This is a genomic window from Kiloniella litopenaei, assembly GCF_000982415.1.
GTDB classification, from domain to species: Bacteria; Pseudomonadota; Alphaproteobacteria; order Kiloniellales; family Kiloniellaceae; genus Kiloniella; species Kiloniella litopenaei.
The window spans coordinates 286,686-336,166 of the sequence record NZ_LANI01000001.1; the positions used below are offsets into that span (position 1 = coordinate 286,686).

Sequence of the window (49,481 nt, forward strand, 5' to 3'; positions counted from 1 at the left end):
TATAAAAATAGAGACAAAATCCTCTGTCGCTTACGGGCTGGACCGACATAAGACGCATCCCGAGCTTATTTTCGAAATAATCCCGCGCAGCAACCAGATCCGACACCCGCAAAGTAATATGCGCCAGAATAGCCTGATCAGCGATGGCATGACCTCTCGCAGTGGGATTGAGTTCGGGCATTTGCTCATTCCCCTCAAACCCTTGTTGTAATAATTCAATATGAAAGCCCTTGGGATCAGTAAGCTTTGTCATATATCCAATATCCCTGAACTGATAGGGATCACTCACCAACACCCCTTTCCCCCGTAAATAACTGACGGCTTGGTCAAGATTTTTCAGGGTAATACCGATTTTCCAGTAAAAATCGTGTGGCCCAGCATAATAGGGCGCAACATCAGCTTTTTGAAAAACAAGACTGTTTTGAGAAGGGTCAAAACTGAAAACAATAGAGTCATCATCTTTGCGAACAACGGACATGCCTAGCAAGTCAGCATAAAACGCGTGAAGATTCGAAAAATCCGACACCCGAAAATATGTACCTGTTATGCGTGCCATTTTGAAACACCTCACTTAAAGCTGAATGAAGCTTCGTTATTTCCCATTTTATTGATCCATGTAACGATATTGATCCATCTTACGGCCAATGGGCAGCACAGAAAACCCAAGGGTTATCAAACCTTGGCAGGGCTGTTCTTGCTGTTTTCAACCTTCCCAGCCCCCAAAAGAACCCTATCCCTGAGCTTCGAAGTGATCTTCGCGCAACGCCATAGTGCCATCATCCTGAAGCACCCAGAGTTCACGTGTAATAACCCCGTGGGCTTTATTCATCTTCCAGCCACTGGTCAAAAGAACAGATGTGTCATCCAATACGGTGATATCAGGATCAAGATAGTCAACATCTGTGAAACCATTGTCGATCAAATTCTGCCAAAAAGACTGGATTTCGCTATGTCCGGTATAGGTGCCAAAGGGTGTCGCGACCATAACGGCATCGGCTTCGTAACAGGCCGCGCACCCGGCGGCGTCGCCTGAATTAAACGCAGCTTTCCACTTTTCACTCGCGTTGATAACTGCTGTTTTCAGGTCTGTGGTCATTTTGCTATCTCCTAATCTATCCAAATGTTTGTGAACCCATCAGGCTCTTTCCCTCCCCTTATTGCATCACAAGACAAAACAGATAAGATGAGATTAGATAATTTCATAGTTTAGGAAAATTGAACAATGAAGCCCAATGTTCATGATATGCTTACTTTTATAGAGGTAGTCGACACACGCTCCTTCACCTCTGCATCAGATCGCTTGGGGCGCAGCAAATCCGCGATCAGCCAGACAATTTCCCGTCTGGAAGCAGATATGAATACACGCTTGCTCCAGCGTAGTACCCGTTCGCTGACCCTGACAGATGCCGGTGCGCGTTTTTATGACAGTTGTCTGGCTATTAAAAATGCTTACGTCACCGCGCTGGAAAGCATTTGGGAAGATCAGAATAACCCACAGGGCACGCTTTCGATTACTGCCCCTCACGCTCTCTGTGCTTCTGTTATAACCCCGGCCATCAAAATTTATCTGGATCGTTACCCGCGAATGTCGGTACGGCTGGTCGCCGAAGATGCCTCGGTCAAACTGATCGAAGAGCACATTGATCTCGCCATTCGTGTCGGCAAACTGGCCGGACAGACAGCCCGTGTGACAAAGATCGGGTCGCTAGGCGAAGGTCTTTACGCGCACCCGGATTACATAAGGGCGCAAGGGGGTATTCCTGACGATCTGAACAATCTGGAAAAGTGGGCCCATATTGCCAATGAATGGCAGGGAAACCCCGTAACATATAACTTGCCCAAAGGTGTTTCCTTCAAGGTTTTACCCCGTGCGCGCTGTAACAGTCTGCCCGACATTCTCAAGCTCGCCCAAAGCGGCCTCGGCATTGCCAGATTACCCGACATCACCGCAACATCAGACGAAAAAAGCAATTCTCTGATCAAAGTCTCTCCCCTTGGCGATGCCCCGATCTATGCCCTGCACCAGTTTGATACCAAACCACCACACCGCGTTCGCGATTTTATCACGCTGATCCGCGAGCAATTGAGATAAAGTCTCTTTTCAGGAACAGGTTTCTTATCAAAACAACAAGTTAGGTCCACAAACTAACAGTTGTTGAAGAATTCACACGATTAGTCACCAAGCTTTGATCTTATATGACCCGGCGCGAGGTGACGAAATTGCGCTTTTCGTGTAAGATAGTTTTCAGAAAAGCGGATAGCGGCCCCGTTGGGCGGCAGAGACCGCCTTTGCGGAATGGCAGTTTTAGTTGTACTAAACCAGTTTGTGCCTGCCCTTTTGATTGGTGGTTGCCTGTCCCCCAGCTGTGAAATTGTACCAAGTTGTCTGTGCTGTTCGCGAACCATTGGTTCAGGAGAAAAGCTTATGCCTAAAACTGCCGCGCACAACCCGGTTGCCCATCTGGACAGAGCCGCCGTGAAAAGCATTCCGAAAATCAATAAAATTACCGTCGAAGACCTTATGGACGTACTCGCCAAGGGATTGAACGATTTCAAGCACAAACCCAGCCACATTGTGCTTTTGGCAATTATCTATCCCATCATCGGCCTTTTGGCCGCCCGTATGACCGCCGGGTATGACATTATCCCCCTCGCCTTTCCCATCGTATCCGGCTTTGCCCTGTTGGGTCCCATCGCTGCACTAGGCCTCTACGAACTCAGCCGCCGTCGGGAAAAGGGCATGAGCCTGGCATGGCGCCATGTTTTTAACATCTGTCATTCCCCGGCAATTGGATCGATCAGCGCTCTGGGAATATTATTGACGGTTATCTTTCTCGTCTGGCTGGTCACCGCCCTGGCTCTTTTCAAAACCATTTTCGGAACAACTGAAATTACCTCTATCGGTGCCTTCATCAGTCAGGTTCTGACAACACCAGCGGGGTGGAACCTTATTCTGATCGGTTGTGGCGTTGGCTTTGTCTTTGCCGTTGTGGTTCTTGCCATCAGCGTGATTTCCTTTCCCATGTTACTGGACAAAGACATCAGCGCGGCATTGGCAGTACAGACATCCGTCAAGGTTGTCATGACCAATCCCATCCCCATTGCCGTTTGGGGTGCGATCGTCGCGGGTTCTATGCTGGTCGGTTCCATTCCGGCTTTTGTCGGGCTATGCGTGGTCATGCCAGTACTGGGTCATTCCACATGGCACCTCTATCGCAAAGTTGTTGCCGAGTAGTCCGACAATATTAAAAACTACCCCCTGAAACCTGAACCGTTGATTTGGAAAATACGGCTCAGGTTTCATGTTTTTACTTTAAACGAATTTCGCCTCTCATATGGGGATGAAAAAGACAGTAATATTCGCCCGCCATATCTTCAGTGACGATCAACGTACGGTGTTGATTTAACGTAAGCTCTTGCGTATCCCAGCAACCATCAAGGGCCGTAGCAGTATGGGGGCTGATATCCCGGTTTATCCAGCGGATTTTATCCCCCGGACAAACCGTAATTACTTCTGGCACAAAAACCAAATTATGGATTTCTATGCTATGATTCTGTATACTATCTGCTGCTTTGGCCAAATGAGAAAGTCCAGCAAGAGCACCACCCCCGGCAGTTATTCCCGATAGCAAACGGGCTGATGCAACAAGTTTCGTTGTTGCACCAGCAATGTTCATCGTGCCTTTCAAAAAAGACCGCCGTCCCATCAAAGGCTTTGATTCGGTATAAGTCTTACACAGTACAGAAGATTTTGTTTCCAAATTTTGTGCAGATCGCTTCGTTTTTCGATCTTTAGGTGAAACAACGTCTTTAACTAAAGGCTTTTCCATCACGGTCTCACTTCAACTTCTTGACCATCATTTCTGCATGACCTTCATGCACTTTGAAGATTTCAAGTCCTTGTTTGAACAACGCTCTTACTTCTTCATTTTCGATATTTGGAATAAAACTATGTTCAACCAACTCATTAACAGCCTTGTGATAGGCCAGTTCATTCGCTGCATAGGCCCGATCAAATTCTGCACCGCGCAAAGCCGCCAGATCGGTAATGATCTTTTCAGAGTTTTTATTCAAAGTCTGACTGAGGAAATTGTCCTGTGCCTGAGCGCCTAGTTTATCGAGAAGTTCAAGCGCTGCTTTGTTAACCGCTTCGTGATCCCGGATCATGGTCTGGGCAAACGCCCGAACATCAGGATTATCAGATAAAGCCAAAGCCAAATGTGCATATTTAATATCAATATTGTCTGCACTATAGGCAACATGAGCAATTTCCAGATCATTCAATTCTGCGGGATTTTCCGCCTTGGCAGATGTAGCAAAGTCAAGGTTAATGAAAACAACCACAAAGGCAAATGCCTTCATTACTCCTGCACTTAAATTCCACACAACAGAACTCAGCTTATTCATTTTTCTTTCCATTCTTTCTTTGTAAATTGAATACATTCGACAAGAATAGAAAAGACCGAAAAACTTGGACTGTGAATGCTCAATAGTTCGTTTGATATTGCAGATCGTTCAAACCACTGGACGAGATACCGGAAGATTATTCATAGTGAACCAAAGACATTAAACCCACAGATCAGTAGTATTATTCCAAAGAAAGTCGTGACCTGTCCTCCAAGGAATAAACACAAACGAATTAAAAGGATTGATCATGCTTGACGCGCTTAGTGATATTCTCACCCGGCTTTCAGTCAAAGGAACTTTGTACTTTCGCACCTCCTTTAGCTCGACCTGGGGTCTCGAAGTTCCCCCCTTTGAAAATGCCGCCCGTTTTCACTTTGCCCACAGGGGAACCTGTAAAGTGATGATCAACAAAACAGGCGAAAATCTTGTCCTTGCACAGGGAGATCTGGTGATCATTCCCCACGGTGCCAGCCATAGCCTTTTTTGCGAAAATACCTCGCCCCACGAAATTCTGCCACTGGATCGCGTTCTGGAAGAGTCCGGTTATAAGGGCGACGGCGTTTTGGTCTATGGTGGCGGTGATCTGGAAAAGGAAACTCAATTGATCTGTGGCCATTTTTCCTTTGCCAAAGATGCAAGGCATATGATCTTTGACCAGTTACCCGACTATATCCACATCCAAAACTATGGCGAAACAGCTGGAAAATGGATGGAATCAACCCTGCGCATGATTGGGGACGAAACCAGAAGTACCAAGTTTGGCGGTGATCTTATCGCCCTGAAAATGTCCGAGGTTATTTTTGCCCAGGCAATCAGAACCTTTATAGAAAATCAGGGATCAGACATCACCGGGTTTGCGGCCTTTGCCGATCCTCATATATCGCGCGCACTGAATGCGTTTCACAAAGCACCGGCCGAGAGTTGGTCAGTAGAAAGCCTCGCCCGCGAAGCGGGATTGTCACGCACTTCCTTTGCCCAGCATTTTGCTAAAAAGATGGGCGTCACCCCCATTCAATATCTGACCTCATGGCGGATGCAAATCGCGCGACAGGGGCTGGTAGAACAAAAGATGAATGTTGCCGAGGTTGCCGCCCTGATCGGTTATGCCTCGGAATCAGCATTTTCCCGCGTTTTCAAAAAAGAGGTTGGTGCATCCCCGGCTGAATACAGAATAGCCAATTAATTTATCACTCGATTAATGTCACAGCCCCAACAATTTGAACGATCAAGCATATTTACCGAACTATCTGAACTTCATCGTCCCCAAAATTCCCTTATATTGACCTTATAAGTTTTGAACCGCCTTTCCTTCCAACGAAAAGGCTTTCTCTAGAACAGTTCAATTTAACAAACGAACTTCAATGTAAAGGATACTTAAAATGATACCGCGTTTTGTTACCAAAAATATTCACGCCTATCTGGATTACCCCGTGGCAATCAGTCTGATCGCCCTGCCCTTTGTTCTTGGCTTGGGCAACAGTCACCCCGTTGCCCTGTGGCTTTCTGTTGTAACTGGTATTGCCGCCTTTTTCCTCACGGTTCTGACCGATCATCATCTAGGTGTCTTCAGGGTTTTGCCTTATAAATTTCATCTATCAGTAGATTTTGCCGTCGGTGCTCTCTTTGCCTTGATTCCGTTTATTCTAAGCTTTAGCGGCATTGACGCTATTTATTACTGGGCAAACGGCCTCGCCGTTTTAATCGTCGTTGGACTGCATAAACCTGAAGAAACTATGCAATTGGCGTAACCGAAAAAAGATTGCTAAAGATCTTTGCCCAATAAATCTTTCAATATGAATAGAACCTGTCTAAATCCAAGGGCAGGTTCTATTTTTATGTATGGTAGCTTTCAGCGACCATTTGACTGTCCGCTTTTATATGATCTGGTTCGGAAACAACAGCCTGTTTGCGAACACCCAGCCTGGGGTGGAGCTTTCCGGCCACAATCCAGGCCGTAAACATACCAACCCCCGCGGTGGCAAAGAGCGCCGATATAGGTGCAACAAGCAAGACCAGCCACGCCACACCCGGACTGATAATGCCGGATATATCCCGAAAGGTAGAATAGACCGCTGACATTTCAGTACGTTCCGATGGTCTGACCGCCATCAGAAAAGGCAACCCGGCACAGATATCCAGCAGGATTAGAAACAGTGTTCCGAATAAAAGAAGCCCAACCGTCACCCAAGGCATCATTGCACTAAAGGTCGCCACAACAAAAACGACCCCGCCAATAAAAAATCCTGCTCGTATTGCATAGCGTACAGAATTCCGTTCAATCCACATCAACATAAAGGGCGTCAGGAACAATAAACTGTTGGAAATTGACAGGGCGATCCCGCCAATGCGTTCATCCAGTCCGGCCTCTACCGCATAGATCGGCAGGTAAACGATATAGATCCACCAACTACAGGATTTGATAACCGCAAACAGCCATCCGGCAATCAGTCTGGGCTGCACAAAAAAGCGCTGAATAAAGGCCACAGGGTTCGGTGTGGGTGCGCGGGCTTTGGTAATGAGCTTGCCATCCCCAAGGCGCATCCACCAAAAGACAACAAGCAAGACAGTCGCGCCCAAGGCAGAAACCAGAAATGGGGCAGGCGTCCACCATTGCAGCAACCACACACCGCCCGCTGGTCCCGCAGACCATGCCAATGCGCTATAGAATAAGCGCAGGGTTTCAGATCGTTTTAGCTCAACCTTGGCGACATAATCCAGAACATAGGCATTAAAACAAACAAAGAGGATCACCACCGCAACAGTATAGGAAAAAAGCGCCAACGCGATTGAAATGGCTGAACCCTCTATTGCCAGAAAAGAGCTGACAATAAAAAGGACGGCCCCCAATGAGTACATCCAACGACGGGGAATAAAGCGGGTCAGCCAGGGCACCAGCAAGCCACAAACAAGCGACATAACCCCGACAAAGAAATATATTTCGGAAACAATCAACGTATCCTGAAATGCCCGATACATCACAAGAGGAAAAACAGAAATCAAAATACCGCGGGAAATTGATTCGATACCGGACAGAACAGCAAAGCCCTTTGCCCCCGGCGTCGGGGCATGACGAAGCCATTCGGGAATTCGACGCTGAAACATCTAATCACCTCATAACCTGTTAGTTCTAAAAGAGCACGTTTTTGAAAGAACATCTCTCTTATCACCGACAAGAATGATGGTTTTTAAAGTGAACCTGTCTTATTTACGCCGTTTGGAATGTTGTCGATCTGATTTTTCATTGGCCCCATCATAAATCAATCTCTGATAACGAGGGTAACAAGCTCTATACCAAAAACTGTTCCCGCACTTTATGCAGGTTTTCCATCACTGCGATGCAGAGACCCGAGATTTCATCGGTTGGGGCCAACATGTCGGGGATCATGATGGTTTGCAGGCCTGCCCCGTGTGCTGATCTTACGCCGTTATGAGAGTCTTCCAACGCAAGACAGCTTTGCGGTGACACCCCCAAACGTTTGGTTGCCAATAAATAAGGCTCGGGATCCGGTTTCCCGCGGGTGACATCGCCAGAGGTCACGATTGTTGAAAAATAGGGCATCACCCCGGCATGAGTCAGATGACTTTCTGCACGCCGCCGACTGGTTGAGGTTGCAACAGCGAGAGGCAACCCCCGCTCCGCCAGGTGTGCCAAAAGTTCCTCTACCCCGGTTTTCAACGGTACATGACGGGCGAATTCAATCTCCAGCAACGCATGCATTTTACGATTGAAGTCATCAAAGGGAAAATTAGCCCCCATGCCCTTGCGGATAATATCTTCACCCGCCTGCATGGTAAGCCCCACCACGGACTTGTACAGCTCCTCACTCAGTTCAAAGCCCAATTCCCTCGCGGCCTCAACAGAGGCGCGCAGATAAATCGCCTCGGAATCAATCAAAAGCCCGTCCATGTCAAACACGACGGCCTCTAACTCCCGGGCATTAAAAGGCATAAAACAAACTCCCGTATTTAAAAGGCAAGGATCAAGAGTAAAAAGAAGCAAAGAAATTCAATCAATTAGGGCTAATCGATTGACAAGAGAACATCTATCGCAGAACCATGGATATTATTTAATACACTATTTTCTGGCAGGAAGCTTTCGTAAAGCCATTCCATACTTGTCTTCATCAGTAAACCCCAGACTCTCATAAAAACCCTTCGCGCCACCATCTTTGCGCCCCTTGCCCGTCAACAGCATGATCTTATAGGCACCAGCTTGCCATGCCATGTCTATGGCGCGCTCCATCACCTGTCTGCCCAGCCCCTGTCCGCGATATCGCTGTGACGTAATGACATTTTCAATCAAGGCATAAGGCCGCCCGAGATAGGTCATGTTCGGTAAAACATGAAGCGTCACGATTGCACAAACTGGGACACAAGTTGGATCACAGGCTTGCCCCTTTTCCTGTCCCCCCGCTGTTGCATCGTTGCCCTCGTCCGCAGCAACAATAACCAACGTGCCGGGATGCGCCAGGATCTCTCGCCACCGGGCCAGTCCCTCACCGCCGGAAATCCCGGGAACGTCCCCGCCAAACTCGGCATAGAGTTCAACAACGGCGGCATAGTCGTTTTCTCGGGCAAGGCGGATTAACATTCACAAACCTGTTATAAGGTGTAATATAAAAGGAAAATTTTATTCACTAACTTCCGCAATCCAACTGAATTTCATGAAGCAATGGCAAGTGACTGCGGTTTATGGCTCCATAAATTTTCTGTGTTTTTGGAAAGATAGTCATATGCTTCACATCTTTGAAATTGCTAAATCGCGATATACCAAAGTTTCTATCAATAACGAAATCACCATTAGATCCTGTTACAAATGCTTTACCCACAAAAGAAACATTCTGAATTTGAGAAACATCGCCAACAATCTCATAAATATCCTCAACAACAGGCTCTATCGATAAAGTCGTGGGATCAATATAAAACAGGCCAGAAAATCCACCTGCTAAAATCTCACCACCTCTTTCATTCCCAGAGAAATCCTTAATTTCTGTCTCTGGATTTTGGCCCTTCAGCCGAGAAACACGGTAGTCAGGATTCAACAGATAGACACCCTTTGTCGTTCCGAGAAAAACACCACCTTTGCCGGGATCATAAGTTGTTAAAATCCTTACATCATCAGGTAGGCCTTCTACAGCTTCCCATGATAAGTCTTCGGTAATACGAAACCAACCATCCGAAAACACCAAGACTGTTTTCATACGTTCAATGAGCCAACCTTTACGATACACCTCAAAGGATCGAGAATTATAGCCATTAAGCTTTATCGGCGTCATCTCCCCTGATTCATTCATCAGGAAAGGAGTTCTAAGATTAGCTGACAAAGTGTTATGCCTTGTCGTTTTATTCACCAACAAAGATTTCTTCCAGGGAATGCGAGCGATAATGTTGGTTCTTTCAAGTGGCCACGAGAAAAAATCCAATAATCCCGGTTTCGTTTTTTCTGCCCCCAGTTCAGTAAATTTATACAAGGCATGAGCTTTACTGCCATAGTTATCTTTGAGCAAAACACTTTTCATCGACGGAATGATATAAGGATAATAAGCAGGCCCGTCATGAAAAGGTTTTAGCTCCATATCGCGTCCAAGAAATGCTTTATCATCAACAATCAAATCACTGGACCATGGGACGGACCTTAAACTGTATGAAAGCATCTCCGGATTAGATTGTTGACCAACCAGACTATTGTCTTCATCGAACTGAAAAACTCCCTTTTCTGTCCCCAAAACAATACCCTTTCCATCCGGTGCGGTTTTAATACTACTTATATAACTTCCGATAACCTCTCTATCAGTGCCCTTTACAGGCAATAGGCAAACTTTCACGTCCTTTATTTTTTTTCTGATCTTTTCTCGTCTATCGCAGGCTGCTGTGCCGTCGATTTCCTTATCAACCACAGCAAATAATCCCTTTGATGTTGATAAAATCACATCCCCAAGCACCGGATGAGATCCAACAAAGCTCTGAACATTTGGCCTACCCATATAATTCCCTCCGACAACAGGGGACAGTTCCAGATTTTGATCCAGAACATATAGCCCTTCTTTGGATAAAATCAGGTCAACGCCGGCGACTGGCCAGTTGATAAATTTAAGATCATACGCGCCATCAATATCAAAGTCCCAATCAATTTCACTGACCGATCCATCCCGGGCAAGTTGAAATAAACCTGTTTTTGCGGATACAACCAAAACCTTCTCTGTTTCTGGCATTGGGACGACACGCAAATATCTGTCACTCAGCAATTCCTCAGGGGCTTTTGCCTCTGTAATTTGCTCTCCATCATAAATAAAAAAGCCATTCTCATCTTCAAAGATCGCCATATTCATATAGGGGGCGCTTTTAAAACCTCTATTCAACGGTCTTTCCTGAGCTGGCGGCCCAAGAAATTTCAAACCAGATATATTTTCAAATCCATCAGGCGTCAGTCTTTGCCACTTGTATTTGTACTCTTTCAGGTCAGGATTATACCTTACAATCTGTTGAAACTGATCCAGATAAAAATACATTTTGTTATCATTATCCTGGGTAATATCACTCACAACGATGCGGTCAGTAACGTTATCTCTCTTCAATAGACTCCAGGAATGTTTTGCGTAGAAATTATTACTGCCCTTAAAGGCAACGGCATTTTGAAAGCCGGACAGTTTTTTAAAATCACCTATACGTTCATCTTGTATATAGCCTAATTCCTCCATCCCCTTTTGCGAGTAGAGAAAAAGGCCTCTACCTTCACTGGAAATGACCAATCCACCTAGGGCAGGCTCGTCATATACATGGTCTATTCTGGGAATTGCCAAAACATCATATAAAGGCCACTTTTCGAGAGAGGTATCACCAACAACAAAAGGAATTCCATCTGATATCACTAGGCTTTCTTTTCTTGAAGGAAGAAAAAAAGGTCCGGAGAACTGTCGATCCCGATCGAGGCCTGTTTTGTTTATAATTATTGGGTTATTCAGGTTTTGCTGAAAAATAATAATTGAATTAGAGATAAGCCCCTGACGGACAATAGAAATCGATCTATCCCCCCAAGGCTCACGAAGCGGTTCACGACGCGTTTCTCGCTCTATTTCTTGTAAAAGTTCATGATCAAAAAGCACCCACTCTCGGGATTTATTAATTTCCCAGATACTGTCTCGTCTAATCACAGAAAACAATGCTGTTGGATGATGCTCTATATCCAATTTAGTACTTGTCATTGTTGATGTTCGGTAATCATCAGTGATTGTCGGTGTGCCGTTTTTGATCGGCACCACACAAAAGCGATTTTCGAAAGGGCTGGCTTTGGTTAGGGAGATACCTAAGCCAGAACCAAATAAGATAAATACAATAAAGAAGAACAAAAAACGCTGGTGAATAGAATTTCGTTTCATTGCAAAACTGAGCCTGTCGTTTGAAGCGCTAAAAACAAACACTTAATAATCGATTTTTAAAAACAATATTCCCCCAAAAATATACCTTGACCAAACTAATAATCACAACTGTTTTCGTTCGCTAAAAGGTAAACATTCATTGAATAAATCCAAACAAAATCTATCAATTTCATTGTTCAGAAAATCAAAGAACGCAAAGACATAATTGAGAGACAGCAATAATTCGGCCTGATTTATCGCATCACCACCTTAAGTTGATTATCCTTCATACCCCATCAAAGGGACAATTTAGATGACTGAAAAAGGTTGGTTTTTTGGCGGAGCAGGACTTTTGTTTTTTGTCTCTCTATCCATGAGATTATTTGGAATACCAAATATCCTTACCCCCTATCCAATGCCCCTTTTTATTGTTGCCATTATGGGGGGCAAGTACATCTTTCCCTTTATAACACCCCTGCTTTATATGCTGGTTATAAAAATATTTTCTAATTCCAGACACTTCTCCAAGGTGGTTATTATCCTGATTTTGGTATTTGCATTCCTGAATTTTTACCATTTTCTCAACACGTGGGATCTTGGCGTGAAATATCGAAGCTATGAGTATGCACAGTTCATCGCCATAGAAAATATTGTTGGATTTTTTATAGCCCTGACAATGGGCATTGCTGGCCATATCAAAAAATCACGCCGTTTGATCTTGGGCGCAAACCTTACCCTCTTTATTTTACTATCCTGGTGCGCCTTCCCCTATCTCGGCGAAATCCTGTAGCAGTCATGAACCTGAACGAGTTTAGAGAGTTATTTTGTCCTCACAAAACGGTAAGAACAACGACCTTGAAAATGCAATCAATCGTTTAAAGCGTGGATTAATAAGCAAGCACTACCCAACCCAAGCAGTGGCCTATAAAGCCATTTATGAAAGTGGGGTTAAATCAATTCCCTTATTACTTAGAGAGCTAAAGCTACTGGATCTTAAAAAGTATAATTCTGTTAATACGATACTCGCGGCAGGCTTTTTGACCATTCTGCACGATCTTGATGAAAAGCTATCGGAACAGTTTGTAAAGGATTCCGTTACCCCCAAAACTGACCCTGTTATCAAACGATCTTTTGATTCAATCCTGAGATTTAAACGCACCAACTTCACCGAAATAGAACATAGGGGCGTTCTCATTCTTGAAGATAAAACACTGGATCAGCGAAATCACGCAACAGACTTTGTTTTAAAATGGTTGGAGATAATTCCGGACGAAGATTTAAAAAGGGTTCCCAGAATTTATATTATTCCCCTTAAACCCCAATATGATTTTGCGGGGCAATACCTGCCCTATATTGGAGTTATCAATCTGGTTTGGTTTAAATATGATGAACAAATTGAATTTCTTAATGCTATGGATCGTTTTTTTACACAAAAAACGCTTTATCATGAAATAGGGCATCATTTTCACAAACACAAAGAAGGCGGTCAGGTCCCCTCTCAAGAAGAAGAGGCAGATCGTTATGCATATAAAAAACTTCGTATTGCCCGCCCGAAAGTTTCTAGGTTCCTAAGAATGATCGCGAAAATATTCGGTATCAATAGTACAAAGCAGACACCGACTTAGCTTTATCCTGATATTGCTACACAACCAAAACTTACCTCTACGAACCAAGCTAACCAGCATACGTGATACGGCTTCAAAGCTCCGTTTTCCCCTTATTTCTGCATCAAGCTCTCCCTAAAATTAACATTGGCCCCATGCCAGAAAAATTAATGGCTCTATGCCTTGGGTAAAGAAATCAATAAGACGAGAGGAACTATTGATAAATCGCCGGGGCTGATCTGCCTCGCCCCTTAAGCCAGGAAACCATCATGTCACTTTTTCACGGCCTCTCTGCCTTCCCGATAACGCCCACTGATAAGGATGGACGGGTAAATGGCGATGAACTCTTTCTTTTGCTGGACCGGATCGTCAAGGCCGGACCTGATTCCAGAGGGAATACCGGCGTTAATTCTATTGGACTGTTGGGCAGTACGGGTGGTTATGCCTATCTGACAAGGGCAGAGCGACAACGTGCCGTTGCCATGGCTGCCGATTTTATTGGTGGGCGCATTCCCTTGATCGTTGGGATTGGCGCGCTTAGAACCGATGAAGTACAAGAACTGGCAAAGGACGCCCGCGACGCAGGGGCAGATGGTCTGTTGCTAGCCCCTGTTTCCTATACCCCTTTGACAGAAGCTGAAGTCTATCAGCATTTCCTTGCGGTTGCCGGGGTCACAGACCTTCCGATTTGTATCTATAATAACCCCGGCACAACCCATTTTACCTTTTCGCTGGACCTTCTAAAGCGTCTTTCACAAATAGATAGCATTGCTGCCGTCAAGATGCCCTTGCCGCAAGGGCAGGAGATAGAGGATAACCTGGCGCAACTTCGCCAAAATACAGCCGACAAGGATGGCTTTGCTGTTGGCTATAGTGGCGACTGGGGCTGTGCTGCGGGGCTTCTGGCCGGGGCAGACACATGGTACAGCGTGGTTGGCGGACTTTTCCCGTCTCAGGCCCTGAAACTGGCAAGGGCCGCGCAAGGGGGTGATACGCAGACAGTCCAGCATATTGATCAATTCTTCCAACCGCTCTGGACACTCTTTAAAGAGTTTGGCGGCATGCGGGTTATGTATGCTGCTGCGAACATCCTGTCCCTGACGGACGCATCGCCTCACCTGCCCGTTCTTCCACTATCCCCTGCGGATAAAGAACGTGTTCGAAAGGCCATAAAAACCTTGAACGAACTAAGTTAGCGTCACGGTATGGTTGAACAAAACAGGTTTACATAAACATATATAAATCAATATTATGAGCATTATTTTCTCTAGGACTGTCACATGCTCACAAGCGATAATTTGATCGCCACTATTGATGCCCAACGCACAGAAAATGGTTTCCGTACTTTATCGGAAACCATCGAGCTTGCCGCCCGTGGCAACACTATCCTTGATCCCTTTTCTACCCTGATTTCTGTGCATGCCAAGATAGGGCAAAACAACACGTTCTATCCCGGCATTGTTATTCGCGCAGACGGCCCGGAAACAGTCGTGATTGGTAATGAAAATACCTTTTATGCCCAGACCTATCTAGAGGCCAGTGGCGGGACCATCACCATTGGTTCGAATAACCAGTTCGGGCCAGAGGGCGGGGTGAGCGTCAAGGCAAACACAGGCAGCAGTGTTATTCAGATTGGGGATCACGGCAGGTACCTTGGCGGTGTTACCATCCTTGGCACGTCAACCCTGGGCAACGGCGCTCAAATCCTTGGCAACATCACCTTTGAAAGCTCTAACTTGGCGGCCGGAGGCACCTTCACTGAACAGGACCCGGATTTACGGGCCGCTGTTGTCAAAGGACGAGGCCTGATCCGCAATCAAAACATTCAACAGGGGCACGTTGCCGTCCTTGGCGAAGCATCTACAGCTTTAAATATTCTGCCCCAGTCACATTTTCATCCCAAGAAAACCTGATTGCTCTAGAATAGAAGTACGTCCGTCTGAATCAACCGCATTGCAGCTTTGTAATTATCTCGTACCGTTGATCTGCATGACATTACTGCCTCATCAAGTTTCCCCTTGCCATATCGTGATTTGAGGTGCTATCCAGCAGGCATGAAATATCAAAGAACAACACTTATTAATCGCTGGTGGCGTTCCTGAACGGAGCGGCACAAGGATATTTCACATCTATTTTTTGAGCCGCCACATGGGCGGCTTTTTTATTTCTGCATCATGGGGCGGTTCTGTTTTTTTCGGAGACAGCCATGACACAGAACAAACCCACCATACTGACAGGCGATCGCACCACAGGGCCGCTGCATATCGGGCATTACGCCGGATCACTTAAAAATCGAATTCGCTTTCAGAATGATCACAATCAGTTTTTGTTGCTTGCGGACACACAGGCATTAACCGATAACGCAAACAATATCGAAAAGGTCCGATCCAATGTGCTAGAGGTCGCATTGGACTATCTGGCAGTTGGGATTGATCCTGAAAAAACGACCATTTGCCTGCAATCCCATCTCCCTGCATTGGCGGAACTATCGATGCTGTATCTGAATTTTGTCACCGTTGCCCGTCTGGAAAGAAACCCGACCATACGGGATGAAATCAAAGCCCGTAATTTTGGCCGCGATATTCCCGCAGGCTTTATGTGTTATCCCGCAGCACAGGCCGCTGACATAACTGCTTTCAAGGCAACCGTGGTTCCAGTGGGTGAAGATCAGGCCCCCTTGATTGAACAAACCAACGAAATTATCCGCAAAATCAACGCAACAGCCCACACGTCGGTTCTTCCCGCGGTAAAGGCCATCATCCCCCAAACCGGACGCCTGCCCGGTATCAACGGGAAAGCCAAGATGAGCAAGTCACTGGGCAACGCCATTGCCCTTTCCGCCTCTGCCGATGAAATCAAAGCCGCCGTAATGCAGATGTATACGGACCCCAAACACCTGAGAGTTCAAGATCCGGGTCAAGTCGAAGGCAACGTGGTATTTACCTATCTGGATGCGTTTGATGATGACACCTCAACAGTTGCAGAACTTAAACAGCACTATCAACAAGGCGGCCTGGGCGACATGGTTTTGAAAAACAGATTAAATGCTATTCTACAGGACCTGATAGCCCCTATCCGGGAACGCCGCGCCCGGCTTGCCCGCGACCCGGGTTATGTTCTGGACGTGATCCGCAAGGGAACAGAAAAATCCCGTGACCTGACACAGGACACCTATCGGGACGTTGCCACATCACTTGGTTTATTCATGCTGACCTGAAAGTCCCCGAGTTCAAAAGGGGTGCGAACAAAAATAGCGCTGGCGCCAAAAGGGCATTGGTATTCACGATCAATGCCCTTAACCTATTCTGTTTATTGACTAATATTCTGCAAACTATCACGCGTCTGAGTGCCCATTTTTTCGCAACACCCTTATTTATTAATCAGAAACAAACCTATCAAGCCACTGCAATTGTTTCATCTGTTTTCAAAACACGTTCGGTTATACGCTTGAAATCCATAATTTTTACGGGCTTTTTAATAAAAGCACGACACCCGCTTTCATAGGCATCCTCAATGATGTTTGTATCTGTTGCGGCACTGACAACAATTATGGGCAAGGTCGTTTTATTCAATTTGTTTTTAATATAACGAATAGCATCTATCCCGTTCATTTGGGGAAGGTTAATATCCATAAAAACCAGATCAAAGTCTTCCTTGCCGATAAGATCCAAACCTTCTTCGGCTGTTTCCACAGCCACAAGATCTTCGCCCCAAAGTTGTTCGACAAAAAGACGTAGAACACGGGTGTTCATGGGCTTATCTTCTACATACAGGAACTTCATATAGCCTCCGGCATAATCACAATAGTACCATACCATATTGCTAGGTTAATCAATCATAAATTTACAGATACCTTTCTAAAACCTCTACGGTTTCCAGTAAATTTATAGGCTTTGCAAGCATTTCACTGAATTTCTGTTTTTTAATTTTACTTATGGTCAGCTTGGAAACATCGGCTGTAATCGCGACGACGGGCGGCAAATGCCGGTACAGTCTTTCCAGGCATTTCATGGCGTCAATCCCACTCATCCCCGGCAGATTAATATCCATAAAAATCATGTCACAGGGGTGATCCTGAATATATTCCAATCCTTGTTCTGCGGACGAACAGCTCTCAAAGTCAATCTCTGGATAGACCTTACTGACGATCTGTCTTAACAAAGCAATATTAGATGGATTGTCTTCTATATAGAGAATGCGGCCATTCATTTTTTTATCCGCACTCTCTATGGCATTTTCTATTTCCTCGTTTGTAACTTCCAACTCGCTATTCATGTCTCCGGCGGGAATATCAATCCAGAATTGCGTACCATCAGGCGTACTAGAAAACCCGATGTCGCCTTGCATCATCCGCACAATTTTTTGGGTAATGGCCAACCCAACACCGCTGCCTTCAATGGCAGAATTTTCCAGCCCCAGACGGTCAAAGGGAATAAACAGCTTTTCGTGATGTCTTTGGGGAATACCATACCCCGTATCTGCCACCTTTATACGGACAAAACGGTTATCCAGCTTTTCAAAGGAAATGGTTACGGAACCATCTTCGCGATTATATTTAATCCCGTTTGAAATCAAGTTGATTAAGCTCTGCCGGATACGTCCCCTGTCTGCATGAATAAATGCCTTCCCCTTGTTTTCCGGTTTAAAGACAACCTTGATGTTATTGGATGTCGCCGTAAATTTTGTAAGATCAATGCATTCGTCAATAATTTCAGAAACGTCGATGTCTTCCAGCGAAACCGAAATAATACCCGCCTCTATTTTTGACAGGTCGAGAACATCGTCAATCAGATTTAACAGATGATCCCCGCTTTTGAGGATGTGTTGCACTGCTTCTTGATACAGCTCGTACTTTATCTGGTTTTCGTCTGTCACCTGTAACAGCTGTGCAAACCCCAAAATTGTATTCATAGGGGTTCTAAGTTCATGGCTCATGGAAGACAGGAAATGAGACTTGGCCATATTGGCCCGCTCTGCCTCTTCTTTCGCCCTCAGGATATCGTTTTCGGCCCGAACCTTTTCGGTCAGATCCCTTAAAATACCAACGAAACAAACCTGGTCCCCAACCATCAGCTCACTGACAGCAAGGTACATGGATATTTCCTGACCCGTTTTTGTACGCCCCTCTACAATGCGCCCGATGCCAATAATCTTGTTCGGGCCCCCTTCCATAAAATTGGTCAGGTATTGATCATGTTCGGAACTATAGCGTTGGGGCATCAAAATCTTGACGTTTTTGCCAACCAGCTCTTCTTCTCTATAGCCAAAAATTTTCAGGGTTGCCGGATTAACCATCTGGATAATACCCAAATGATTTATCACAATCATGCCATCAACGACGGTTTGCCAGATAGACTGGAACAGGGCTGATCCACTTTGGGCATCTGACAGAACAACGCTATTCATCGGCAACTTCTCGTTGTTATTAGGGTGGCAATCTCACCTTAACGTTACCTGTGATTACTTAAAGATATATTACCCGACTAAAATACCCTGCTTTTACAATGATATTATTTCGATTCCCAATCGTCACATTCCATGACGCATGGCAAAGCTAATGAGATTTGAAAAATAGTCAGGACCAAGTTGCTGCGATTGGTTTCGATTGCTGTTCTCAACACTGGGATGAGTCATTATTCAAGAGAAAGCATGGATTAAAGAGAATTTTGGGGCAGGCCCTGATAGCCATAATCAGATCAAAAGCAGCATTGGCAAATATCAAGCTCTATTATCTTCAGGCAGGTCTTTATCTCTTTGCGGGGCTTTGTGGTCGTCTTTCAGGCAAATAAACGCCCTAGAAAATAAAAAGAAGGCCACAAAACCCGGCAAAAGAAGCAAAGGCAGAACGTGTTTACCCCCTTGATAATCCTTAACGTTCCTCTTGCGTGACAGCTACCTGTGTCACATAACGATCATTCCTTACCCCGACACCCGCATGCGGCGTATACCACTACGCTGCAAAACCGGAACGCGATCCCCACACTTAGTCTATCGCAGCTGCTCCAGCTTTACCTACGCCACAGTTATTCAAACAGTTATAAAACACTTGAACACTACGGTTAATGTCATGCTGATCAGATTTCATTATCTGACCTATATTGGCTTCACGTTGGCAAGATCCCCCCAAAGGAAGTGCCTTTGACAGTTTGAAACCAGACGCAACACAATCGGTTGAATACCACACGCCAGAGCAACCACACGCTTTGAACAATCGTTCAGGCCCTAAACACACCAAGACCATCAGATGACGCAACCACACTACACGCCAGATCATTCAACTAAGCCCCAGACAACCTTGCCCAGTTTCTACCCACATCCCCACTCCATATAACAAGGATCAGATTGTTCCTGTACCACACAACTACCAGGCAATATATCTGATCGGGTTTGCGTTTATATCAGTGCTTTTCAAAAGATCAGAGCAGCTGAGCAAACTCTTTATTTATGGAGCCACCCCTGACTACGTGGGGAGCGAATGTAGGAAAATTACGTTGAATTGGTTAAAGAGATATTAACATAGAATCTATTCAACCTAAAGGCTAAAGAATATTATATACGATTTAAGAAATACCGAGTAAAAAGATCAAGTATATACAACTTGGAAATCAATAAGATAGAACGTTTACTTGAATAAGTCTTAGTGTTTTTGTCGGTTAAAGGCGCGTATAACTTTTTTTAAAAAACCTATAAAAACATTATTTTACGTCCACACGCCGTAAAATAGAACGAATCGCTTTAAGATTGATTATCACAATCATCCACTGCCTGTTTATCACTATTCCACCCAGTATCTGGCCCCCCGGATATGCTTAGGATTTTAACGAAGCATCCTATTGTATGCGTACTAAAGCTACACCAATCAACCGAACAAACTATTTAGGTTTCTGGATAGGTAAACTTGCCCTCTCAAGTCCCAAAACCTTCCTGTGACGCAATCGCCGATAAGTCTGTTTACTTTTCCCAATCTTCACCGACAGGGCGACGTTCCCGTTTACTTTCGGTCTGGATAAGGTTTCTGGCTTCTTTCAGGTCCATAACCGATGGTGTATCTGGCAGGTCGTTGTTGTGTTCCGACACATAGGCCAGTTCGTAATACATAGGAAAATGATCTGATCCCATAAAGGGTTGCCGCCGGATTGCCACAAGTTCAAATTCTTCGGAATGGAAGATATGATCCAATGGCCAGCGTAAAAAGGGAAAACGCGCATCAAACGAATTGAACATCCCGCGTCCCTGACGTGGGTCAAGCAAACGAGAAACCCGCAGGAAACGACGGGTTGTTGATGACCAGGCCACATCGTTCAAATCCCCGGCAACGACCAGTGGTCTTTTGCGATAGCGCGCCTTTTTACCTGCGACCAGAATTTCGGCATCCCTGCCAATTGTATCTCTGTGTGGCACAGGCGGGTCGGGATGAATGGCTATCAAATCAAATTCATCCCCGCCTTCAAACCTGAAACGACAATGAAAGCTGGGAATACTGTCGTTCAACAGAAACCGGATATCGCCCTTTGTCAGTTCCAGACGGGATAACAGGAACATGCCGTAACTATTATCCTGTGGACAGCTAAGCTGATAGCCATAGCGGTCTGCGACCCCGGCCATGGCATCCACCCATATCTGATCGGTTTCCATCAGGACCAGAATATCCGGGTCACAGTCATCAATAATGGAAATGAGTTTATCGTGGTTTCTGTTGCTCTGTTTTACATTACAGACCAACATTTTAAATGTCGTCGCGTTATCATGTTTATCCGGCTCAAACCTTGCCGATTGTTGCCACCAAAAAGGGGTAAAACGAATGATATGAAACAGCTCGATAAAAACCGAGACAGACAACAACCCGACCAACGTATAGTAATAGTGATCACGGGGAAGAACCGCCACGACAGATACCAGAGTAACAAATGATATTGTCAGGATCTGAAGACGTCCGAAATCAAATATTCTAAAGATACCATGCGGGATTGGTACAAAGGGCAGCACACTGGCCAAAAAACACAATAGCGTAAGCGCGCCCAACAGATAATGTACCATCACACCCCTTAATCCCCTGCCCTCTAATACGAGCTATAGTCCATGCACCGTGCGACATACCGACCATACCGCCAACAACAGCAAACCACCGCTGTAACGATAAAACCCATTTATGCCCCGGTTATTTTATAGCGGAACAATACTATAATGGAAGATATTGACGTTTTTCTTGCGATCACGGGTTATTTGAAAATCTTTATTATTTTTCTTTCTTTCCGCTTTTCTCTTTTGCGTCATCTTCCTGCGAACCCTGCGAACATTCTTCACTATCATCCACCCCCGATAGCCATGTCCGGCAAATGCCACCGGCCAGTAAAATAAGACTGATCGCGCCAAAAGCAACAATACCCAAGGCATAAAACCCAAAACCAATGGTCAAGCCAATGCCACCGGCCGCCCAGATACTGGCCCCCGTTGCGGTGCCAACAACCCTATCGCCCCGTTGAATAATGGCCCCGGCCCCCAGAAAGCCGATCCCGGTCATCACCCCGGCAACAATACTGGATAAATCAACCTTTACAATGTTTTCTGCCGACGCAAAGTCAGAATAGATTTCCTGTCCCAAAATCGCCAAAGTACAGGTAGTAACTGCAACGATCATATAGGCCCGGAAATCAATTGGTTTATTTTTACTATCCCGTTCCAGCCCGAGCACAAGCCCGAAAGCCATGGCCAAGCCAACACGAAGCAAGAGTTCCTGCCAGGAAATATACGTCAGCTCTATACTCAAATCAGCCATTTTACCCTCAATCCGCCATTAGTCTGCTTATACACAAGTGCTGTTGCCCCACAGATAGTACCTTGGGCGTTATATTGTGCAAGAAAAGCGAGAGGAAAAGAGAGGGACTATCGGGCAGTCGAGAGGTGTTGGAAAGACTTGGGAGAACCAGAACTGGCTGGACACTGAGCGAGACACGTACTGGCTGGGGAAACAGGGAGCTGGGGAAACAGGGAGTTTGGTATAAAAAAAGTCTGATCCAGGAAAAGGCCTGATCCAAGAAAAGGCTTGATCCAAGAAAAGGCTTGATCCAAGAAAAGGCTTCGGCAAAAACCGAGATCAACAGACCAAGAAGTCAAACAAAAATATGATCAGGACGCCCAGTTCTTTGCGCTTTCTGCTTTATTTTCGCTCTTATCCCCCTGTTGGCCGCTATCTTGTTGACCCGGCTGTTTTTTAACCGTCGCAAGGATGATCATTAACATGTTCACATTTTTACCGTCAGAGGCAAGCGGAAGGATTAAATCTTCCACATCCAAAATATCTTTTTTGGGGCCAACATATGGGGTAAAGGCATAAACAGGCTCGGCCCGTTCAACTGCTTTGCAACAGTTTTTCCAAACAGAATTCGGGGATTTCAGGTTCTCAATAGTGCTCATCAACTCCCCGGTATAGTCCCGATTAAGCAAAGGTACGATACGGGTCCCAATCAACCGAAAACGGAAATCTAGTGGTTCTTTCTGTACATCCAGCAACAGAATATTGGGTAAAAAAGATACCATTTCAGCCGGACTGATGTCCTCACGACTTGGGATCGCATCCCCCCGGCATTTCGAAAGCCAATATTTATACGCCAAATCAGAAGCAATCGCTCTGTATTTCACATTAAGCATCTTGGTACTATAGTCCATCTCGGGTCGTTATCTCAAGCTAGGTAAATTACCTACCTAAATTACCCACCTGAATTACCTACCTGAATTACCTGGCCAATTGCCAGATCCAACCACCCAAGTTAAAGATCCAAGGTTACGACACCTTGATATCGACTGGGTTAACGAATGAGTAAATTAAACCTTAGCTTCAACAAAGCCATCATCCGGCTTTCACAGTCCCCAACCAACTAAAAAAACGATGGGACCAGCTTTGTGCCTGCTCACTGACAGGGCATCTTCTTGGGAAACGCACGCTATTTATGATAAATAAACCATAAATCCAGCCCAAAAGACTGCGCGGTTATGATGTATAGACAATCAAATGTCAAGCGTTGCATACCAAGTGCTACAAACATTTCCTAAAGCGTTACAGGTAATTTCTCACAATTGTTATCAGCATAAAAACAGGGACCGCAATAAACTCAAAGAGTTAATGGGTCCCCGCTTTAACTTGCTCAGTAATAGTACTTATAGTGCCGATTTATTCACACGCCTCGGGGATATCGTTGATATCGTATGGGGTCGCCTCATAGAGAGACTTGATCCAATTGCCATAGATTGCCGCGGTATAACGCCATGTATTAATCGGCGTCTTTTCGATATCATCATCCGGGAAGTAGTTCGGCGGGATCGGCAAGTCAGGGAACGACTTGATATCACGCAGGTACTCTTTCTTCATGGTATCCGTATCATATTCAGGGTGATTAAACATAAAGATCCGACGTGGATAGGTCTTGCACCCCTTTTTGAAGGCCTTGTTTTCAGCCACAAGAAAGATATCCCCATCGTCCGTGCAGGAAACAAGCTCCAGCGCCTTGTATCCTTCAACCTTATCCCGGTGAAGACGCTGCCAACGCCCAACAGGGATCGGGAAGCGGTCGGGCAAACCAAACAGAAGATCTGCGCTGTCGGCCTCTATACCATGTTCAAAAACACCCAGTGTCTTTGTTTTACCGTTATGACACTTGATATCATGGAAATAGCGCATCGCAGCAAAACCAGCCCAGCAAATATACATGGACGACAGCACGTTGGTTTTGGACCAGTTAAAAATTTCCTGAATTTCGTCCCAGATGCCTTCGCTTGTCACATCAGCGTCCAGTAAATTGACCCCCGTGACCAACAGGCCATCAAACTTGCGGTCCTTCACATCGCTCCAGGCGTTGTAATATTTGCTGATGTGCTCGCTTGGTGTGGATTTGGACTTGTGCCCCGCCTTGACACTGGCCACATAGCTGTCTGTCGTTACAAAGGTCAACCTGACCTGTAGCGGCGTGTGCCCCAACCATCGCGCCAGTTGCAGCTCGGTCGTTTGTTTGTCTGCCATCAAGTTCAGGATCGCAATTTCCAGCGGACGAATGTCCTGATGCAGGGCCTTTTCCTCTGCAATCGCGGTGGGGTCCCCAAGCGACGGCAAAAAGGGATGCGCTTCACTCGCTGTTATAACGATAGGCAAACTACTAATCCTCTAATGAGCAAACAAGTCTGTGCCCCTGTCCGCAATAAGGAAACACGATCAGGAAACCACGACAACAAAGATATAAACTAAACTTGATATAGATGGTTTACACTCAAATCAAGCCCACCCTAACTAAAACAAGCGAAGAAAAGAATACAATTATCTCTTCTAGTACTTCACTATTTTGAGATTGATAATTAAAGAACCGATTAAGCTATTTCTGCTTGTTTTGATATAATCTCCAAAGTTGAGCGTTCAATCGAATCAAGGTGTTTGGTCATTTCATCCCTTGCCTGATCAGGATTACCGGCTCTAATCGCTTCAGCTATAGCGATGTGTTCTCTTACGCTTCGTTTAACTGTAGCAGGGTTTTCGGTTGCCATCCGGCGAATATCCAATCCAAGATTATAGAGACCATCACTCAGGCGTGATAGCATTTCATTTTTAGAGAGTAACGAAATTCTTTCATGGAACTCCTTGTCCGCAATGCGAAATGCCACAGCATCTTTCAGTTTACGTTGCGCATTTGCGTGAATCATAAGTTCATTTCTAGCTTCAACATCCTGGCTCATTGCTGCTTTTGCTGCTGCCTCACTTTCAATGAGTCGACGACAATCAAACGTCCCTTCAATATTTTGATTAGAAATACTTAGAAAAAAATCTAAAGGTCCGAGCAACTTTTCAGCATCTAAATCAGTAATAATAGCGCCACCTCCGTGTCGAGTTTCTACGACTCCCAAGATGTTTAGAGCACTTAGTGCTTCACGAATAGGAGGTCGGCTAACATCGAATATTTCCATTAAATTACGTTCTGAAGGCAGTTTATCACCTGGTTTTAAATTACCGGATCGAATCAAATCTAGAATACGGTGAAGCACTTTTTCTGCCAGTCCTTCACGGCGAACTGGTGACTGTTTCAATTGGGAAAATACATTTTTGGACATCGATTAAACCTTTTTGGAACTCTGTCCTAGGAAAATTTCTCTAGACAAACCAAACATCAAAATGGTAATACCAGTGAACCAAATTGGTAATACCAGTACACCATAACTATGATAATGTTTACCATATAAATAACGCTGCTGAAATATAAACAGGGAGGATTCAATGAAACTTTTAAAAATTATAACTGGAGCGATCACGGGTGTTTTTGCTTTTTCCGGAATAGCAACAGCAGGCGAAGTCTGGCGAATTCAAAGCCATCTTCCTTCTGGTCATGTTGTATTTCAGAATGAACAAGATTGGATCAACGATGTAAATGCAATGCTGGGCGGGCGATTAACGCTTGAGTTGTTAGCAGGTGGTGCTGTTGTCCCGCCGAATGAAACAATTGATGCTGTGGGAGCAGGCATTATTGACGGAGATATAACTTCCCCTGCTTATTTCGCTGGTCGTGATCCCGCATTTGCTATGCTTGCAGATCTTGTCGGTGGTTATGAAAACTGGACGCAAGCGCTTGCTTGGTGTGAGCTTGGTGGCGGCAAAGAGTTGCTTCAGGAAATTTACAAAGAATACAATGCACATTTAGCAGGCTGTGCGAATGCCGGAATTGAATCAGTTGCTTCAACTAAACCAATTCGTAACATTGCTGATTTCGAAGGCATAAAAATCCGCTCACCACAAGGGCTGGCATCTTCAATTTTCTCGAAAATGGGTGCATCACCGGTGAATATGGGCATGGGTGATATTTTTCTGTCACTTGAAAAAGGAGTCGTCGATGCCGCAGATATCTCTAGCTATGCAATGAACAGTCAGGGAGGTTTTCACGAGGTAGCCAAATACCCTCTCTTGGACTTTCATTCATTGCCAGTTTTGTCAGTCTCTTTTAACCTTGATAAATACAATGAACAGCCTGACGATATTAAAGCTATTCTCAATATGGCCGTTCGTGATCTAGCTACCCAGATAAATCTAAAAGACATGATGAATCGCGGCAAGGCAATGTCAAATGATATTGCAAATGGCGTAGAAGTTATTGTCTGGAGCTCTGAAGATAGACAGGCGATGCGTGAAATTGCACGCGAGGTCTGGGAAGATGCTGCAGCCAAATCCGACCTTTCACGCCGAGCCTATGAAAGTCAAACAAACTTCCTAAAAATCATCGGCCTACTTGAATAAAGCCAGGCACCTGTACGGGTGGTAAAATACCACCCGTAGATTTTCTATTTAGGGAGAAAACCATGCGAGTAATTGATGCTGTTTCGGAAGGATCAGGCCGAATAATCTCTTGGCTGTTTCTCTGCACTGTCTTCTCAGTATTCTATGAAGTAGTAGGGCGGTATTTCTTCAACTCGCCATCAAGCTGGGGATTTGAAGTATCTCTTTATGGCAGCGCAGCAGCTATTATCATTGCAGGGGCTTATTGTACCAAGCACCAATCTCACATCGCCATAACGACACTGCAAGAAATAGTTCCCGTGAAAGCACGCCGTGGGCTCAAACTTTTCAATCTGCTTTTCGCTGCAGTAGTTTGTGCCGTCATGGCTTGGGCTACCGCAGAATGGGGATGGAAGGCGTTGATAAGCTGGCAACGCACTGGATCAGCATGGAATCCCCCGGCACCAGCCTTAGTTAAGCCATTAATTCCATTGTCTTTTGCTATGATGTTTTTACAGAACATCGTAAATCTCTGCAGAGTCTGGAAAGGTACAAGAGATACCTCGATTAATTCTGAAATCGAGGTGTAATTATGGAAATTTCCATTGAAATTGTTACCCTTATGATGTTGGGCGCACTTTTGCTACTGATGTTACTGGGTCAACCTCTAGCTTTTATTACCTTGTCAATTGCAGTTGTTGGCGCATTGGTTTTTGTTGGCCCCAATGCTTTACCCCTATTGGCCAGTCGCATATATGCTTTTGTCACCGAACCTGTACTGATTGCCGTACCAATTTTTGTTCTTATGGCAACAATTCTCGAACGATCTGGTGTTGCCAAAGACATTTATGACGCGATGTATGTTTGGGCCGGCGCCCTCAATGGCGGCGTAGCTATACAGACTATGATTGTAGCTGTTCTACTCGCAGCAATAACCGGGATTGTTGGCGGAGAAGTCGTGATGTTGGGATTGGTGGCATTACCACAACTCCTAAGGCTTGGATACAATAAACATCTGGCGCTAGGCATACTGGCCTCTGGTGGTGCATTGGGGACAATGATTCCTCCTTCTATCGTACTAATCCTCTATGGTTTGACGGCAGGAGTTTCCACAGGGCAACTGTTTATTGCAGCCGTGATTCCAGGGCTTGTCTTGGCTAGTCTTTACATTCTTTACATATTTGTTATGTGTCAGTTAAATCCCACGATTGGTCCCGGATTACCTAAAGAGGAATGCCTTCCATTACTTGAGCGCATCAAACACCTCAAAAAAATGGCTGGACCATTATTAATCGCAGTTTGGATACTTGGTAGCATCTACACGGGAATTGCTTCTGTGACGGAATCCGCAGGCATAGGATGTGTCGCGGCAATGGGGATTTCATTTTTCAGAAAAAAATTAACTCGCGAAACACTTCACCAAGCGCTTATCACAACAATGGATACTTGTGGACGTCTCTTTTGGCTCAGCTTTGGCGCGGCAGCATTAATCGGGGTGTTTAATATCGTCGGCGGTTCAAAGTATCTAGTTGAATTGATGTCCGGCCTATCACTCGGTCCCACTGGAATTATTCTGGTAATGATGGCCATTCTTATCGTTCTGGGAATGTTCATGGACTGGATTGGAATCCTAATTCTGACCATGCCAATCTTTGTTCCCATCATCAAAATGCTTGGCTTCGATCCTGTGTGGTTCGGTATCCTGTTTTGCCTGAACATGCAAATGTCTTTCATCTCTCCCCCCTTTGGCCCTGCATGCTTTTATCTCAAAAGCGTCGCGCCTCCAGAAATCAGTCTTGGGGATATCTTTCGCGGAGTACTGCCATTTATGCTCATTCAAATTGCCGCTTTGGGGCTGTTGATTTCCTTTCCAGAGCTCGCAACCTGGCTGCCCTCGATACTGTCTTACTAACCTGAAAGCAAAATAATGAAAAACCCTGTAATCAAGGATATTCGTGTCTCACTTGTCTCCGGCAAAGGTGATGGTGGAGATTATCATTCGCAGAAAGAAGGGCACTGGATCATTGATACTGATATATCCAATCCCATGTCTGGATACGAGCAATATCGGGCTTCTCGTACCAGTTGGGGAATTGGAGTACTTGGTTCCATCCTTGTAGAAGTCGAAGATGACCATGGTAATATCGGTATTTCTACTGGTTTCGGAGGCGAACCAGCAGGTTATCTTATCGAACAACACTTCGCACGTTTCATCTGTGGGGCAGATCCTCGTAACACCAATATGTTGTGGGACCAAATGTTTCGCGCATCGATGTTTTATGGACGCAAAGGACTGGCTCTAGCCGCAATTAGCGTTGTTGATCTGGCAATCTGGGATCTACTGGGAAAAATCCGACAGGAACCTGTTTGGGCCATGATCGGGGGAAAAGCTAAAGAAAACCTTGAATTTTATTACACGGGTCCAAGACCCGATATTGCGAAGAAGAAGGGTTTTGTAGGAGGAAAAGTCCCTTTGCCGTTTGGACCTTCCGCAGGCATGAAAGGGTTTCGTAAAAACGTAGAATTTTTGACTGCGCATCGGGATGCAGTTGGGGATGACTTCCCTCTCCAAGTGGATTGTTATATGTCTCTGAACGTTCCCTATGCAATCGAATTAGCAAAAGCCTGCCAACACCTTAACATTAACTGGTGGGAAGAAGTTTTACACCCAGACGATTTTGATGGGTTCAAAATGCTAAAACAGGCGCATCCACAAATTAAATGGACAACCGGAGAACATGAATACACTCGTTATGGTTTTCGCAAGCTTATTGAAAACCGCTGTGTAGATATCTTGCAACCTGACGTCATGTGGGTTGGCGGTATGACTGAACTGCTACGTGTATCAGCCATCGCAGCCGCTTATGATCTGCCAGTTGTACCACACGGTAGTGGCGCATATTCAAGTCATTTTGTCATCACTCAACCGCATTCGCCGTTCTGTGAATATATATCAAACAGCCCGGACGGGACTGAGATCTCACCAGTATTTGGATCACTTTTCACCAACGAAGCCGTTCCAGCTAATGGACACATGACTGTTGGGGATGAACCCGGTTTTGGCCTGGAACTCAACACAAAGACAGAACTGACAAGATACAAGTCACAAGCGGCTTAAGGAGACGAAACAATATGAAAAATCAGATTGCGGTAATCACAGGTGGAGCTCAAGGTATCGGTTTGGCGGTTGCTCAGACTTTGCACGCTCAGCACGTAGATATTGTAAGTTGGGATATTGATGAGAGCAATACCAAGGCAATGGCAATGCTAGGCGACAGTGCTACAGCGATAAAATGCGACATAACTGACCTAGAATCAGTTCAAGCCGCTTATGCCGAGACGTGCGAACGGGTAGGTATACCAACAATTATGGTCAACAGTGCTGGCATTTCTGGCCCCAATGCTCCACTTGACGAATATGATATCGAAGCCTGGCACAAGGTTATAGATATTAATCTTCATGGTACTTTCTACGTAAACCAGGTTTGTGTCAAAGGAATGAAATCGAATGGCTATGGTCGCATTACAAATGTAGCGTCAATTGCCGGAAAAGAAGGTAATCCAAATGCCTCTGCCTACTCAGCCTCGAAAGCCGCTGTTATTGGGTTAACCAAATCCCTTGGTAAGGAATTAGCCGGACTAAATATTGCGGTCAATTGTGTTACGCCCGCAGCTGCACGTACACGGATCTTCGATCAGATGAGTCCAGAACATATTGAATACATGTTGTCGAAGATTCCACGTGGTCGTTTTTTAGAAGTAGAAGAAGCTGCAAAGATGATTGCCTGGACGGTTTCCCCTGAAAATTCCTTCACTACAGGTGCCGTGTTTGACCTTTCCGGTGGACGGGCCACTTACTAAAGCAGGATACAAGATAAAATGAAATTAATGAGAGTTGGCACTAAGGGCCAGGAAAAACCGGCTGTAATGGCTGATGATGGTTCTATTCGCGATTTGTCCCAAATTATAACTGATATTGCAGGTGATACCCTGAGTGACACTGTTCTGGAACAACTCCGCCAAGTAGATTTACAATCTCTACCAGAGCTATCTTCGGACGAGAGAATTGGGCCTTGCGTGGGTCATGTAGGAAAGTTCATCTGCGTTGGTTTGAATTACGTCGATCATGCAGAAGAAAGCGGCTTGCCCGTTCCAGAAGAACCAGTTTTATTTATGAAGGCGACAAGCGCAATTGTTGGTTCAAATGACAATGTAATCATTCCTAAAAATACAAATAAGGTTGATTGGGAGGTAGAACTTGGTATTGTAATTGGCACTGAAGCAAGTTATGTCAGCCGCGAAAATGCCCTGTCTCACGTAGCCGGATATTGTGTTGTTAATGACATTTCAGAGCGCGGATTTCAGATTGAGCGAGGTGGGCAGTGGGTAAAAGGAAAATCCTGCGACACGTTCGGCCCTATCGGTCCTTGGCTGGTAACCCGCGATGAAATAGAAGATCCACAAAATCTCAATCTTTGGTTAGAGGTTGACAACCATCGCTATCAAGATGGAAATACTGGTACGATGATTTTTTGTGTTGATGAGATTGTCTCCTATATTTCGCAATTCATGAGCTTGCAACCTGGCGACATCATCTCAACAGGAACGCCTCCCGGTGTCGGTTTGGGGCAAAAACCTGAACCAATTTACCTGAAGGCTGGTCAAGTAATGAAGTTGGGAATTGATGGCCTGGGTGAGCAACAACAATTAACTGTCTCGCATCAAAATTGAGTAAAACTCAGCCGAGAACTTGAATGCTTGTGAGAGGACGTAATTCAATCACATTGTAGAATGCGGTGTAGTTGAAAATATAAATCCACTGGGGATAGGCTTTATAGCCCTTCTTGAAAGCCTTATTTTAAGGTATCCCCCTCGTCCACGCAGTTAGCAAAGTCCAGCGGTCGTGCCCAGACCTTAGTCCACTCCAAACGCTGCTAACGCCGCACTAGGATTAAGACACACCCCAGAAAACCAATAACCCTCTAATGAGCAAACAAGTCTGTACACAAATACATAACAGAGATTTGCCGAACTTTTTACTCAACCGGTCTTAATTTTGCCTTCGTGTCGGCGTAAAAGGACAACCCAAACAGAAAATAATCTCTCTTAAATTGCCAAATACAACCGGGTTTTCATGTAATTATCATGTTTCTTTTATTCATCCTGTTTTTATTTGCCACCTTCCTGATCATTACAACTGCCGTGGCAAAAACACCCAAAAATTTTGCAAAGAAATCTATACTCATTATCGTGTCATTTTCAGGACTCTTGAGTTTCCTCATAGGTATTGTTTATTTCATTGATTATATAGAAAGCGAGCCGGGAAACGCTATTCAATCCAGTTATCCTGCTTTGAAACTTTCTGAATATGAAGTGATCTACGAAGAAAGCTTCAACGGCATGTTCGGTGGCGGGACAACTATACTTCTGAAACTACCCGATAGTCTCTCAGAAAGTATAATTCAGAATTGTGAAGACTTGGGGTACTTTCGCATAAAACATACCGACAACACCTTCGGGATAAATATCAAACGAATCATAGGACTAAATCACGAAAAGCTTGGTATTGGTGAAAAACCCGCCTGTAAATCCAAGAGCTCACGCATATACAACAATCCATATAATCTCCCCGATGAGAGAACCTTTATTCTCGACAACGGGTACCTCTACTATCATTCATCTTATCTCTAAGATGATCAAAGCTTTATAACCATTGATATCTGCATCAGATAACCGCTTGTTCTCCCTCATAACTTGGGCCAAAGTAACATAAACAAAACAACAAACCTTAAGCACCAGAGCAGCCTTATGCCCCAAACACCCATCAGACCCAAAACCCAAAAGAAAACCATTCTGACCTGTGCCGTGACAGGGAGCCTGACCAAGCCGGAACAGCATCCCGGTCTGCCGATTACGCCAAAGCAAATAGCAGAAGCTGCACTGAATGCGGCCAAGGCCGGGGCAGCGATTGTGCATTTGCATGTGCGCGATCCCCAGACAGGCAAAGGGTCTATGGATCTCAATCTTTACGAAGAGATGGTTGGTCTGATCCGTCAGGAAAATCAGGACGTGATCCTCAACCTGACCACGGGTGAAGGGGGACGTTTTGTTCCCTCCCACGACGACCCCAAAATCGCGGCCCCCGGCAGCACCCTGTGCCGTCCCGAATTGCGTGTGGCCCATGTGGAAAAGCTGAAGCCCGAAATCTGTACCCTTGATTTCAACACCATGTGGTCCGGCGAAGCCGTTGTGATCAACACGCCACGCAATGTAGAGATCATGGCGGATCGTATCTATGCCACAGGCACCAAGCCGGAAATCGAGCTTTTTGACGTCGGCGATTTGAACATGGCACTGGACTTTCTGGACAAGGGTATCCTGAAATCCCCGACTATGATGCAAATTGTGATGGGGGTTCGGTATGGCATTTTACCCACGCCGCAAAGCCTGATGTATCTGGCATCACAAATTCCGGAAAATACCGTTTGGGCCGCCTTTGGCATTGGTCGTCACGAGTTTCCGATCCTTGCCCAGTCCTTTCTGTTGGGCGGTCATGTACGCGTGGGTATGGAAGATAACCTGCAAATCCGCAAGGGCGAACTCTGTCGCGATAATGCACAGCTTGTCGAAAAAGCCGCTGATATTATTGACAATTTGGGCGGCGCATTGGCCACACCGGACGAAGCCAGAAAGATATTGGGCCTTTAAATTTGGCCCTAAACAAAACCTAAGCCTGATCAGTTCCGATAGAGATAGGTTACACGACCCTTTGGGCAACAAAGAGGAAAGATAAAATCGGACGGGAACTCACAAAATGGCAGCTAGGCGATCTTTTCACCCAGTTCAGACCGGTTTTCATCCAGATAGTTCCGCATAATTACCGCAACTTCGTTACAATTACGAACAAAACCCGGAATCAACGCATAAGCTTGTGCAGCTTTGTCATCCTTAATAAGTGTTTCAAGCTCTTGCGCCTGGTTCCCAAGCCCCGTTGCGCCAAGCTCAAAGCAAATGGGCTTGAATGAATGGGCGGCCGACTTAATGGCTGCATTGTCCCTCTCATCCATTGCGATTTGCATATTCGGTGCCGTCTGAGTGGCAAATTCGACAAAACACTCGATAATGGGAATGACCCTGTCCCCGATCTTATCTTTCAGGCTTTCAATTTCGGAAAAATCAACGAGCTGTTCCCCCGCCTCTTTTACCGACGGTTTCTCATTTGATGTTGTTGCCGGGGCTGTTGTTGTCGGGGCTGTTGTTGAAGCTGTTTCTGTCTTCGTCGAATTTCCGGGATCATCCGTTCCGTGACCGACAACCCACTTTTGCAAAACCCTTTCCAAATCATCAATTTGCACTGGCTTGGAAATAAAATCGTCCATCCCGGCATCCAGACATTTCTGACGATCGCTCGCCATGGCATTGGCAGTAAAGGCAATAATAGGCAGGGACTTGCGCTCGTCCTCTAGCTCACGAATTTTACTCGTTGCCTCAAAACCGTCCATTTCCGGCATATGGCAATCCATAAAGATAATATCAAATTGCTGCTGATCTAACTGTCCCAAAGCCTCCTTGCCGTTTCCAGCCGGGGTGATCAAACACTCATAGCGCTCAAGGATTTTTGTCGCGATCATCAAATTGATCGGATTATCTTCGGCAAGGAGCACCCGTAACCCCGCTAGCTTGAGGTTTGCTTCCTGTTTCAGCTCAGCTTCGTGAAAACTATGCCGGGTAAAGAGTGGGGTTTCATCAACCTTGTCCCGCGTTGACCAGACCGCGGCAAGGGTAGAACGAATAATACCGGGGAAAATAGGCTTGGTCAGATAACCACGAAAACCAAGGTCTTTGACCAACTTGCCATCCCCGCGTTCCGGCGACGATAACATCAATACCATTTGCGGGGTTTGAATATCCACATCCGCCAGAATTTCGCGTGCCAGATCGTGCCCATCCATTCCAGGCATACAATAGTCAGATAACATAAGATCAAAGGGTCGTGCCTTTGTCGCATCTTCGCGTAACTTGTCCAATGCGATTTCTGCTGTACTTGCCAAATGAATTTCCATGCCAAGATCAGCCAGTTGCTCACTGATAATTTCCAATGACACTCTACTGTCGTCCACCACCAACAGCTTGAGCCCATCGAGTGATTCCTGGGCTTGAGTCGCCGCAAGCTCTCTAGACGCCACCAATTTTTCCTGACGACCAAGTTCTATATTAAAGCTAAAGCAAGATCCTTTGCCCAGCTCACTTTGAACAGATAGCTCCCCGCCCATCAAGGTGATCAGATCCCGACAAATTGCCAATCCCAGCCCCGTGCCACCAAAGTGACGGGTTGTAGAGGCATCAGCCTGAGAGAACTTTTCAAAGATCAATTTTTGTTTGTCTTCGGCAATACCGACCCCGGTATCGTTGACTTCAAAATCATAATTGATCCGCCCGTCATCCATTACTCTGGACCGAACACGAATATACACATGCCCGCGATAGGTAAACTTGATGGCGTTGCTCAGAAGATTGAGGAGAATTTGCCGGATACGACCGGGATCACCCACGACAAAGCGTTCCATGTCCACCGAGAAACTGACCAAAAATTCGATGTCGTCATCTTTATCTTTGGGGATAACCAGATCAACCACATCTTCGACAAGCTGTTGCATGTCAAAGGGAATAAGCTCCAGATCCAGTTTACCTGCTTCAATTTTAGAAAAATCGAGCACATCGTTTATCAGGCCGAGCAAAGCATCCGCCGACTTCATAACAGTTTCCGCAAAACTGTGCTGTTTAGGTGACAGATTTGTGTCCAGCAAAAGCCCGGTCGCCCCGATAATACCGTTCATCGGCGTCCGGATTTCGTGGCTCATACTCGCCAGAAACTCTGATTTTACCTGATTGGCTTTTTGTTCCTTCAGGGCCAAGGCATCCAGCGTTTTATTTTTATCCTCCAAGACCTGGTTTGCTTTGTTCAGATCTTCTGTTCGCTTGAAAACAATCTGGTTTAGATTATCGTTCAAATCCTTGAGCGACATAGCCATATCCCGAAACGATTGCGAAAGATCTTTTGCTTCCTGCCAACCTTTGGTTACCGGGGGAATATCAAATTGTCCCGATGCCAGATGGCTTGTCATCAATTTTAGACGATCAATGGGTCGAGCGATAAAATAGGCAACCACAATGCCCGCAAAAACAGAAATCAGGGCAACAAGGCCCGCCAGCCAGATCAAGGATTGGGTCGCCTCATCATAAGAAGCATTTACCTCTGCCTCGTCCATCTTCACAACCAATCCCCAGTTAAACTCAGGAATAAACCGTGTAAAAGCCCTCACTGGCTCATCTGTATAATCCGGCGCATAGCGCATAATTTGTTCGTTACCAGCCAAGGCTTGAATGATTGGCACATCTAGACGCTCTTTTGATACCCTTCGCGTAAAGGCTGCTTTTTGATCACGGCGAAGAGGAACGGCAAAAAGAGCATCACCATTGGTCGTACGCACCGCAATCAACCATTCCCCGGTTAAACCCAGCCCACTTCTGTCTTTGATCAGGTCCGTCAGGATATCGGCATTGAATTCGACAGAGATATAGCCAATTGCGCGGCCATCCTGAATAAGCCGAACAGCACTTTGAACAACACCATTTCCCTTGTTCAAAAGACGGATCACATAATCTTTTTCGGGAATCAGAAAAACACTGTCATCTGCTTTATCCCTGGCTTCTTCCGGGACTGTCGAAGCGACTATTTCACCTGCGAGGTCAAAAACCTCGATGGCCTTCAGTCTGCGCATGTTGCCCTGAGCATCTTTTAGAATTTTTGTGATTCTGTTCTTGTGCTGCTGTTCTTTTGTCTGGTTCCATTTGTCCAGACTAATCCGCATCTGGGTTCTACTGGCGATTAGGGCGGTGTTATCCCGCACCCGATCAACCACCGCCAGAACACGTTTTTTCGCGATCAAAGAAACCGCAGACAAATTTTCTTCAATCTGTTTTTGATGCTGTTCGGAAGAATGCTGGGTATAATATTGAAAGCTCAGAATAAACGGCACAATCGAAACAAGCAAAAAAGCTGCAATCAACATATGCTTTAATTTCATCGACACTTAATTCCCAGCTAATAATACAGTTCGTACTTTACCGTCCTGAACTACACCACACTTACGCCCCAGATCACCATACAACGGGAACAATCGATCGACGCCCTTTTCCAGATCGGCATCAATATTCCATTCCCAAACAACACAAAAATTTCAGGCTGACAACGACCACAACCTGTTAGTGTATAAAATACAGTATAAATACAATTCGTTAATTTTTATTACCCAGAGGAAATTTTATTTTTTCAAGCGGTTAACAGTCGGAATCATCAAAATACAATAAACCAGCAGGAATTTATTCCACAACGTTTAACAGGGGTCGTTTCGTGATAAAATAATCAATCGTTGTTCGCCGAAAATCAGGGTCCCCGTCGTTCCATTCTTCGTGATAGGATAAAAATTCAAGCAGGGTTTCATCACTTAACAACCCATTGATTTTATCAATTACCTCTTGCCCCATAGGATCATTACGACAGGCCACATACACATTTTTGTAGATATTGTGCTCCTTAAGCGGATAGGAAATATATTCATCCGGCAAATTATTGACACGCATCTGCGTTCTGATGGTACTGGGATAGCCCAAAGTATAGTCTGCCCGTCCATGAGCAAGCAGATTTAGATCTATGATGTTTTCTGTGCTGTACTGTTCGATCAGATTTTCCGCCCCCAAATAGGGCTTCAGATAAGGATAGAGTAAGGGGTATCGGCTTTGCCCCGCTTCCAGATTGAAATCCACGTTCATGATCATCAATTTCAAATCAGGCTGTTTTAACAGAGCTTCCAATGAAACAACCGTCCCTTTGGGCCCAATGCGTTTTTGATGGCGCTTATGGAAAATAGCCACATGCGGCGGGGTAAAGCTATAGGGCTTTGATTGAACCAGTTCCCCCGGAAAGAAGCCACCCCACAAATGCACGGAACAACGGTTTGGTTTTAAAACCTCTCTGCTCCACCGGGGTATGTTTACCACGCGCACACTGTGATCGTACTGCGGTAAATTGCGTATGAAAAAAGCAAGGAACTTATCGGCATAGCCCTGTCCCTTCCACGGTCCACGGTGGATAAATTCGGGCGGCAAATCCCAAACAAACCAGATCAGAGGCTTTTTCGGTTCCAGTGACGCATCATTATTTCCGGGGGGACCATCATCCGCATAAAGCGGCGAAATGAATATCGCTAAAAAGGAAAGTATGAACACACGCCATAACAATGTGTATGAAGCATTGATAATACGTGATATCACGCCAGCAATCTCCTCTATCCACCTAGCTGCCATAAAACAATAACAAATTACAGCTGTCCTGTCTTTTGATATCATCTTTTCGACACCTGATATTTTCCCTACCTGTTAAGCCTCAAGGTATGGTTCAATTTTTCCATACTAATCAATTAATTAAACGTCTTACCTGACAAGACTTCATTGCATTTCAGACTTTTAAGCCCTATTCTTACCCCTGCGGGATCTTTACCGTTCAGAACCTGAAAAAACCTAGAAACAAAAGCGTAAAAACAAATACAACGCAGTAAAAAAACACCCCAACTTAACATGGAATACCCATTAATAGAAAATATTAGGGATCATGACAGACATAAAACCAACACTTCATCTGGTCTGTGGCAAAATTGCCGCGGGGAAATCAACACTGGCACGCGAATTGTCCATTGATCCCAAGGTTATTTTGATCAACGAAGATACCTGGCTGTCCCGTCTCTATCCCGAAGAAATCAATACTATTCCCGACTATGTGCGTTGTTCGGGCCGTCTGCGCAGTATTATGGAAGATCACCTGCAACAACTGTTACAGGCCGGGGTATCCGTCGTGCTCGACTTTCCCGCCAACACACCGGACATTCGCGCATGGATGCTGGGTATCGCCACCCGTGCCAAGGTAGAAAACAAACTGCACTATCTGGATGTCAGTAACGACCAGTGCAAAGAGCGATTGCACGCGCGCAACGCATCGGGTTCCCACGAATTTGCCCCCAGCGACGAAGAATTTGACGTGATTACCAGCTATTTCGTACCGCCCCAAAAGGACGAAGGATTAAACATTATCCTTCATGTTCAATAAATCACCTTATAGATACAATACAAACTAGTACCTCTTTGCAGGCATTTTCATTATTTATGGCTGAGACTGTATTTATGGCTGAGACTGTCGCGCTGGCTTGTCTCCCTCTACTAAGCGCAACGTACTAGGCACATCAGTGCAACGCGATCACAAACACTATAGCCTGCTTCATTATATCAGGTGATCATGACCATCTATCAGCACGTCGTTTATTGGCTGGCATCCCGATAAGCCTGAACCAGTTTGGCCGCTTCTTGACCAACATCCACGGCCGCAACACCGGGCTTATAAAGTGATGAGCCCATACCCATGGCATAAACACCAGCCGCAACAAACTGATGCATGTTTTCCGCACCTATTCCCCCTGTGGGACAGATCCGTGCGTCAGAGGGCAAGACAGCAGAGATTGCTTTTATAAAAGAAATACCCAGGGTGTCTGCGGGGAAAATCTTTAATATATCGGCCCCCGTTTTTAACGCCTTAAAACACTCTGTCGGTGTAAAACAGCCTGGGATTGACAACAGGCCAAGTTCTTTTGTCCGCCTGATAACCTCTTCATCCATATTGGGAGAGATAATTACCTGACCACCAACAGCTTTCACGCGCTCGACATCTTCTGGTGTCAGGACAGTTCCCGCCCCAAGAATAATATTATCCCCGTGTTTTTCCTTAATTCTTCCTATGGTTTCATCCCAATCCGGGCTGTTGAGCGTTACCTCCATAAAGGGTATACCGTTATCCACAAGAGCATCTGATACCGGGACGGCCTCGTGTGGTTGAATACCTCGCAGGATGGCAACAAGTGGCATCTGCTTAATTCGGTTGTGCAATTCATTCATCATAACCATGTCCTGAATTAATTAAGTCTAGAGAGATCAATCTCAACAATTGATCCCTTGGCACAGACAACCTGGGCCGCAGTTTGATGCGCCCGGTCAAGAGCTTTGGTAAAAGAATCACCCTCTGACCTGGATGCCAAATAGGTGCCGATAAAAGCATCGCCAGCTGCTGAACTGTCCACCACGTCTGATACAGCTATAAAACTTTTAGAAACTATATTCTGGCCGTTCTGCCAAAGCTCAGCCTTTTTACCGCCACAGGTTAAAACCCACTCTGCCGAAGCATATTCAGTGGATAGCCCCTCAACGTCTTGCAAGTTATACAGACTTGAGAGTTCTTCGTCTGAAATCTTGACGATATCAATTAAAGGCAGGATTTTTCGGGCAAACTCACAGGCTTCTTCTTGCGACCAAAGTTGAGCACGATGGTTATAATCAAAGACAATCCTTGCCCCTTTTTCCTTTGCTTCGGCAATTGACAAAATCAGATTGTTTTTGTTTTCAGTAATCGCCGCGGTAATCCCCGAAAAATAAACCAAATCATAACCGGACAAATCTTGGGGCTGGTCAAAAAGATGGCGGGCAGCGGACTGTCCTCGCCAATAGCCGTATTGCTTTTCACCCGCAGCATCATTGCCAAGAATAAATAAACCGATCGTACGGCCGTCTAACAATTGCACTCGACGGGTTGAAACGCCATGTTGTTCCAGAAAATCGATACATTCTCTGCTGATGCCATCGTGCCCCAACCCAGTTAGATAATCGGCCCGGATCCGCCCCTGGCTTGCCACGTTTATGTAGTGCGCCACATTGAAAGTGTCGCCGGCAAAGCTCTTTTTAAAAAGACCCTCACCGACATCCGACATCTCTAGCATTACTTCGCCAATGGAAAGTATTTTGGTCATAACGTTTTTGTATTCTCTTGATCTACAGCGATTAAGGTTGGAACCACCGCCTAATGACTATCCCGTGGCAACCCTTTGCTCTTCGCGATGCGTTGATATTTGACCGCTGGTTTCAAGACCATCCCTTCGGAAAGTTGGTCAATAATACCACGCTGGATTTCCTGCCAAGGGGTTTGATGTTCCGGAATTTTATATCCTCCCGACTTTGCCAGTTCCACTTGGCGCGCTTTAAGTTCAGCATCGGAAATGAGGATATTTGCCTTACCCTTTTTGAGATCAATTCGAACCCGATCACCATTTTTTAACAACGCAAGCCCCCCACCGACAGCAGCTTCCGGCGAAGCATTGAGTATGGACGGCGAGCCCGATGTTCCCGACTGCCTACCATCACCAATACAGGCCAATGACGTTATCCCCTGTTTCAAAAGGTAATCCGGCACCCGCATATTGACCACCTCGGCAGCACCGGGGTAGCCAATGGGGCCAGCGCCCCGGATAAAAAGAATGGAATTTTCGGTAATGTTCAACGCGGGGTCATCAATTACCTCGCGATAGTGTTCGGGGCCATCAAAGACAATAGCATCCCCTTCGAAAGCATCAGGATCTTCGGGATTGTTGAGATAACGATCACGAAATTCTTCGGATAAAACACTTAGCTTCATAATTGCTGAATCAAAAAGATTACCGCTTATCACTTTAAAGCCAGCGGCAAGCACCAGAGCCGAATCAAAGGTACGAATTACATCCGGATTTTCAGATTTTTTACCCCTGTAATTTTCACCGATACTTTTACCAGATACAGTTGGGCAACTTTCATGGATCAAGCCTTTGGATATAAGTTCCGAGACCACGGCTGCAACGCCGCCTGCCCTGTGGAAATCTTCTGCAAGGTATTCGCCCGCGGGTTGGAGATTGACAAGCAAAGGCACATCCAGACCATGTTTTTCCCAGTCTTCGATATCGAGCTCTACCCCGATATGTCGCGCAATCGCTGTTATGTGGATCGGCGCATTCGTTGAACCACCAAGTGCCGAGTTCACGACGATGGCATTTTCAAATGCCTCTCTTGTCAGAATATCCGAGGGCCTGATATCCTTGTTCACCAGCTCAACAATACGGCGGCCGGTTTCATAGGATATCTGCCCACGTTCGCGATAAGGTGCCGGAATTGATCCCCCACCGGGAAGTTGCATGCCCAACGCTTCTGAAAGCGAGTTCATGGTCGATGCTGTCCCCATTGTGTTGCAATAGCCGGCAGAGGGCGCGGAATCTGCGGCACGCTTCATGAAATCTTCGTAGTTAATCTCTCCCTTGGCATGCAACTCACGCGCTTCCCAAATCGCCGTACCTGACCCGCAGAGACGACCACCTGAATAACCATTGAGCATCGGCCCACCGCTTAACACAATAGCAGGAATATCAACCGTAGCCGCGGCCATCATGCAGGCTGGCGTGGTCTTGTCACATCCGACGGTAAGTACGACCCCATCCAACGGATAGCCATACAGCACCTCGACCAATCCCAGATAGGCAAGGTTGCGGTCCAATGAAGCCGTTGGCCGTTTACCTGTTTCTTGTATCGGGTGAACCGGAAATTCCAGTGCAATTCCCCCGGCGTCACGAATACCATCACGTACACGCTTGGCCAGTTCAATATGGGGGCGGTTACAAGGTGAAAGATCTGACCCGGTTTGTGCAATACCGATAATAGGCTTTCCGGATTGCAGCTCTTCACGAGTCAGGCCATAGTTCAGATAACGTTCAAGGTAGAGCGCTGTCATGTCGGGATGATCAGGGTTATCAAACCAGGCCCGGGATCGTAATTCTGTTTTCTTCTTTGACTTCGGTTTATTTGACATAAGTCATTCCCTTAACGGCCGGTCAAGCCAGGGAATGCGATAAGCAAGCCCACGGCGACAATCTGAATACAAATAAAGGGGAGCAGTGATCGGAAAATAACACCTAGGCTAATATCAGGCGGTGCCACTGACTTAAGATAAAAAGCTGCTGGCCCAAAAGGCGGAGAGAGAAAACTAACCTGCATATTCATAGCAAAGAGAACACCGAACCACACGGGATCATATCCGAGTGAAATCACAATCGGTACGAAGATCGGCATAGTCAAAAGCGCGATCCCGACCCAATCGAGAAACATACCCAGCACAAAAAGTATCAACATCATAAAGAGGATAATGATAATACCGTTATCAGAAATTCCTGTAATTAACGCCGAAACAAAGTTAATCCCGCCCATAAGGTTAAAGACCCCGACCAGCGCACTTGCACCGATACCGATCCAGACAATCATCCCACAGGTCGACAGTGTTTGAACGGCTGCACCCTTGAACATGGCAAAGGTAAATTCCCCCCGGATAATGACCGAGAGCAAGACCCCCGCAACACCAACAGCCGAGGCCTCTGTGACAGACGCAATCCCCCCATAGATCGACCCGAGAACAAAGATCACCACCATGATCGGCAGGATAATCCCCTTCAGCAATTTTAGCTTTTCCTTAAAAGGAATAGGTTTGATTTCAGGTTCTGGCGCCAAATTTGGGTTAAGATAACAACGGATCAAAACATAGGCGACATAGAAACTTGCCAACATCAATCCGGGAATAAAGGCCGAGGTAAAGAGATCACCAATGGAAACGCTTGCTGTTAATCCGTAAATAATGAGCACGATAGAAGGTGGCACCATTGTTCCAAGAGATCCCCCCGCGCAAACGACACCTATGGCCAGGTTGCGGTCATACCCCTGACGAAGCATCTGTGGCAGCGCTAACAAACCAAGCAAGATAATCTCTCCGCCGATAATCCCACTCATGGCGGCAAGTACAACAGCAACAAATATCGTCTGAATGGCAACCGCACCCCTGACACGCCCCCCGACAAGCTTCATGGCATCAAAGAGATCACGTGCAATCCCCGATCGATCTAATAGCGCGGCCATAAGGACAAACATGGGGACCGAGACAAAAACAAACGAGGATACGAAAGAATAAACCCGACTGGTGATCAAGGGAACAGCCATAGGGCCAAACCACCCCAGCGCAAAAACCAAGGCAACCAGAAGTGTAACAAAGGCAAGTGGCATGCCAGTCATTAACAGGACCAACAGCATAACAAACATGACCAGCGTCCCGTATTCAACGCCGAGCAAAGAGAGATCAATCATCAATTCAGTTCCGATATCAGGCGTCTTTTGGGGTTGGTTTATTACGGATATGAGAAACCGCAAAAATGATAAATTGCACGGTCATAACAATCAGTACGGCAAGAAGAAACATTTTCAACAAGGCCGGAATTGGTGGGTTCCAAGCACTGCCACTTGTTTCAAATCGTAATTCTCCACCTGGGGTGAAAATAGCGCGTTTGACCAGCAACCAGGCAGCATAGGAAAAAAAAGCCGTCGAAATAGCACAGGTAATATATATCCCAATATCCAAACAGCGTTTGACCTTGGGACCTACGTAATCATAGATAATTACGACGCGGATATGCTTGTTGTGCGAGGCAGAAAACAGGCCACCAAAAATGAACCCGACAGCACAGAGAAATGTTGTCGTCTCGTGCGCCCAAAGCGTCGGGGCATCAAAAAGATGACGTAAAACAATTTCGTAAATCAATATCGCCATACTTAAAACAAAACCAAAAGCGAAAACGGAACCCAGTTTATTTATCAGGCTTCCAAAGCGTCCAGATTCCAACGGGACTGTTTCTTTTTCAAGCGCCTCTAGCTGATCCAGCGGATGGTCTTTTTTTTGATCAGTCATAACTTACTCCTGGTCAATACAATACCCGGGAGAACCATTGCTGAGAACCTGGTCATAAAAGATGTTTTAGACCAACAAGTTACATCAGGATCGGTTCTCCCGCCGTATTGAAAACCTCTTATCAGATCAGGCCCTGACTTGAGAGGTATCCAAGAAGAACATCATAAACCTTTTGCGCATTTTCAGAACGTGATGCCACTTTTGCCCACTGATCTTTCGCAATTTTACGGAATTTTGCTCTCTCTTCAGCTGACCAGTTATGGATTGTCAACTCTGGGTCTTTACTGGCTTCTGCAACAGCCTGCAGATCTTTCATCGCCAATTTGGATGTCATGTCTGTCGCAAAATCACGTACAGAGATTTCCAGAATTTTCTTGAGATCAGCAGGAAGTGCATCCCACTTTGCCTTATTCATAGAAACTTCGATCATCGGCATGGAATGGAAGCCAGGGAACACAGGGTGTTTAGCAATGTCGTGCATGCCTTGGGCATGGTTGGTTGAAAACACCGTGTAATCAGCGGCTTCGATTACTTTTTTATCCAACGAAGTAAAGACTTCTGATCCTGGCAAATTCACCGGCGTAGCACCAGCAGCAGCAAAAACTTCCTGTACCATACCTTCGGGTGCACGCATTTTAAGACCTTTAAGATCGGCAACACCATCCAGTGGTTTTGCGGAAATGAAGGCTTCAAGCCCCGGTGTGGTTGCGCCAATGAAATGCAGGCCGTATGGCTCTAGAATTTCGTTCATCAACTCTGCACCACCACCATAGTTGATAAAACGCAGCATTTCAGAAGGAGAAGACCATGCACCAACTGGATTTGCAATCAATCCAAAGGCAGGGTCTTTACCCGCAAAATAGCTGGTGTCCGTAATGTGTCCGTCCAGAATACCACCGGCAACCGCATCCTGAGTTTCAGAGTGTTGAACAACCGAGTTTACTGGAAGCATCTCAATTTTGAGACGACCGCCAGTCATCTCATCAACGCGTTGCGCCCATTCCTGTTTCAAAATAAAATTAGGATTACCAGCAGGGTCGCTGGACTGGAACTTAAAGTTATAATCCGCTGCAATGGATGCTGTTGACATCAAAGCGGCAGAGAGCCCCATAACAAGGCCCGTGGTGAGTTTTTTCAACATTTTTGTTACATCTCCCAAGTGTAAAACACATCTCATTCTCAAAACAGGATGGCGAACTTTCTTACGTGAGAACGCCTTAACCTGTTGTTTGTAATTTATTTATTGATGCGATAGCTCTGGCTTCCAACTTCCCTTTTTTTGGTAGCGCTACCACAATGCGGTTTGACAATATGGTAGCGCTACCATATTGTCAAACGATGAAATTAAAATAACCGTATTCTGCGCTGAACTTTACAGAAATTCAGACCGCTACAGGCACTTTTAGCGCTCTCTGAGGCGTCGAATACGGACCTTGTAAAAGGTCACTGCGGGTATTAAAAAAACGAATTAACAGAGATCTGATAAGACAGAGGAACAGTAAGAGTTGGGGAAACGCAGAGGATCAGGACGCGCGACAATTACCGATGTTGCCGAACATGCCGGGGTTGGCGCCATTACCGTCTCTCGCATGATGCGCGATCCATCAAAAGTATCTGAAAAGCTACGTAGTCGGATCGAAAAATCAATCCGGGAACTGCAATATATCCCCGATCCCAAAGCCCGTGCCCTGGCCTCGGGTAGAGCCGATGTCATCGGTGTTCTCATTCCCTCACTCAGCAATATCATCTTTGCCGATACGTTGCGTGCTATTCATGACAGTACCCAAAATACCCCCTATCAGGTTTTAATCGGAAATACGCGCTATGATGCCGAAGAAGAGAATCATTTGCTTTCTCTCTTTCTCGCCCAAAACCCCGCGGCGCTTATTGTCGTTGGCATCGATCAATCGGACAATTCGATCAAACTTTTACAAGAAGCGAACATTCCCGTCGTTCAAATATACGAAATAGGCCAAAACCCGATTGATATGAGTGTCGGCCTGTCACATATCGCAGCCGGTGAGGCCATGGTTGAACACCTTTTGGACCAAGGTTTTTCAAAGATAGGTTATCTGGCTGCGCGTCTTGACCCCCGGATGGAGCGCCGACTTGAAGCCTATCGCAAAAAACTCAAATCACTTGAATCATTTGACCCTAAGCGTGTGATCCTTACCAACAAGGCTTCTTCGGTTAATATAGGGCGGGAATTAATGCGACAACTTATAGGCTGTGCCCCGGATACTGACGCCGTAATTTGTGCCAATGATGATATTGCTCTGGGGGCACTTTTCGAATGTCAGGCCCAGGGTATATCCGTGCCAGAACAAATGGGCATTATCGGTTTTAACGACCTTGAAATGATGCAGGCCGCATATCCATCCCTAACCAGCATCAGAACAGACCGTTATAAAATAGGCACCTTGGCCGTTGATAAAATCCTGCAAAGACTTAATGGCGACGAGACTGATCAAAAACAAATCGATACAGGTTTTGAGCTGATCCAACGGGACAGCACATCCCGACGATAGTTCTGGGTTTATAGCCCTCTTGCCTGCCTACCCCTTTGTTTTGAGGCCTTTAGGTTTTTCTGGGGATCAACAGCACCAGAAAGTTCGCCACCAACAGCATTGCACCCAGAAAATAAAAGGCCGAGATCAAGCCATATCGATCGGCCAAGGCCCCGCCGATGATCGGGGCAAAGGTGGTCATGGCTGACTGTACCCCGAACAGCACAGATGTCGCGGTGCCGCCGATATGCGGCGGGGTCATATCCATCAGCCAGCTATGAACCACGGGACGCACGGCAAACAGCCCAAAGCCAAGCATGGCAATACCCGCCACAAAAACCGTCGGATGATCAATCAGGGTCAAGAGGATCAGCATAACCGTGGTAATGCCCAAGCCCCCGACCACCAGCGGCCTACGCCCGATCCTGTCCGACCAGATCCCGGCAACCGGGGCCGCAATCAACCCGGCGGCCTGAAAGGCAAACAGCGCCAAGGCCAGATGAAAAGGCGACAGGTTCAACTCATTCGCCAGATAGAGCGGCAAAAACACCAACAGGCCCGTCTGTGCCATATTGCGAAAGCCGGACATACAGCACAGTACCATCACCGCCCGGTTTTTAAGCAAAGACCCGACCCCGGCGAGATACTCTCTTGCGCCGATTTTTGTGCCTGTTTTCTCGTTCTTTTTTTGGCGAACTTCCTCGCTTTGGGCATAATCCCTGCCTGATATATCTTTATCCGATATGTTTTGATCTGGCCTAAAATTATCTGGCATATGTTTATCTGGCACGCTTGTCTGCGAGGGTTCACCAACATGCGATACTAAAACCGCCGAAGATACCGAAGTCACATTTTCCCTTTGCTTTCGAGGGCCAACCCGCTCGACAAAAAAGAGCAATAATCCGGCAACCACAATCGGCACAACAACGCCCGCCTCCATCGTCGCGCGCCAGCTCAGGGCAGCCAAGACAGGGGCCATAATCACAGGAGCAACAGCATCGCCAAGGTTGGCCCCTAGGGCATGAATGGACAGAACATAGCCCCGCCGATCCGCATAGCGCAGGGACAGGTAAGATATGGCCGCTGGATGCCACAGGTTATTGGACATGCCGATAAAAACCATCGCCAGCACCAGCAAAGGATAGAGGCTGACCGCCCCCATGGCATAAAGCGCCACCGCCCCCACCAGGAGAGAAACCACCTGCCATAAAACCCGACGCCCGGTAATATCCACCAGCGGCCCGCTAAAGACATTGGCCCCGAAAGAGGCAAGGGAAAAGACCGACGCAAAGGCCCCGGCCTCTACATAGCTCAACCCCAGATCCTGCGCCATAAAGGGCAACAGAAAATAAAAGGTCGCAATCACCCAATGCGTCGCCCCATGCCCAAGACCGACAAGGTAAATGGGATTGTCTTTTTTAACCCGGGAAAATGCCTGCGCCGCCAGCCCCATAAAATCGTCCGTTATTTATCGTGAAAACGGTTCTGTTTCCCCTGCCTGTGCATATAAACGATCTTGAAAACTTCCTGACTTTAGGAGCAAAGAGATCGCAATCACAAGAGATAAATAATGCATAACCATACAAGACAAGTCGAGATGAATTGTAACGCAACCCATCAGCGATAATCCTTAAAGCCTCCCTATTGCAAAGGATATCGAGATGGTTCAGGTCATAGATCACGCTGAAAAGCTTTATGGTAAGCCCGAGATCGTTCAAAAAGCAAAGCGACCACGGTACCAAGCAACGCCACTGGAACAAAATGTACAGCGTTGGTTTGGCCTGGAGCCAGGCCCGCGAGAAACAGTATTAATTCCCAAACCAGCTATTACCTTCAAGAACGGAAAAAGAACCCGTGACTGGTCAAACCTGAAAGCCCCGTCACTACTTTATGATCTTGCTAAGGCAGTGGCCCTTCCCGGACATGTTCTTGAAGGTGGAAGCTATACACATCAGGATACCGTTGATGCAGCTTTTAACATGGTTGGCGGAGGCTTTCTTTCTGGAGCAGCAGTTCCCAAAGCAACAACCAGAGGCTCAGCCATTCTCAGCATGAATGGCGCAAGAACGCCCTTTTACAAACGTTCGACATCAACTGTGAGAGAGTTCTCAGATGAAATTGCCAAGGTCTTGGAAACAAAAACTTCATCAAAAGGCAAAGTCTTCCGAGAAGATCTTGGCGAGATATCTATAGATTTTGGAGATTCAAAAGCAGGTCTGCAACATATTATTAAGCAAAGAACTGAGAAAGATGGCATCAATGGTGAAGCTTTTGTTAGAGAACGATTACCTAAGATTTTGGCAAAGGGTAAGCTCACTAGATTTGATGGCGATTTTGGTGAAAGAAGAGCAACAATAGAAACAAAAAATGAATTAGTTCGTTTAAGTTTGATGAGGTATGATAAAAAAGAGACTTGGTTAATTACAGCCTTCGAAAAATGGTAAAATTCTACTTAATTTATCCCCAATCTTTATTAATTATTGAGCATAAAAAATGATTTCCAATGACGAGTTTATCGCAAAAAGGCTCCACAAAGAGATAGCTTCCCACCTCAAAACTGGTGCTATAGAAATTGTTAATGAAAAGGATCAGCTTTCAATAGATCATCATTTTGATCCCATGGGTTTCCCCAGAAGAGTAGAGGAAATTCATTGGGAGATCGTTCCAGATTCAGAGCATTAT

General features: G+C 45.9%; 47 protein-coding genes (1 of these 47 only partly in view). 22 read left to right on the forward strand and 25 right to left on the reverse strand.

Annotated elements, in window-relative coordinates; all coding sequences use genetic code 11:
• Together WH95_RS01435 and WH95_RS01440 are read right to left on the reverse strand one after the other, a co-directional pair.
• On the reverse strand, nt 1-556 hold the 5' portion of the coding sequence (locus WH95_RS01435; RefSeq protein WP_052741686.1) for a VOC family protein. 233 nt of this gene lie to the left of the window's left edge; 556 of the gene's 789 nt are visible here — the first part of the coding sequence; it begins with the start codon at nt 554-556; the stop codon falls past the left edge of the window.
• Nucleotides 557-730: 174 nt separating this feature from the next.
• Nucleotides 731-1,096: a YybH family protein gene (locus tag WH95_RS01440; protein ID WP_046501945.1), complete on the reverse strand. Its 366-nt coding sequence runs from the start codon at nt 1,094-1,096 to the stop codon at nt 731-733.
• A 126-nt stretch (nt 1,097-1,222) separates the two neighbouring features.
• On the opposite strand from WH95_RS01440, the gene WH95_RS01445 reads away from it, so the two are divergent.
• Together WH95_RS01445 and WH95_RS01455 are read left to right on the forward strand one after the other, a co-directional pair.
• Entirely contained in the window at nt 1,223-2,092 is an 870-nt protein-coding gene (locus WH95_RS01445; protein ID WP_046501947.1) for a LysR family transcriptional regulator, read from the forward strand.
• Nucleotides 2,093-2,425: 333 nt separating this feature from the next.
• The gene (locus WH95_RS01455) at nt 2,426-3,235 is read left to right on the forward strand and encodes a DUF2189 domain-containing protein (RefSeq protein ID WP_082113929.1); all 810 of its coding nucleotides are present in this window, start codon (nt 2,426-2,428) and stop codon (nt 3,233-3,235) included.
• 73 nt (nt 3,236-3,308) lie between these two features.
• Here WH95_RS01455 and WH95_RS20305 read toward each other — a convergent pair whose 3' ends face one another.
• Together WH95_RS20305 and WH95_RS01465 are read right to left on the reverse strand one after the other, a co-directional pair.
• Nucleotides 3,309-3,830, reverse strand: a complete 522-nt coding sequence (locus WH95_RS20305; RefSeq protein WP_052741687.1) for a cupredoxin domain-containing protein — start codon at nt 3,828-3,830, stop codon at nt 3,309-3,311.
• Nucleotides 3,831-3,837: 7 nt separating this feature from the next.
• Entirely contained in the window at nt 3,838-4,407 is a 570-nt protein-coding gene (locus WH95_RS01465; protein WP_052741697.1) for a DUF4142 domain-containing protein, read from the reverse strand.
• A 247-nt stretch (nt 4,408-4,654) separates the two neighbouring features.
• On the opposite strand from WH95_RS01465, the gene WH95_RS01470 reads away from it, so the two are divergent.
• Nucleotides 4,655-5,590 carry an AraC family transcriptional regulator gene (locus WH95_RS01470; protein WP_046501953.1) on the forward strand — a complete coding sequence of 312 codons (936 nt, stop codon included), beginning with the start codon at nt 4,655-4,657 and terminating at the stop codon, nt 5,588-5,590.
• 196 nt (nt 5,591-5,786) lie between these two features.
• Complete coding sequence (locus WH95_RS01475) at nt 5,787-6,155, forward strand: SPW repeat domain-containing protein (protein ID WP_046501956.1); 369 nt, start codon at nt 5,787-5,789, stop codon at nt 6,153-6,155.
• Between the two features lie 85 nt (nt 6,156-6,240).
• Here WH95_RS01475 and WH95_RS01480 read toward each other — a convergent pair whose 3' ends face one another.
• The 4 genes from WH95_RS01480 to WH95_RS01495 form a co-directional block, all read right to left on the reverse strand.
• Complete coding sequence (locus WH95_RS01480; protein ID WP_046501958.1) at nt 6,241-7,509, reverse strand: MFS transporter; 1,269 nt, start codon at nt 7,507-7,509, stop codon at nt 6,241-6,243.
• A gap of 184 nt (nt 7,510-7,693) precedes the next feature.
• Nucleotides 7,694-8,356: an HAD family hydrolase gene (locus WH95_RS01485; protein WP_046501960.1), complete on the reverse strand. Its 663-nt coding sequence runs from the start codon at nt 8,354-8,356 to the stop codon at nt 7,694-7,696.
• Nucleotides 8,357-8,482: 126 nt separating this feature from the next.
• Nucleotides 8,483-8,998, reverse strand: coding sequence for a GNAT family N-acetyltransferase (locus WH95_RS01490; RefSeq protein WP_046501962.1), 516 nt, complete (start codon nt 8,996-8,998; stop codon nt 8,483-8,485).
• A 46-nt stretch (nt 8,999-9,044) separates the two neighbouring features.
• Nucleotides 9,045-11,783 (reverse strand): hypothetical protein, encoded by a 2,739-nt coding sequence (locus tag WH95_RS01495; protein WP_046501965.1) that lies wholly within the window; start codon nt 11,781-11,783, stop codon nt 9,045-9,047.
• A 292-nt stretch (nt 11,784-12,075) separates the two neighbouring features.
• On the opposite strand from WH95_RS01495, the gene WH95_RS01500 reads away from it, so the two are divergent.
• The 5 genes from WH95_RS01500 to trpS all read left to right on the forward strand — a co-directional run bounded on the left by WH95_RS01500 (nt 12,076) and on the right by trpS (nt 16,583).
• The gene (locus WH95_RS01500; protein ID WP_046501967.1) at nt 12,076-12,552 is read left to right on the forward strand and encodes a hypothetical protein; all 477 of its coding nucleotides are present in this window, start codon (nt 12,076-12,078) and stop codon (nt 12,550-12,552) included.
• A gap of 34 nt (nt 12,553-12,586) precedes the next feature.
• Complete coding sequence (locus tag WH95_RS01505; protein ID WP_046501970.1) at nt 12,587-13,387, forward strand: ImmA/IrrE family metallo-endopeptidase; 801 nt, start codon at nt 12,587-12,589, stop codon at nt 13,385-13,387.
• Nucleotides 13,388-13,635: 248 nt separating this feature from the next.
• Nucleotides 13,636-14,562 (forward strand): dihydrodipicolinate synthase family protein, encoded by a 927-nt coding sequence (locus tag WH95_RS01510; protein ID WP_046501972.1) that lies wholly within the window; start codon nt 13,636-13,638, stop codon nt 14,560-14,562.
• An 84-nt stretch (nt 14,563-14,646) separates the two neighbouring features.
• Entirely contained in the window at nt 14,647-15,279 is a 633-nt protein-coding gene (locus tag WH95_RS01515; RefSeq protein WP_046501974.1) for a hypothetical protein, read from the forward strand.
• A 293-nt stretch (nt 15,280-15,572) separates the two neighbouring features.
• On the forward strand, nt 15,573-16,583 hold the full coding sequence (gene trpS / locus WH95_RS01520; RefSeq protein ID WP_046501976.1) for a tryptophan--tRNA ligase: 1,011 nt from the start codon (nt 15,573-15,575) through the stop codon (nt 16,581-16,583).
• Nucleotides 16,584-16,761: 178 nt separating this feature from the next.
• On the opposite strand, the gene WH95_RS01525 is transcribed toward trpS, so the two are convergent.
• Complete coding sequence (locus WH95_RS01525; RefSeq protein WP_157845851.1) at nt 16,762-17,148, reverse strand: response regulator; 387 nt, start codon at nt 17,146-17,148, stop codon at nt 16,762-16,764.
• Nucleotides 17,149-17,209: 61 nt separating this feature from the next.
• Nucleotides 17,210-18,772, reverse strand: coding sequence for a PAS domain-containing hybrid sensor histidine kinase/response regulator (locus WH95_RS01530; protein WP_052741688.1), 1,563 nt, complete (start codon nt 18,770-18,772; stop codon nt 17,210-17,212).
• 158 nt (nt 18,773-18,930) lie between these two features.
• On the opposite strand from WH95_RS01530, the gene WH95_RS21220 reads away from it, so the two are divergent.
• Nucleotides 18,931-19,155 (forward strand): hypothetical protein, encoded by a 225-nt coding sequence (locus WH95_RS21220; protein WP_157845852.1) that lies wholly within the window; start codon nt 18,931-18,933, stop codon nt 19,153-19,155.
• 194 nt (nt 19,156-19,349) lie between these two features.
• Here WH95_RS21220 and WH95_RS01535 read toward each other — a convergent pair whose 3' ends face one another.
• The 6 genes from WH95_RS01535 to WH95_RS01560 all read right to left on the reverse strand — a co-directional run bounded on the left by WH95_RS01535 (nt 19,350) and on the right by WH95_RS01560 (nt 25,456).
• On the reverse strand, nt 19,350-19,640 hold the full coding sequence (locus WH95_RS01535; RefSeq protein WP_046501981.1) for a hypothetical protein: 291 nt from the start codon (nt 19,638-19,640) through the stop codon (nt 19,350-19,352).
• A 677-nt stretch (nt 19,641-20,317) separates the two neighbouring features.
• Complete coding sequence (locus WH95_RS01540) at nt 20,318-21,403, reverse strand: endonuclease/exonuclease/phosphatase family protein (protein ID WP_046501984.1); 1,086 nt, start codon at nt 21,401-21,403, stop codon at nt 20,318-20,320.
• A gap of 199 nt (nt 21,404-21,602) precedes the next feature.
• Nucleotides 21,603-22,142 (reverse strand): MgtC/SapB family protein, encoded by a 540-nt coding sequence (locus WH95_RS01545; RefSeq protein ID WP_052741689.1) that lies wholly within the window; start codon nt 22,140-22,142, stop codon nt 21,603-21,605.
• A 350-nt stretch (nt 22,143-22,492) separates the two neighbouring features.
• Nucleotides 22,493-23,032 carry a PAS domain-containing protein gene (locus tag WH95_RS01550; RefSeq protein WP_046501987.1) on the reverse strand — a complete coding sequence of 180 codons (540 nt, stop codon included), beginning with the start codon at nt 23,030-23,032 and terminating at the stop codon, nt 22,493-22,495.
• Nucleotides 23,033-23,534: 502 nt separating this feature from the next.
• Nucleotides 23,535-24,509 (reverse strand): homoserine O-succinyltransferase, encoded by a 975-nt coding sequence (locus tag WH95_RS01555; protein ID WP_052741690.1) that lies wholly within the window; start codon nt 24,507-24,509, stop codon nt 23,535-23,537.
• A gap of 212 nt (nt 24,510-24,721) precedes the next feature.
• A complete protein-coding gene (locus WH95_RS01560; protein ID WP_046501992.1) occupies nt 24,722-25,456 on the reverse strand; it encodes a FadR/GntR family transcriptional regulator in 735 nt (244 codons plus the stop codon).
• A gap of 163 nt (nt 25,457-25,619) precedes the next feature.
• Here WH95_RS01560 and WH95_RS01565 point away from each other — a divergent pair, with 163 nt between their 5' ends.
• The 8 genes from WH95_RS01565 to WH95_RS01600 all read left to right on the forward strand — a co-directional run bounded on the left by WH95_RS01565 (nt 25,620) and on the right by WH95_RS01600 (nt 33,317).
• Nucleotides 25,620-26,630 (forward strand): TRAP transporter substrate-binding protein, encoded by a 1,011-nt coding sequence (locus WH95_RS01565; protein WP_046501995.1) that lies wholly within the window; start codon nt 25,620-25,622, stop codon nt 26,628-26,630.
• A gap of 62 nt (nt 26,631-26,692) precedes the next feature.
• Complete coding sequence (locus WH95_RS01570) at nt 26,693-27,199, forward strand: TRAP transporter small permease subunit (protein ID WP_046501997.1); 507 nt, start codon at nt 26,693-26,695, stop codon at nt 27,197-27,199.
• Nucleotides 27,200-27,201: 2 nt separating this feature from the next.
• The gene (locus WH95_RS01575; protein WP_046501999.1) at nt 27,202-28,521 is read left to right on the forward strand and encodes a TRAP transporter large permease; all 1,320 of its coding nucleotides are present in this window, start codon (nt 27,202-27,204) and stop codon (nt 28,519-28,521) included.
• A gap of 15 nt (nt 28,522-28,536) precedes the next feature.
• Nucleotides 28,537-29,727: an L-rhamnonate dehydratase gene (gene rhmD / locus WH95_RS01580; RefSeq protein ID WP_046502001.1), complete on the forward strand. Its 1,191-nt coding sequence runs from the start codon at nt 28,537-28,539 to the stop codon at nt 29,725-29,727.
• A gap of 14 nt (nt 29,728-29,741) precedes the next feature.
• Entirely contained in the window at nt 29,742-30,470 is a 729-nt protein-coding gene (locus WH95_RS01585; RefSeq protein ID WP_046502003.1) for an SDR family NAD(P)-dependent oxidoreductase, read from the forward strand.
• Between the two features lie 18 nt (nt 30,471-30,488).
• Nucleotides 30,489-31,340 (forward strand): fumarylacetoacetate hydrolase family protein, encoded by an 852-nt coding sequence (locus WH95_RS01590; protein WP_046502007.1) that lies wholly within the window; start codon nt 30,489-30,491, stop codon nt 31,338-31,340.
• A gap of 414 nt (nt 31,341-31,754) precedes the next feature.
• A complete protein-coding gene (locus tag WH95_RS01595; RefSeq protein ID WP_046502009.1) occupies nt 31,755-32,300 on the forward strand; it encodes a hypothetical protein in 546 nt (181 codons plus the stop codon).
• A gap of 117 nt (nt 32,301-32,417) precedes the next feature.
• Nucleotides 32,418-33,317: a BKACE family enzyme gene (locus tag WH95_RS01600; protein WP_046502011.1), complete on the forward strand. Its 900-nt coding sequence runs from the start codon at nt 32,418-32,420 to the stop codon at nt 33,315-33,317.
• 113 nt (nt 33,318-33,430) lie between these two features.
• Here WH95_RS01600 and WH95_RS20310 read toward each other — a convergent pair whose 3' ends face one another.
• Complete coding sequence (locus WH95_RS20310; protein WP_052741691.1) at nt 33,431-36,697, reverse strand: response regulator; 3,267 nt, start codon at nt 36,695-36,697, stop codon at nt 33,431-33,433.
• 295 nt (nt 36,698-36,992) lie between these two features.
• The gene (locus WH95_RS01610; RefSeq protein WP_157845853.1) at nt 36,993-37,943 is read right to left on the reverse strand and encodes a hypothetical protein; all 951 of its coding nucleotides are present in this window, start codon (nt 37,941-37,943) and stop codon (nt 36,993-36,995) included.
• A gap of 337 nt (nt 37,944-38,280) precedes the next feature.
• On the opposite strand from WH95_RS01610, the gene WH95_RS01615 reads away from it, so the two are divergent.
• Nucleotides 38,281-38,772, forward strand: a complete 492-nt coding sequence (locus WH95_RS01615) for an AAA family ATPase (RefSeq protein WP_046502017.1) — start codon at nt 38,281-38,283, stop codon at nt 38,770-38,772.
• A gap of 209 nt (nt 38,773-38,981) precedes the next feature.
• Here WH95_RS01615 and WH95_RS01620 read toward each other — a convergent pair whose 3' ends face one another.
• The 6 genes from WH95_RS01620 to WH95_RS01645 form a co-directional block, all read right to left on the reverse strand.
• Nucleotides 38,982-39,614, reverse strand: a complete 633-nt coding sequence (locus WH95_RS01620; RefSeq protein WP_204247665.1) for a 2-dehydro-3-deoxy-6-phosphogalactonate aldolase — start codon at nt 39,612-39,614, stop codon at nt 38,982-38,984.
• 14 nt (nt 39,615-39,628) lie between these two features.
• Nucleotides 39,629-40,516, reverse strand: coding sequence for a sugar kinase (locus WH95_RS01625; protein WP_046502023.1), 888 nt, complete (start codon nt 40,514-40,516; stop codon nt 39,629-39,631).
• Nucleotides 40,517-40,566: 50 nt separating this feature from the next.
• Nucleotides 40,567-42,375 carry an IlvD/Edd family dehydratase gene (locus tag WH95_RS01630; RefSeq protein ID WP_046502025.1) on the reverse strand — a complete coding sequence of 603 codons (1,809 nt, stop codon included), beginning with the start codon at nt 42,373-42,375 and terminating at the stop codon, nt 40,567-40,569.
• Between the two features lie 11 nt (nt 42,376-42,386).
• A complete protein-coding gene (locus tag WH95_RS01635) occupies nt 42,387-43,694 on the reverse strand; it encodes a TRAP transporter large permease (RefSeq protein ID WP_046502029.1) in 1,308 nt (435 codons plus the stop codon).
• A 16-nt stretch (nt 43,695-43,710) separates the two neighbouring features.
• The gene (locus WH95_RS01640; protein ID WP_046502032.1) at nt 43,711-44,292 is read right to left on the reverse strand and encodes a TRAP transporter small permease subunit; all 582 of its coding nucleotides are present in this window, start codon (nt 44,290-44,292) and stop codon (nt 43,711-43,713) included.
• A gap of 121 nt (nt 44,293-44,413) precedes the next feature.
• Nucleotides 44,414-45,433, reverse strand: coding sequence for a TRAP transporter substrate-binding protein (locus WH95_RS01645; RefSeq protein ID WP_082113934.1), 1,020 nt, complete (start codon nt 45,431-45,433; stop codon nt 44,414-44,416).
• A 364-nt stretch (nt 45,434-45,797) separates the two neighbouring features.
• Between WH95_RS01645 and WH95_RS01650 the strand changes: the two genes are divergently transcribed.
• A complete protein-coding gene (locus tag WH95_RS01650; protein WP_046502038.1) occupies nt 45,798-46,820 on the forward strand; it encodes an HTH-type transcriptional regulator GntR in 1,023 nt (340 codons plus the stop codon).
• Nucleotides 46,821-46,869: 49 nt separating this feature from the next.
• Here the strand turns inward: WH95_RS01650 and WH95_RS01655 are convergent, their stop codons facing one another.
• The gene (locus tag WH95_RS01655) at nt 46,870-48,252 is read right to left on the reverse strand and encodes an MFS transporter (protein WP_046502041.1); all 1,383 of its coding nucleotides are present in this window, start codon (nt 48,250-48,252) and stop codon (nt 46,870-46,872) included.
• Between the two features lie 208 nt (nt 48,253-48,460).
• Here WH95_RS01655 and WH95_RS01660 point away from each other — a divergent pair, with 208 nt between their 5' ends.
• Together WH95_RS01660 and WH95_RS21445 are read left to right on the forward strand one after the other, a co-directional pair.
• Complete coding sequence (locus WH95_RS01660; protein ID WP_046502044.1) at nt 48,461-49,243, forward strand: putative barnase/colicin E5 family endoribonuclease; 783 nt, start codon at nt 48,461-48,463, stop codon at nt 49,241-49,243.
• Nucleotides 49,244-49,292: 49 nt separating this feature from the next.
• A partial coding sequence (locus WH95_RS21445) for a hypothetical protein (RefSeq protein ID WP_046502046.1) occupies nt 49,293-49,481 on the forward strand: 189 nt, incomplete at its 3' end.

Excerpts from the sequence above, each read along its gene's own strand:
- WH95_RS01440 (WP_046501945.1), bottom strand. The coding sequence starts at position 1,096 with ATGACCACAGACCTGAAAACAGCAGTTATCAACGCGAGTGAAAAGTGG.
- WH95_RS01445 (WP_046501947.1), top strand. The coding sequence starts at position 1,223 with ATGAAGCCCAATGTTCATGATATGCTTACTTTTATAGAGGTAGTCGAC.
- WH95_RS01455 (WP_082113929.1), top strand. The coding sequence starts at position 2,426 with ATGCCTAAAACTGCCGCGCACAACCCGGTTGCCCATCTGGACAGAGCC.
- WH95_RS20305 (WP_052741687.1), bottom strand. The coding sequence starts at position 3,830 with ATGGAAAAGCCTTTAGTTAAAGACGTTGTTTCACCTAAAGATCGAAAA.
- WH95_RS01465 (WP_052741697.1), bottom strand. The coding sequence starts at position 4,407 with ATGAATAAGCTGAGTTCTGTTGTGTGGAATTTAAGTGCAGGAGTAATG.
- WH95_RS01470 (WP_046501953.1), top strand. The coding sequence starts at position 4,655 with ATGCTTGACGCGCTTAGTGATATTCTCACCCGGCTTTCAGTCAAAGGA.
- WH95_RS01475 (WP_046501956.1), top strand. The coding sequence starts at position 5,787 with ATGATACCGCGTTTTGTTACCAAAAATATTCACGCCTATCTGGATTAC.
- WH95_RS01480 (WP_046501958.1), bottom strand. The coding sequence starts at position 7,509 with ATGTTTCAGCGTCGAATTCCCGAATGGCTTCGTCATGCCCCGACGCCG.
- WH95_RS01485 (WP_046501960.1), bottom strand. The coding sequence starts at position 8,356 with ATGCCTTTTAATGCCCGGGAGTTAGAGGCCGTCGTGTTTGACATGGAC.
- WH95_RS01490 (WP_046501962.1), bottom strand. The coding sequence starts at position 8,998 with ATGTTAATCCGCCTTGCCCGAGAAAACGACTATGCCGCCGTTGTTGAA.
- WH95_RS01495 (WP_046501965.1), bottom strand. The coding sequence starts at position 11,783 with ATGAAACGAAATTCTATTCACCAGCGTTTTTTGTTCTTCTTTATTGTA.
- WH95_RS01500 (WP_046501967.1), top strand. The coding sequence starts at position 12,076 with ATGACTGAAAAAGGTTGGTTTTTTGGCGGAGCAGGACTTTTGTTTTTT.
- WH95_RS01510 (WP_046501972.1), top strand. The coding sequence starts at position 13,636 with ATGTCACTTTTTCACGGCCTCTCTGCCTTCCCGATAACGCCCACTGAT.
- WH95_RS01515 (WP_046501974.1), top strand. The coding sequence starts at position 14,647 with ATGCTCACAAGCGATAATTTGATCGCCACTATTGATGCCCAACGCACA.
- trpS (WP_046501976.1), top strand. The coding sequence starts at position 15,573 with ATGACACAGAACAAACCCACCATACTGACAGGCGATCGCACCACAGGG.
- WH95_RS01525 (WP_157845851.1), bottom strand. The coding sequence starts at position 17,148 with ATGAAGTTCCTGTATGTAGAAGATAAGCCCATGAACACCCGTGTTCTA.
- WH95_RS01530 (WP_052741688.1), bottom strand. The coding sequence starts at position 18,772 with ATGAATAGCGTTGTTCTGTCAGATGCCCAAAGTGGATCAGCCCTGTTC.
- WH95_RS01535 (WP_046501981.1), bottom strand. The coding sequence starts at position 19,640 with ATGATCTGGCGTGTAGTGTGGTTGCGTCATCTGATGGTCTTGGTGTGT.
- WH95_RS01540 (WP_046501984.1), bottom strand. The coding sequence starts at position 21,403 with ATGGTACATTATCTGTTGGGCGCGCTTACGCTATTGTGTTTTTTGGCC.
- WH95_RS01545 (WP_052741689.1), bottom strand. The coding sequence starts at position 22,142 with ATGGCTGATTTGAGTATAGAGCTGACGTATATTTCCTGGCAGGAACTC.
- WH95_RS01550 (WP_046501987.1), bottom strand. The coding sequence starts at position 23,032 with ATGGACTATAGTACCAAGATGCTTAATGTGAAATACAGAGCGATTGCT.
- WH95_RS01560 (WP_046501992.1), bottom strand. The coding sequence starts at position 25,456 with ATGTCCAAAAATGTATTTTCCCAATTGAAACAGTCACCAGTTCGCCGT.
- WH95_RS01565 (WP_046501995.1), top strand. The coding sequence starts at position 25,620 with ATGAAACTTTTAAAAATTATAACTGGAGCGATCACGGGTGTTTTTGCT.
- WH95_RS01570 (WP_046501997.1), top strand. The coding sequence starts at position 26,693 with ATGCGAGTAATTGATGCTGTTTCGGAAGGATCAGGCCGAATAATCTCT.
- WH95_RS01575 (WP_046501999.1), top strand. The coding sequence starts at position 27,202 with ATGGAAATTTCCATTGAAATTGTTACCCTTATGATGTTGGGCGCACTT.
- rhmD (WP_046502001.1), top strand. The coding sequence starts at position 28,537 with ATGAAAAACCCTGTAATCAAGGATATTCGTGTCTCACTTGTCTCCGGC.
- WH95_RS01585 (WP_046502003.1), top strand. The coding sequence starts at position 29,742 with ATGAAAAATCAGATTGCGGTAATCACAGGTGGAGCTCAAGGTATCGGT.
- WH95_RS01590 (WP_046502007.1), top strand. The coding sequence starts at position 30,489 with ATGAAATTAATGAGAGTTGGCACTAAGGGCCAGGAAAAACCGGCTGTA.
- WH95_RS01595 (WP_046502009.1), top strand. The coding sequence starts at position 31,755 with ATGTTTCTTTTATTCATCCTGTTTTTATTTGCCACCTTCCTGATCATT.
- WH95_RS01600 (WP_046502011.1), top strand. The coding sequence starts at position 32,418 with ATGCCCCAAACACCCATCAGACCCAAAACCCAAAAGAAAACCATTCTG.
- WH95_RS20310 (WP_052741691.1), bottom strand. The coding sequence starts at position 36,697 with ATGAAATTAAAGCATATGTTGATTGCAGCTTTTTTGCTTGTTTCGATT.
- WH95_RS01615 (WP_046502017.1), top strand. The coding sequence starts at position 38,281 with ATGACAGACATAAAACCAACACTTCATCTGGTCTGTGGCAAAATTGCC.
- WH95_RS01620 (WP_204247665.1), bottom strand. The coding sequence starts at position 39,614 with ATGATGAATGAATTGCACAACCGAATTAAGCAGATGCCACTTGTTGCC.
- WH95_RS01625 (WP_046502023.1), bottom strand. The coding sequence starts at position 40,516 with ATGACCAAAATACTTTCCATTGGCGAAGTAATGCTAGAGATGTCGGAT.
- WH95_RS01630 (WP_046502025.1), bottom strand. The coding sequence starts at position 42,375 with ATGTCAAATAAACCGAAGTCAAAGAAGAAAACAGAATTACGATCCCGG.
- WH95_RS01635 (WP_046502029.1), bottom strand. The coding sequence starts at position 43,694 with ATGATTGATCTCTCTTTGCTCGGCGTTGAATACGGGACGCTGGTCATG.
- WH95_RS01640 (WP_046502032.1), bottom strand. The coding sequence starts at position 44,292 with ATGACTGATCAAAAAAAAGACCATCCGCTGGATCAGCTAGAGGCGCTT.
- WH95_RS01645 (WP_082113934.1), bottom strand. The coding sequence starts at position 45,433 with ATGTTGAAAAAACTCACCACGGGCCTTGTTATGGGGCTCTCTGCCGCT.
- WH95_RS01655 (WP_046502041.1), bottom strand. The coding sequence starts at position 48,252 with ATGGGGCTGGCGGCGCAGGCATTTTCCCGGGTTAAAAAAGACAATCCC.
- WH95_RS01660 (WP_046502044.1), top strand. The coding sequence starts at position 48,461 with ATGGTTCAGGTCATAGATCACGCTGAAAAGCTTTATGGTAAGCCCGAG.